Source organism: Marinomonas profundimaris, assembly GCF_000508165.1.
Taxonomy (GTDB): Bacteria; Pseudomonadota; Gammaproteobacteria; order Pseudomonadales; family Marinomonadaceae; genus Marinomonas; species Marinomonas profundimaris.
In genome coordinates this window covers 1-57,671 of record NZ_AYOZ01000009.1, presented here as the reverse complement: position 1 = coordinate 57,671, position 57,671 = coordinate 1, and the positions used below count along the sequence as shown (strand labels likewise).

General features: G+C 44.1%; 55 protein-coding genes, 1 tRNA gene and 1 pseudogene (1 of these 57 running past the window's edge). 18 read left to right on the top strand and 39 right to left on the bottom strand.

The features are described 5' to 3' along the window. From D104_RS0118735 to D104_RS25410, 4 genes are all read right to left on the bottom strand, one after another. Positions 1-1,456, bottom strand: the 5' portion of a protein-coding gene (locus D104_RS0118735; protein WP_024023470.1) for an ATP-binding protein. Its footprint begins 416 nt before the window's first position; only the first 1,456 of its 1,872 coding nucleotides appear in the window; it begins with the start codon at positions 1,454-1,456; its stop codon lies beyond the left edge, outside the window. A 40-nt stretch (positions 1,457-1,496) separates the two neighbouring features. Further along, a complete protein-coding gene (locus D104_RS25420) occupies positions 1,497-2,285 on the bottom strand; it encodes a substrate-binding periplasmic protein (protein ID WP_024023469.1) in 789 nt (262 codons plus the stop codon). Positions 2,286-2,488: 203 nt separating this feature from the next. After that, positions 2,489-3,550: a recombinase RecA gene (gene recA / locus D104_RS25415; RefSeq protein WP_024023468.1), complete on the bottom strand. Its 1,062-nt coding sequence runs from the start codon at positions 3,548-3,550 to the stop codon at positions 2,489-2,491. Positions 3,551-3,655: 105 nt separating this feature from the next. Further along, complete coding sequence (locus tag D104_RS25410; protein WP_024023467.1) at positions 3,656-4,156, bottom strand: CinA family protein; 501 nt, start codon at positions 4,154-4,156, stop codon at positions 3,656-3,658. Between the two features lie 79 nt (positions 4,157-4,235). Here D104_RS25410 and mutS point away from each other — a divergent pair, with 79 nt between their 5' ends. Together mutS and fdxA are read left to right on the top strand one after the other, a co-directional pair. Further along, positions 4,236-6,866, top strand: a complete 2,631-nt coding sequence (gene mutS / locus D104_RS25405) for a DNA mismatch repair protein MutS (protein WP_024023466.1) — start codon at positions 4,236-4,238, stop codon at positions 6,864-6,866. A 151-nt stretch (positions 6,867-7,017) separates the two neighbouring features. Next, on the top strand, positions 7,018-7,341 hold the full coding sequence (gene fdxA, locus D104_RS25400) for a ferredoxin FdxA (protein WP_024023465.1): 324 nt from the start codon (positions 7,018-7,020) through the stop codon (positions 7,339-7,341). A gap of 547 nt (positions 7,342-7,888) precedes the next feature. On the opposite strand, the gene D104_RS25395 is transcribed toward fdxA, so the two are convergent. Continuing rightward, positions 7,889-9,109: an EAL and HDOD domain-containing protein gene (locus D104_RS25395; RefSeq protein WP_024023464.1), complete on the bottom strand. Its 1,221-nt coding sequence runs from the start codon at positions 9,107-9,109 to the stop codon at positions 7,889-7,891. A 149-nt stretch (positions 9,110-9,258) separates the two neighbouring features. Between D104_RS25395 and ilvD the strand changes: the two genes are divergently transcribed. The 3 genes from ilvD to D104_RS25380 all read left to right on the top strand — a co-directional run bounded on the left by ilvD (position 9,259) and on the right by D104_RS25380 (position 13,288). Then, positions 9,259-11,103 carry a dihydroxy-acid dehydratase gene (gene ilvD / locus D104_RS25390; protein ID WP_024023463.1) on the top strand — a complete coding sequence of 615 codons (1,845 nt, stop codon included), beginning with the start codon at positions 9,259-9,261 and terminating at the stop codon, positions 11,101-11,103. 90 nt (positions 11,104-11,193) lie between these two features. Next, positions 11,194-12,036 (top strand): 23S rRNA (adenine(2030)-N(6))-methyltransferase RlmJ, encoded by an 843-nt coding sequence (locus D104_RS25385; RefSeq protein ID WP_024023461.1) that lies wholly within the window; start codon positions 11,194-11,196, stop codon positions 12,034-12,036. Positions 12,037-12,061: 25 nt separating this feature from the next. Next, positions 12,062-13,288 (top strand): PAS domain-containing protein, encoded by a 1,227-nt coding sequence (locus D104_RS25380; protein ID WP_235075906.1) that lies wholly within the window; start codon positions 12,062-12,064, stop codon positions 13,286-13,288. Between the two features lie 65 nt (positions 13,289-13,353). Here D104_RS25380 and D104_RS25375 read toward each other — a convergent pair. After that, positions 13,354-13,788, bottom strand: a pseudogene (locus D104_RS25375) (secondary thiamine-phosphate synthase enzyme YjbQ). Between the two features lie 6 nt (positions 13,789-13,794). Then, entirely contained in the window at positions 13,795-14,304 is a 510-nt protein-coding gene (gene folA / locus D104_RS25370) for a type 3 dihydrofolate reductase (RefSeq protein ID WP_024023459.1), read from the bottom strand. A gap of 180 nt (positions 14,305-14,484) precedes the next feature. On the opposite strand from folA, the gene D104_RS25365 reads away from it, so the two are divergent. Continuing rightward, the gene (locus D104_RS25365; RefSeq protein WP_031214645.1) at positions 14,485-15,336 is read left to right on the top strand and encodes a thymidylate synthase; all 852 of its coding nucleotides are present in this window, start codon (positions 14,485-14,487) and stop codon (positions 15,334-15,336) included. 61 nt (positions 15,337-15,397) lie between these two features. Here the strand turns inward: D104_RS25365 and lgt are convergent, their stop codons facing one another. From lgt to D104_RS25350, 3 genes are read right to left on the bottom strand one after another with little or no spacing between them, the layout of a single operon-like run. Further along, positions 15,398-16,195 (bottom strand): prolipoprotein diacylglyceryl transferase, encoded by a 798-nt coding sequence (gene lgt, locus D104_RS25360; RefSeq protein ID WP_024023457.1) that lies wholly within the window; start codon positions 16,193-16,195, stop codon positions 15,398-15,400. A gap of 27 nt (positions 16,196-16,222) precedes the next feature. Continuing rightward, a complete protein-coding gene (ptsP, locus tag D104_RS25355; protein WP_024023456.1) occupies positions 16,223-18,511 on the bottom strand; it encodes a phosphoenolpyruvate--protein phosphotransferase in 2,289 nt (762 codons plus the stop codon). 46 nt (positions 18,512-18,557) lie between these two features. Beyond that, positions 18,558-19,046: an RNA pyrophosphohydrolase gene (locus D104_RS25350; protein WP_024023455.1), complete on the bottom strand. Its 489-nt coding sequence runs from the start codon at positions 19,044-19,046 to the stop codon at positions 18,558-18,560. Positions 19,047-19,181: 135 nt separating this feature from the next. Between D104_RS25350 and D104_RS25345 the strand changes: the two genes are divergently transcribed. Next, the gene (locus D104_RS25345; protein WP_024023454.1) at positions 19,182-19,838 is read left to right on the top strand and encodes a histidinol-phosphatase; all 657 of its coding nucleotides are present in this window, start codon (positions 19,182-19,184) and stop codon (positions 19,836-19,838) included. 98 nt (positions 19,839-19,936) lie between these two features. Here the strand turns inward: D104_RS25345 and D104_RS25340 are convergent, their stop codons facing one another. From D104_RS25340 to recJ, 10 genes are all read right to left on the bottom strand, one after another. After that, positions 19,937-21,133: a class I SAM-dependent rRNA methyltransferase gene (locus tag D104_RS25340; RefSeq protein ID WP_031214642.1), complete on the bottom strand. Its 1,197-nt coding sequence runs from the start codon at positions 21,131-21,133 to the stop codon at positions 19,937-19,939. A 130-nt stretch (positions 21,134-21,263) separates the two neighbouring features. Next, on the bottom strand, positions 21,264-22,334 hold the full coding sequence (locus D104_RS25335) for an ABC transporter ATP-binding protein (RefSeq protein WP_024023452.1): 1,071 nt from the start codon (positions 22,332-22,334) through the stop codon (positions 21,264-21,266). Positions 22,335-22,358: 24 nt separating this feature from the next. Further along, entirely contained in the window at positions 22,359-24,023 is a 1,665-nt protein-coding gene (locus D104_RS25330) for an ABC transporter permease (protein ID WP_024023451.1), read from the bottom strand. A 28-nt stretch (positions 24,024-24,051) separates the two neighbouring features. Further along, a complete protein-coding gene (locus D104_RS25325; RefSeq protein ID WP_024023450.1) occupies positions 24,052-25,125 on the bottom strand; it encodes a Fe(3+) ABC transporter substrate-binding protein in 1,074 nt (357 codons plus the stop codon). A 257-nt stretch (positions 25,126-25,382) separates the two neighbouring features. Beyond that, the gene (locus tag D104_RS25320) at positions 25,383-26,210 is read right to left on the bottom strand and encodes an HDOD domain-containing protein (protein ID WP_024023449.1); all 828 of its coding nucleotides are present in this window, start codon (positions 26,208-26,210) and stop codon (positions 25,383-25,385) included. A 134-nt stretch (positions 26,211-26,344) separates the two neighbouring features. Further along, entirely contained in the window at positions 26,345-27,550 is a 1,206-nt protein-coding gene (locus D104_RS25315; RefSeq protein ID WP_024023448.1) for a UbiH/UbiF/VisC/COQ6 family ubiquinone biosynthesis hydroxylase, read from the bottom strand. Positions 27,551-27,579: 29 nt separating this feature from the next. Beyond that, a complete protein-coding gene (locus D104_RS25310; protein ID WP_024023447.1) occupies positions 27,580-28,887 on the bottom strand; it encodes an aminopeptidase P N-terminal domain-containing protein in 1,308 nt (435 codons plus the stop codon). A 14-nt stretch (positions 28,888-28,901) separates the two neighbouring features. After that, positions 28,902-29,492: a UPF0149 family protein gene (locus D104_RS25305; RefSeq protein ID WP_024023446.1), complete on the bottom strand. Its 591-nt coding sequence runs from the start codon at positions 29,490-29,492 to the stop codon at positions 28,902-28,904. Positions 29,493-29,620: 128 nt separating this feature from the next. Continuing rightward, positions 29,621-30,463, bottom strand: coding sequence for a bifunctional methylenetetrahydrofolate dehydrogenase/methenyltetrahydrofolate cyclohydrolase FolD (gene folD, locus D104_RS25300; protein WP_024023445.1), 843 nt, complete (start codon positions 30,461-30,463; stop codon positions 29,621-29,623). A 132-nt stretch (positions 30,464-30,595) separates the two neighbouring features. Continuing rightward, positions 30,596-32,320: a single-stranded-DNA-specific exonuclease RecJ gene (gene recJ, locus D104_RS25295; protein WP_024023444.1), complete on the bottom strand. Its 1,725-nt coding sequence runs from the start codon at positions 32,318-32,320 to the stop codon at positions 30,596-30,598. Between the two features lie 353 nt (positions 32,321-32,673). On the opposite strand from recJ, the gene D104_RS25290 reads away from it, so the two are divergent. After that, positions 32,674-33,906 carry a sugar MFS transporter gene (locus D104_RS25290; protein WP_024023443.1) on the top strand — a complete coding sequence of 411 codons (1,233 nt, stop codon included), beginning with the start codon at positions 32,674-32,676 and terminating at the stop codon, positions 33,904-33,906. Between the two features lie 72 nt (positions 33,907-33,978). Here the strand turns inward: D104_RS25290 and D104_RS25285 are convergent, their stop codons facing one another. The 10 genes from D104_RS25285 to ffh all read right to left on the bottom strand — a co-directional run bounded on the left by D104_RS25285 (position 33,979) and on the right by ffh (position 43,248). Further along, positions 33,979-35,085 (bottom strand): GGDEF domain-containing protein, encoded by a 1,107-nt coding sequence (locus tag D104_RS25285; protein ID WP_024023442.1) that lies wholly within the window; start codon positions 35,083-35,085, stop codon positions 33,979-33,981. 129 nt (positions 35,086-35,214) lie between these two features. Further along, positions 35,215-35,934 (bottom strand): 16S rRNA (uracil(1498)-N(3))-methyltransferase, encoded by a 720-nt coding sequence (locus D104_RS25280; protein WP_024023441.1) that lies wholly within the window; start codon positions 35,932-35,934, stop codon positions 35,215-35,217. Between the two features lie 79 nt (positions 35,935-36,013). Then, a complete protein-coding gene (gene thrC, locus D104_RS25275) occupies positions 36,014-37,399 on the bottom strand; it encodes a threonine synthase (RefSeq protein WP_024023440.1) in 1,386 nt (461 codons plus the stop codon). An 11-nt stretch (positions 37,400-37,410) separates the two neighbouring features. Next, positions 37,411-38,712, bottom strand: a complete 1,302-nt coding sequence (locus tag D104_RS25270; protein ID WP_024023439.1) for a homoserine dehydrogenase — start codon at positions 38,710-38,712, stop codon at positions 37,411-37,413. A 144-nt stretch (positions 38,713-38,856) separates the two neighbouring features. After that, the gene (locus D104_RS25265) at positions 38,857-39,564 is read right to left on the bottom strand and encodes a thioredoxin fold domain-containing protein (protein ID WP_024023438.1); all 708 of its coding nucleotides are present in this window, start codon (positions 39,562-39,564) and stop codon (positions 38,857-38,859) included. 106 nt (positions 39,565-39,670) lie between these two features. After that, the gene (rplS, locus tag D104_RS25260; RefSeq protein WP_024023437.1) at positions 39,671-40,033 is read right to left on the bottom strand and encodes a 50S ribosomal protein L19; all 363 of its coding nucleotides are present in this window, start codon (positions 40,031-40,033) and stop codon (positions 39,671-39,673) included. A gap of 69 nt (positions 40,034-40,102) precedes the next feature. Then, on the bottom strand, positions 40,103-40,855 hold the full coding sequence (gene trmD, locus D104_RS25255; protein WP_024023436.1) for a tRNA (guanosine(37)-N1)-methyltransferase TrmD: 753 nt from the start codon (positions 40,853-40,855) through the stop codon (positions 40,103-40,105). Between the two features lie 22 nt (positions 40,856-40,877). Continuing rightward, positions 40,878-41,423, bottom strand: coding sequence for a ribosome maturation factor RimM (rimM, locus tag D104_RS25250; protein WP_024023435.1), 546 nt, complete (start codon positions 41,421-41,423; stop codon positions 40,878-40,880). 15 nt (positions 41,424-41,438) lie between these two features. After that, complete coding sequence (rpsP, locus tag D104_RS25245; protein ID WP_012071436.1) at positions 41,439-41,687, bottom strand: 30S ribosomal protein S16; 249 nt, start codon at positions 41,685-41,687, stop codon at positions 41,439-41,441. A gap of 178 nt (positions 41,688-41,865) precedes the next feature. After that, positions 41,866-43,248, bottom strand: a complete 1,383-nt coding sequence (gene ffh / locus D104_RS25240) for a signal recognition particle protein (RefSeq protein ID WP_024023434.1) — start codon at positions 43,246-43,248, stop codon at positions 41,866-41,868. Positions 43,249-43,377: 129 nt separating this feature from the next. On the opposite strand from ffh, the gene D104_RS25235 reads away from it, so the two are divergent. The 3 genes from D104_RS25235 (at position 43,378) to D104_RS25225 (ending at position 46,041) form a co-directional block, all read left to right on the top strand. Continuing rightward, a complete protein-coding gene (locus tag D104_RS25235; RefSeq protein ID WP_024023433.1) occupies positions 43,378-44,145 on the top strand; it encodes a cytochrome C assembly family protein in 768 nt (255 codons plus the stop codon). A gap of 84 nt (positions 44,146-44,229) precedes the next feature. Continuing rightward, positions 44,230-45,486, top strand: coding sequence for an HlyC/CorC family transporter (locus D104_RS25230; protein ID WP_024023432.1), 1,257 nt, complete (start codon positions 44,230-44,232; stop codon positions 45,484-45,486). Positions 45,487-45,495: 9 nt separating this feature from the next. Continuing rightward, positions 45,496-46,041 (top strand): NUDIX hydrolase, encoded by a 546-nt coding sequence (locus tag D104_RS25225; protein ID WP_024023431.1) that lies wholly within the window; start codon positions 45,496-45,498, stop codon positions 46,039-46,041. Positions 46,042-46,068: 27 nt separating this feature from the next. On the opposite strand, the gene D104_RS25220 is transcribed toward D104_RS25225, so the two are convergent. The 9 genes from D104_RS25220 to dinB all read right to left on the bottom strand — a co-directional run bounded on the left by D104_RS25220 (position 46,069) and on the right by dinB (position 52,961). After that, positions 46,069-46,932 (bottom strand): DUF72 domain-containing protein, encoded by an 864-nt coding sequence (locus D104_RS25220; protein ID WP_024023430.1) that lies wholly within the window; start codon positions 46,930-46,932, stop codon positions 46,069-46,071. After that, positions 46,929-47,438: a transcription elongation factor GreB gene (gene greB, locus D104_RS25215; RefSeq protein WP_024023429.1), complete on the bottom strand. Its 510-nt coding sequence runs from the start codon at positions 47,436-47,438 to the stop codon at positions 46,929-46,931. Before greB ends, D104_RS25220 begins: the two co-directional genes overlap by 4 nt. An 86-nt stretch (positions 47,439-47,524) precedes the next feature. Beyond that, positions 47,525-48,355 carry a mechanosensitive ion channel family protein gene (locus tag D104_RS25210; RefSeq protein WP_024023428.1) on the bottom strand — a complete coding sequence of 277 codons (831 nt, stop codon included), beginning with the start codon at positions 48,353-48,355 and terminating at the stop codon, positions 47,525-47,527. A gap of 36 nt (positions 48,356-48,391) precedes the next feature. Then, the gene (locus D104_RS25205) at positions 48,392-48,661 is read right to left on the bottom strand and encodes a hypothetical protein (RefSeq protein WP_235075905.1); all 270 of its coding nucleotides are present in this window, start codon (positions 48,659-48,661) and stop codon (positions 48,392-48,394) included. Between the two features lie 104 nt (positions 48,662-48,765). Next, positions 48,766-49,221 (bottom strand): DUF2489 domain-containing protein, encoded by a 456-nt coding sequence (locus D104_RS25200; protein ID WP_024023426.1) that lies wholly within the window; start codon positions 49,219-49,221, stop codon positions 48,766-48,768. A gap of 23 nt (positions 49,222-49,244) precedes the next feature. Further along, a complete protein-coding gene (locus D104_RS25195) occupies positions 49,245-50,057 on the bottom strand; it encodes an inositol monophosphatase family protein (protein WP_024023425.1) in 813 nt (270 codons plus the stop codon). Positions 50,058-50,084: 27 nt separating this feature from the next. After that, the gene (locus tag D104_RS25190; protein ID WP_024023424.1) at positions 50,085-50,753 is read right to left on the bottom strand and encodes an alpha/beta hydrolase; all 669 of its coding nucleotides are present in this window, start codon (positions 50,751-50,753) and stop codon (positions 50,085-50,087) included. 92 nt (positions 50,754-50,845) lie between these two features. Next, positions 50,846-51,826, bottom strand: a complete 981-nt coding sequence (locus tag D104_RS25185; RefSeq protein ID WP_024023423.1) for a hypothetical protein — start codon at positions 51,824-51,826, stop codon at positions 50,846-50,848. 73 nt (positions 51,827-51,899) lie between these two features. Then, positions 51,900-52,961, bottom strand: coding sequence for a DNA polymerase IV (dinB, locus tag D104_RS25180; protein ID WP_031214639.1), 1,062 nt, complete (start codon positions 52,959-52,961; stop codon positions 51,900-51,902). A gap of 382 nt (positions 52,962-53,343) precedes the next feature. Here dinB and D104_RS25175 point away from each other — a divergent pair, with 382 nt between their 5' ends. From D104_RS25175 to D104_RS25155, 7 genes are all read left to right on the top strand, one after another. Then, complete coding sequence (locus D104_RS25175; RefSeq protein ID WP_024023421.1) at positions 53,344-53,979, top strand: LPP20 family lipoprotein; 636 nt, start codon at positions 53,344-53,346, stop codon at positions 53,977-53,979. 2 nt (positions 53,980-53,981) lie between these two features. Next, positions 53,982-55,178 (top strand): flagellar assembly protein FlgT, encoded by a 1,197-nt coding sequence (locus D104_RS25170; protein WP_024023420.1) that lies wholly within the window; start codon positions 53,982-53,984, stop codon positions 55,176-55,178. A 60-nt stretch (positions 55,179-55,238) separates the two neighbouring features. Then, positions 55,239-55,469: a cell division protein ZapB gene (locus D104_RS25165; protein WP_024023419.1), complete on the top strand. Its 231-nt coding sequence runs from the start codon at positions 55,239-55,241 to the stop codon at positions 55,467-55,469. After that, positions 55,466-55,939 (top strand): hypothetical protein, encoded by a 474-nt coding sequence (locus D104_RS25160; protein ID WP_024023418.1) that lies wholly within the window; start codon positions 55,466-55,468, stop codon positions 55,937-55,939. Before D104_RS25165 ends, D104_RS25160 begins: the two co-directional genes overlap by 4 nt. A 5-nt stretch (positions 55,940-55,944) precedes the next feature. Further along, positions 55,945-56,112: a hypothetical protein gene (locus D104_RS37395; RefSeq protein ID WP_024023417.1), complete on the top strand. Its 168-nt coding sequence runs from the start codon at positions 55,945-55,947 to the stop codon at positions 56,110-56,112. Positions 56,113-56,123: 11 nt separating this feature from the next. Then, positions 56,124-57,062: a ProQ/FINO family protein gene (locus D104_RS36970; RefSeq protein ID WP_024023416.1), complete on the top strand. Its 939-nt coding sequence runs from the start codon at positions 56,124-56,126 to the stop codon at positions 57,060-57,062. Positions 57,063-57,115: 53 nt separating this feature from the next. Next, positions 57,116-57,199 (top strand) — tRNA-Tyr (locus tag D104_RS25155). The last annotated feature ends 472 nt before the right edge of the window (positions 57,200-57,671 follow it).

Below are 57,671 nucleotides of genomic sequence, written 5' to 3'. Positions count from 1 at the left end.
CCGCTATGTCTTTTTCAACCGTTTCACTTTCGTATGCTCTAGGCAGATAAATGCGCACTGTCGTCCCTTCACCGACTTCTGAATATATTTTCAAACTTCCCCGTGAGCGGCGAACAAAACCATAGACCATACTTAATCCCAACCCTGTGCCTTTCCCCTCTTCTTTTGTGGTAAAAAAAGGTTCCAAAGCTTTTTCAAGAATCTCGTGGCTCATTCCCGTTCCCGTATCGCTGATCGAAATAGTGACATAATCCCCAACTTCAACCTGAGGATTCAAACGCACATAGCTTTCATCCAGAAACATATTGGATGTTTCCATAATTAAATTACCACCATTGGCCATGGCATCATTTGCATTGATAGAAAGGTTCAATAAAACATCTTGTAGGTCACCTGAATTGATTTTTACTGGCCAAATATTTTTGCCTAAATGGATCTCACTTTTTACCGACTCGACCAAAGATTTAGAAATTAATCCCCCCATTCTTTCAACAAGCTCATTTACCGAAACTATTGTTTCTTTGCCTGTATCAACCCGTGAATAATTCAGTAATTTTTGAAGTATATCGGTACCACGATTAACGCCATTAAGTGCTTCTTTAACATAGGAGGATGTTGTCTTATCTTGTATTACTCGTCGCTCAATCAGCTCAAGATTACACATGACGATCCCTAGAATATTGTTAAAGTCATGAGCGATACCGCCAGCAAGGTGTCCAATGGCTTCCATTTTTTGCAATTGACGAAGCCTTTGACCGATTTCAAAGTTTGCATTTAAATGGTTATTAATGGAATCAACGAGCTCGCCCAATTCATCTTGCTCATGTTGCTCTGGTTTATTTACAACCTGAGCTTTATCAGATGTTAACTCAAGAAGGCTAAGCTCTTTTGATAGTGTCAATATTGGCTTTGTTAGAATTTTCTGAAAGAAATAGAGCAAAACAATCGCTAAAGCCACGTTTCGTAGTATCCCAAAGATCAAATTAGTGAAAAAGCGATAGATAACTTGATCACTAATTTGTCCGGTATCAATTTCTATATTGAGCAGACCCACGGGTTGACCGTAGTTTTCATGCATTAGAGCGACTTGGAACGTTTTTAAATCTGAAAAACTCCAATCCAAGAGATTTGATAAAGCAGTGTGATTTGTAGGTACGTGTTTTTTGGCCAGCACTTGGTTCTTATCGCCTAGTATTTCGGCAGATAAAATAGTTGGGTAGGCTATCACTCCTGAAATGACCTCTTCGGCAGAATAGGTGTTTAACTCATACGCTACTTGGGACGCTAATGGCGAAACCGTATTCAAAATTTGAGTGATAGATTTCTTAGATTGCGTTTTTTGATCTCTTACATCGAGCACTAATTTCCCAAGGCTAAAAACAATGCCTAATATGACCGCCACACCAACTGCAAAGCGGGCTAATTGAACACTGAGTTTTTTCGTGACGCTAATCATTAATCACACCAAAAGTAAGAAGCACTGTCGCTACTGGCCATTATTTATGTTGTTCTAGCATTGTCGATGCGCCATACGTTTCAAATAGCGCTCTAAACTGGTCTGACGTTTTGTAAGCCTTAATCGCCGCGTTCAATTTTTCAATAAACAAGGTGTTTTTTGGGGTATTGTGGCATGAAAATGCGACACCAGAACTCGACAGTTTAAAGGCGTTATCGAGCAACGCTGACTTTCTAATGGCGTTCTGTTCCAATATTAATGTGTCTGGAGTCCACCCGATAAAAGCATCAATACGATGATTTTCAAGCATTCGTAATTTTGAATCTTGATCAGAGAGAAGGACAATTTTTGCATCAATGCTTCTCAAATAGTCTTCATAGCTAGAACCACCCCCAATACCAACTCGCTTTCCTCTCAAGCCATCCAAACTTGAAATTTCAAGCTGCCCTTGAGCCAAAAACACATACTGCCCAGATTCGAAAATAATATCGCTTTCGATGAAGTAAGTTACATCTAAGCCCACTTGAGCCAACAGCTTTTTATCCACTGACCAAATACAGTCAAATTTTTCAGTTTTAAAATCCACTAGTGAGCGCTTAAAGGGTAATGCTACAAACTCTAAAGGCGACACTAACCCTGCCACTATTTGTCGATACATATCTGCCCAGAATCCACTTAAACCTTCGGAAAGCAGTTTTTCTCCAAAAATAGGCGCTACTATTTTTATAGTGTCAGATTTTGCTATGACTGGATTAAAAACAGAAAAAACCATTGCGATATAAATAATCAACCTAGCCATCTTGGCTAAAATCACCTTAACAAGCTCCATAGAAAACCTAAGATCTACTATTACTTAAATTAATATAAAAACTAGTCGAGAAAAAAAGGTTTATCAAATGACAATCCACTCTAAGTACCTATTTTTTGTAACAAAATGCGTCCAGAACCGCCCTTGTTTAAAACTCGAAGCAAAAAAAAGCAGGCTCTAGGCCTGCTTTTAGTAATCGATTATATCGTACTCGTCTTTTTGATTTAAAAGTCGAGTTGTTCTGCGTCTTCTTCAACCGCCGCTTTACCGTCTGCTTTTCCTTCTGCTTTCTTAGGCAATAGGTCTTCGCGTACTTTCGCTTCAATTTCTTGTGCAATTTCAGGGTTATCTGACAAATACTGTGCAGCATTGGCCTTACCCTGACCGATTTTATTGCCCGCATAGGCGTACCAAGCACCGGCTTTATCGACAAAGCCTTGCTTAACGCCTAGATCGATAATTTCACCCATGCGATAAATACCGGCACCGTAGTGAATTTGGAATTCGGCTTGCTTGAAAGGCGGCGCGATTTTGTTTTTGACTACTTTGACGCGCGTCTCGTTACCAATCACTTCTTCACCCTGTTTGACCGATCCGATACGACGAATATCCAGACGAACAGAAGAGTAGAATTTAAGTGCATTACCACCCGTTGTGGTTTCTGGAGAACCAAACATCACACCAATTTTCATACGAATTTGGTTAATAAAGACAACTAGACAGTTAGCATTCTTAATAGAGCCCGTTAACTTACGCATTGCTTGAGACAACAAACGCGCTTGAACCCCCACAGAAGAACTGCCCATTTCGCCTTCAATTTCAGACTTAGGAACCAAAGCGGCAACCGAATCGACAATAATAACGTCCACACTGTTTGAACGTACCAACATGTCTACAATTTCAAGCGCTTGCTCACCCGTATCTGGCTGAGAGATCAAAAGATCTGCGATATTAACGCCTAATTTCTCAGCATAAGAAGGGTCAAGCGCATGCTCAGCATCAATAAACGCACACGTTTTGCCTTGCTTTTGTGCTTCTGCAATCACACTCAAAGTTAGTGTTGTTTTACCTGAAGACTCTGGTCCGTAGATTTCACATATACGACCGTAAGGAAGACCACCAGCACCTAGCGCAATATCCAGACCTAACGATCCGGTAGAAACAGTATCAATATCAAGCTTGGCACCTTCGCCCATCTTCATGATGGCGCCTTTACCAAATTGACGCTCGATTTGAGACAGCGCTGCGTCCAGCGCTTTTTTCTTGTTATCTGCGATAGATGACATAATGAAATCCTTGTGGCTACTTTTCGTTGTGACTAATTGTCGTTGTGGGTAACTCTATCGTTTTTTTTTTGAGAATCTCAAGAAATACTGTATATAAAAACAGTATTATTTGGAGGGCGTCTTTAACGCCTCTTTTATGCCTTTAAGCGCGGATAAAACCGTCGCCTCTCTTACGGCTTGTCGATCGCCGGTGAATTGATAGCGAGTCACTTTTGCTTCTTGCCCAGTCAATTGCCAACCAATATAAACACAGCCCACGGGCTTTTCCGGCGAACCACCAGATGGACCCGCAATGCCGCTCACAGCAACCGAAATATCGCCACCTAACGCTAACGCGCCTGCACACATTTCTTTCACCGTTTGCTCAGACACAGCACCAAATTCAGACAAGGTTTCGGCTTTCACCGCTAAGCCCTGCATCTTTGCTTCATTTGCGTAACTAATTACACCACCGAAAAACCACGCTGAGCTACCGGCTATTTCCGTACAAACGGCACCGATAAGGCCACCCGTACACGACTCCGCCGTGACCAGCAAATAGTCTTTTGCTTGTAACAATTCGCCAACTTGCATGGCCACTTGTGTCATTTTTTGACTCTGATTCATTGCGCTTATCCCTTAAATCCTGAGCGAATATCCCGTAGAATAACGCTCTATTTTTTGGATCACAATCGAGCATCACAAAATGAGCAAAGTAACAGCAGACAACCACACGCCGATGATGCGCCAATACTTCGGCCTTAAATCTGAGCACCCAAACCAGCTGCTATTTTATCGAATGGGCGATTTTTACGAAATCTTTTATGACGACGCTAAACGCGCGTCACAATTGCTCGATATTACATTGACGTCTCGCGGTCATTCTGGCGGAAAGCCCATCCCTATGGCGGGCATTCCTTATCACGCCGCCGAGAACTACATCGCTCGACTCGTTCGAATGGGCGAATCAGTCGTCATCGCCGAACAAACGGGCGATCCAGCCACCAGCAAAGGCCCAGTTGAACGCAAGATTGCTCGCATTGTCACTCCTGGCACCATCAGCGATGAAGCCTTCTTAGAAGAAAAACGCGAAAATCTACTGCTGTCTCTCGCGCATCAATCTCGTAAAGGTTTGGATGTGTTTGGCTTCTCGTATTTAGACATGGCCAGTGGCCGATTTTGTTTGTTTGAAGTTGATGGTCACGAGGCACTTTCCAGTGAATTACAACGTCTGTCTCCAATGGAAATCTTAGTTTCTGAGGACTTCCCTGCACGGGACTTACTCAAACTCGAAAAGGGCGTGTCGGAACTTGGGCCTTGGCATTTTGATTATGAATCCAGCTATCGCCAATTAATCCAACAATTTAATACCAAAGATCTGTCTGGCTTTGGTTGCGAGGCACTCACGGCTGCCATTGCGTCGGCTGGGGCGTTGCTTCAATACGCAAAAGACACACAACGTTCCGCCTTGCCGCACATCCAATCCATTATGGTGGAACACAAAGACGACTCTGTTTTAATCGATGGCGCCACTCGCCGCAATTTGGAAATCGACATCAACTTAACCGGCGGTACAACCAACACCGTTGTTGAAGTATTGGATGAATGCGCCACGCCGATGGGCAGCCGTTTATTGAAGCGCTGGTTGCACACACCGATCCGTGATTTGAACGAAATTCAAGCGCGCCAGCACGTCGTGTCTGAACTCAAAAAAAACCAATCCTACAACGCCTTTGAAGCACCGCTTAAAAAGATCGGAGACTTAGAACGCATTCTCTCGCGCGTCGCTTTACGTTCAGCGCGCCCCAGAGATTTGTTGCGTCTACGCTTTGCACTAGAAGCCGTACCAGAAATAAACGCGCTGTTGACACAAACCAAGGCGACCCGCTTAAACGAGCTTAATCAACGCATTCTTGCTCAACCTCAAATTACCGACACACTGGTTAAGGCGCTGGTCGAAAACCCACCGTCGGTTGTGCGCGATGGCGGCATTTTTGCAAAAGGTTATGACGAAGACCTAGATGAGCTTTTGTCCTTATCAACCAACGCGTCTGATTTCCTTGCGGAAATGGAACGCAGTGAAAAAGAACGCACCGGTATCAGCTCGCTAAAAGTCGGCTTCAACCGCGTTCACGGTTATTACATTGAAATCAGCCGTTTGCATTCAGACCAAGCGCCAGTGGAATACATTCGTCGTCAAACATTGAAAAACGCCGAACGCTTTATCACACCGGAATTAAAAATCTTCGAGGACAAAGCACTCAGCGCGAAATCCAAGTCTCTTGCCAGAGAAAAAGAGCTTTACGAAGCGCTGCTGGATTTATTGAATGACGCATTAAGAGAATTGCAAACCACCAGCCAAGCACTTGCTCAGTTGGATGTTATGAACAACTTTGCAGAACGCGCAGACGCACTGAATTTTACCTGCCCAGAACTGCATAACCGTGGCGGTATTCAAATCACGGGCGGTCGTCATCCTGTAGTGGAAGCCGTTATCTCAGAACCTTTCATTCCCAATGACCTTGATCTTAATGAAAAGCGGTCATTGCTCATGATTACTGGTCCGAACATGGGTGGTAAATCGACCTATATGCGCCAAATCGCCCTCATCACGCTATTGGCTCATACAGGCTGTTTTGTGCCAGCCGAAGCCGCGTCTATTTCTGTGGTCGATCGTATATTTACGCGAATGGGGTCATCCGATGACCTTGCTGGCGGTCGTTCGACCTTTATGGTTGAAATGACAGAAACAGCCAACATTTTGAATAACGCCAGCAAAAACAGCTTGGTATTAATGGATGAAGTAGGACGAGGAACCAGTACCTTTGATGGACTGTCTCTCGCATGGGCCGCCGTTGACTATCTCGCGAAAGAACTTAAATGCTACGTGCTTTTTGCAACACACTACTTTGAACTCACCGCCTTGGCAGACCAATTAGAAAACGCAGCCAATGTTCATTTGACAGCGACGGAATACGACGACGAAATCGTCTTCCTACACAAGGTTCATGATGGTCCAGCAAGTCAATCCTATGGACTTCAAGTCGCTCAACTCGCAGGTGTACCGCGTGACGTTATTGGCCACGCCAAACAGAAGCTGAAAGAGTTGGAAGTAGTAACAGGCATTGATACAAAGAATGCGGCGCCACAGCGCGATTTACTGACTGACAAACGAGAAATTCAAGAAAGCAAATCCGCTTATGCACCTCAGCAAGCGGACTTATTTGTGCAAGCCGAACAAAACACACTCAAGACTGCGATTGAAGAACTCGATGTGGATAATATGACGCCATTGGAAGCGATCAGCGCGCTTTACGCACTAAAATCTCAACTTTAGGCGGTAACTGATAGTCAGTCGTAATAACGAGTGGTTGGCATAAGCTAATATCAGATAAATGTAGAGGATTGGCGATTCTTACTTGCTGAGAAATAGCCAATACCTCTAAAATAGCGGGCAATCATTTTTATACCTTGTAAGGAGAAGTCGAATGGCTTTCATCGTTACCGATAACTGCATTCGCTGCAAATACACCGACTGTGTTGAAGTTTGTCCTGTAGACTGCTTCTACGAAGGCCCTAACTTTTTAGCCATTAATCCAGACGAATGTATTGACTGTGCATTGTGCGAACCAGAATGCCCAGCAAACGCGATCTTCTCTGAAGACGAGCTACCAGAAGATCAAGAAGTCTTTGTCGAGTTAAACAGAGACCTGTCTTTGATTTGGCCAAACCTTGCAGAGAAAAAAGACGCATTACCCGATGCCGCGCAATGGGATGGTGTAGAAGACAAATTAGAACATTTGGAACGTTAAACTAACGTTGTTGAACTCAGAAAAAGCGACTTCAGTGTCGCTTTTTTTATGGGTAAAACACTTCAAAAAAAACAGATAACGCTAAGTACAAAAACAAAAAAAGGGTGGCTTTTGGCCACCCTACTTTTGCTCACATCCTGTTAAGCAACTCTTCCGATGAGTAAAACATCACTGTTTGCTTCATCATGAAGCATCCAAACAATCCTTATCCACATGGCGCTGTCCATCGAACCACGGTATCCTTTTGAACCTTCCTTTGTTCGCGAACATCCTAGTTCGATCCTCAATGCCATCACTAACATTTCATACAGCACATCATGTGCCTTTCATCCGTGAAATCCGTTTGGATAAGGACAATGTACCAGTTATAAAATGAGAATCAACATCAACAACATCAGCGAAGATTTTAAAAAAACCTTTAAATTCAACAGCATAGTGGCATTTATGAGATAAGTTCTCATTTGATCACATAACAAACGGAGAGAACCTACAGACATGTAAGGAAAGGACTACAAAAATTTACAATCAACCTATCGACATAAATTGATCATATGGCAACTAGAAAATCATCTGTCCACTTTATGGCGTCTAAATACGAGAATTTAAGGTCATCCATATCTTGCTGATTTTTAATAATATGGTCATTACTATAATGCTCTACCAAATCAAGCGTATCACCTACACGACCAGAACGATGGACAATCGCGTTAATAAATTCATTGGGCAAAGGTAATTCACCCAAGACATCATCCAGCTTCATTCCTGTGCACACGTCCATCATGGACAACATGCCCGCTAAGAAATACTTGTCTTGATTATCGTAACCTCGAATTTTAGCAAACAACTCTGCGTGTTTTGCCCGCACCATTATTTGTTCCAATAATGCGTGTCGATCGCCCACCATTTCAGACATTAATAATAAATTGGTTAATGATTTGAGTGGCTCAACTCCAATTAACATAATGGCCAAACGCACAGAGTCCACCGAAGCGACCAGTCCGGTCATGGGAGAGTTTAAATAACGTAATAACTTGTGCACCAAGCCAGCATCTTGGCTCACTATTCGCTCTAACTCTTCCACACTAAATGAAGAGGTATTTAACAATGATGACATCAATTGTAACAACGTCATGCTATTCACTTGTGAGGTTTTACTCGACATCACTTCAGGTCGTTCGAAGAAGTAACCTTGAAACAATTCAACCCCGAGCAGGCGACAGAATTGATAGTCTTCCCACGTTTCGACTTTCTCGGCAATAATTTGGACATTAAATCCGCGTAGCGATTCAACTTGCTCATGAAATTTGTCATGACCCAATGACAATATGTCTAGTTTTATGTAATCCGCCAGCTCAATAAAAGGCGTCAACTTACTCTCAAAGACAAAATCATCTAACGCAACGGAACAACCTGCCGCAACCCAACGTCGAAGAGCAGACAATAACATCGCGTCAAAAACCGCGCTTTCCAACACTTCAACAACAATGTTGTCTTTATTGATAGGCATACCACTGGAGCTTAATAAATACGCCCGAGGGAAATTAATAAACGCCTTATTCGACCCAACTAAGTTCTCTATACCGAATTCAAAAAGACTCGCAGATATCACTTGTGCGGTAGCGCCGACATCATCAATCACATCTGCCTGAGTCGCTACCGCATTCTTACGATATAAAAGCTCGTATCCCATCACAGACAGACGACTATCAACAATTGGCTGTCGTGCCAATGAAACATTGGAGTGAGCGAGTAACACATTTTCAGTCATATCATTTCCGTTTTAAGCACGCCCTAATAAAACATCAGTGGCGGATATCAACAGTGTCTCAATATTGTCTAAAAATTGCCATTGGGCATAGACAATAATCTTGGTAACATGGGTAACTGTATAAAGCAAAAAAAACTGTGGGGAAAATAATGCCAGTATACCGCTCCAAGACAACTACTTCCGGCCGCAACATGGCAGGAGCTCGTGCGCTATGGCGCGCCACCGGAATGACAGACGATGATTTTCAAAAGCCCATCATCGCAGTGGTCAACTCTTTTACACAATTCGTACCCGGTCACGTTCACCTAAAAGATATGGGGCAGCTCGTTGCTCGTGAAATTGAAGCAGCAGGTGGCGTAGCAAAAGAGTTCAACACTATTGCGGTAGACGATGGTATTGCAATGGGTCATGACGGCATGTTGTACAGTCTTCCTTCACGCGATTTGATTGCAGACTCAGTGGAATACATGGCTAATGCGCATTGCGCCGATGCCCTAGTCTGTATTTCTAACTGTGACAAAATCACACCAGGAATGTTGATGGCAGCGATGCGTCTTAACATTCCTGTTATTTTTGTTTCTGGCGGACCAATGGAAGCCGGCAAAACAAAATTATCCGAAAATAAACTCGACCTAGTCGATGCTATGGTAATTGCAGCAGACCCAACGGCAACAGATGAAAAAGTAGCCGAATACGAACGCTCTGCTTGTCCAACCTGTGGTTCTTGTTCTGGCATGTTTACTGCCAACTCTATGAACTGTCTAACCGAAGCGCTAGGTCTAAGTTTGCCTGGTAACGGTACGACATTGGCGACACATTCCGACCGTCGCCGACTATTCCTAGAAGCCGGTCGTCGCATTGTCGACATCACCAAACGTTTCTATGAAAATGATGAAGCAAATTGGGCGCCTCGCTCCATTGCCAGCTTTGATGCCTTTGAAAACGCAATGACGCTAGACATTGCAATGGGTGGATCAACCAACACCATTCTTCATTTATTAGCGATCGCTCTTGAAGCCGGCGTAGACTTTACAATGGAAGACATTGACAGATTGTCACGTCGCGTTCCTCAGTTGTGTAAAGTCGCACCCAATTCGCCTAAATATCATATTGAAGACGTTCACCGTGCAGGCGGTATTTTTGGCCTACTTGGCGAGCTGGACCGTGCCGGTCTATTGCACAATCAGTGTCATACTGTTCACTCCAAAACAATGGAAGAAGCGCTTGAGACATGGGACATCATGCGCTCACCAACGCCAGAAGTGATTGAATTTTACAAAGCGGGTCCCGCAGGTATTCCAACGCAAACCGCGTTTAGCCAATCAACTCGCTGGCCATCTTTAGACGGAGACCGTAAAGACGGCTGCTTCCGTTCTATTGAAAACGCATTCTCTTTAGAAGGCGGCTTAGCGGTATTGTACGGAAACATTGCGCTAGATGGCTGTGTTGTAAAAAGTGCGGGTGTCGACGAATCTTGTTTGGTCTTCGAAGGCCCAGCCCACATTACAGAATCGCAAGACGAAGCCGTTAAGAACATTCTTGATGACAAAGTCAAAGCGGGTGAAGTGGTTATCGTGCGCTATGAAGGACCAAAAGGCGGCCCTGGCATGCAAGAAATGCTGTACCCGACTTCTTACATTAAGTCTAAAGGCCTAGGCCAAGCTTGCGCACTGTTAACGGATGGACGTTTCTCTGGCGGTACCTCTGGCTTGTCTATCGGTCACGTGTCTCCGGAAGCTGGAGCTGGCGGAGCAATTGGCTTAGTAGAAAATGGCGATATTATTCGCATCGACATTCCAAATCGTACTATTAACGTATTGCTAAGCGACGAAGAACTACAAGCTCGCCGTGACGCAATGAATGCAAAAGGCAAAAACGCTTGGAAACCCGCAGAAACGCGTCCACGCAAAGTCTCCCCTGCATTGAAAGTGTATGCTCACTTTGTCACCAGCGCAGACAAAGGTGCCGTACGCGACATCAGTAAAATAGACTAATTTTTAAGATAATACGCAAAAGGCCGCTTTGCCATATTAGGCTCGCGGCCTTTTTCATTCATAACAAGATTACTCAAGACAGGACACAGCATGCTCAGCTATCGCCATATTTATCACGCAGGCAATCACGCTGATATCTTAAAACATTTGACGGTAAGTCAAATATGCCGCCATTTTATAAAAAAAGACGCGCCTTTTTTCTATTTGGATACGCACGCAGGCATAGGTCAATACTCATTAAAATCTGAGCAAGCGCAAAAGAACAAAGAATTTCATTCTGGCATCGCCCGATTAATGTCTGAAGAAAATTTGCCTGAACCGATAGAAGAACTATTGGACATTGTCCGAGACATGAATCCAACCGATACCTTGGATTTTTATCCGGGTAGTCCCAAAATTGTCGACTATTACGTTCGCCAAAAAGACAAACTACACTTATGTGAGTTGCATCCGAACGATTACCCAATACTGGCGGCGCTGTTCCCAAATAAGCGCAAAGCCAATGTCGTGAAAGACAATGGTTTTATGGCTGTAAAAGCTATGTTGCCGCCGCCTCAAAAGCGCGGGTTTGTCTTAATGGACCCTCCGTACGAGGTCAAAAAAGACTACCAATATGTAGTCCAAGCCATGATAGATGGCCACAAACGTTTTCCTCAAGGCACTTACGCTATTTGGTATCCGGTGTTGAATCGTCAGCAAGCAAACGAGTTTTTAAAATCCGTAAAAGCGACCAACATTCGCAACGTGCTTTTACTCGAGCTTTGCATTCGAGATACTGAAGAAGAGCGCGGTATGGCAGGAAGCGGTATGATCATCGTTAACCCGCCTTGGACACTCGAAAAGGAAGCCAAGGAATGTTTACCTGTATTAAGTAAACTATTGGCAGAAGACAATCAGGCGACACACCAAGTAACTTGGATCACGCCTGAATAATCCATCCTATTTATAAAGGAGCGCAATGATGAGTACCCCTTTTGAATTAGCGTTTAAACACATGCCAACGCCTGCTTTTATAGTAGAAAGCAGCAGCGGAAAGCTCACGTCATACAATCGTAATTTTGAAGTGCTGTTTGAAAATTTTAATGCCAAACCTGCCGCGACGTGGGTATCTCTCTGTTCAGATGCAACCTCTGCGGATGATTGGCATAAGCTGAATATCAAAATCCAAAACGGCAGCATCGAACGTTGTGAAAGCCTGATTCAAGTGGGTGACAAACTGATCAATATGCAGCTAGAGCTGCAGCACCTTGGCGACGCTGTCTTGGCGTGCGTTTACAACACCGATCACATGGACCTTTCTGCGGCGGAAAATACCCTTTTAAAATTTGCACTGACGGAATCTTCCGCAGGGTTATGGATTTGGGAAACGCATTCAGATTTGATTTCGTGCTCAAAGTCGATCGCCATTCTATTAGGTTGTCCACAAGGCAAAACACCTCGCTCAACACCAGAGTGGCATGAACGCGTCCATCCAGACGATGTTCAAAGACTCGCTTCCATTGTTGATGAACATGTTGCCAATAAGAAAAAGTATTACGAAGCGGAATACCGCATTCTAAAAGACGATCAAGAATACTTATGGGTCAAAGAGCGCGGTCGAACCTATACACGCAATACCGACGGCAGTGTGAAGAAAATGATTGGTTTTGTAGAAGACATTAGCCATCAAAAAGCCCTTGAAGAGCATTTACGAAACCAAGCCACTTTTGATGAACTGACCGGTTTATTAACAAGAGGCGCCGCACTAACGCATTTCAAAAAGCAATTAGGCTTGGCAAAGCGCCAATATACGCCGTTAACGATGGCCAAAATTCATCTAGATGCCAACAGTAGATTAACAACGCTTTCCATGGAGGCGCGTAATATTGCCATTCAAACGTCGGCTCGATACATCTACAAAAAGATTCGGGAAGCCGATGTTTTAGCCCGTGTTGATGCTGATAAATTATTGCTGTTATTGCCCAACACCAGCGTAAAAGACGCAAAAAATTTGCTCAATCACATCATCAACCCAACAGAAGATGAAAAAACAAGTTTGATTGAAGGCAATTCTGACCCAATGGATTTTTGTATTGGTATTGCCACTTTTCCAGAAGATGGTGAAACCATTGATGAGCTAGCATTAAGCGCGAACCAAGCCGTCGAAGATGGCCAAGCTAAATGCAAACAAATCGTGGTTAACTAACCTGTGTAAGCCATAAAAAAGCCATGCTTCACAGCGTGGCTTTTTTATTACTCTAATTTATCTCTTTAAGACAACGAACAAGACTCACCTTGCAACGTCAGTACAATTCGCCTTGCGCCACCATGATCTCGATGCTCACCCAAATAAACGCCTTGCCAAATTCCTAAATACAACCGCTGATCTCTAATAGGAATGGTCAAAGAAGCCCCCAGCATACTGGCTTTAATGTGCGCAGGCATGTCGTCACTTCCTTCGTATACATGCTCATAGTAAGGTTGATTTTCCGGCACCATGTGCGAAAAATGACGTTCCATATCTCGCCTTACTGACGGGTCTGCATTCTCGTTAATACTCAGCGACGCCGAAGTATGCAGTAATTAAACATGCAGCAAGCCAACTGAGACCGTAGGCATCTTAGACAAGGCGGCTTCAATCTGATCCGTGATCAAATGAAACCCTCGGCGCACTGCTGGTAATTGGAGCTCAACTTGCTGCCACATAGCGAATTACTCGGCACTGCTTCGTTGATAGACAGAAAAACGATAGTCGTAGGGATTAGGACCTTCCGCTGCAAACGCCTCTTCTCCCATCAGGGTAAAAGACGGCCAATCCACTTCAGGGAAAAATGCATCGCCTTTTACTTCCGCATCCACATGCGTGATATACAACCGATCAGCACGCTCAAGCGCTAACTGGTATATTTGTGCGCCGCCAATCACCATCACTTCTTCTTGCCCATTGACCAAGCAAATGTCTTCGCCAAGTGAAATCGCATCCTCTAAAGAGGACACAACATCGATGCCTTCCGCTTGATAAGTAGGGTCTCGACTGATAACAATATTTCGGCGTCCTGGCAATGGTTTACCAATGGACTCAAACGTCTTTCGGCCCATAACGATTGGCTTGCCCATGGTTGCCTGTTTGAAATACTTCAAATCGTTTGGCAAATGCCAAGGCAATGAATTGTTAATACCAATCGTTCGATTCGTGGATATAGCAACAATAAGTGACAACATGAAAGCACCTTTTTTTATAGAACTGCCCGACTCTTGAGATCAACAAAGAGTAAAGGCTTCTGATATAATCGATGACAATCATTATACCTATGGCAGCTTAGAATGCATTTCCTAGAGACACTTCTGGGCATGCAAAATCGAACGCCATTCATTACGACACAAGAATACAAGGCCGCCCAAATGAAACAATATCTAGACCTTTGCGAACGAATCGTCGACGAAGGCGAATGGGTAAATAACGAACGTACCGGTAAACGCTGCCTAACCGTCATCAATGCTGACCTTACTTACGACGTAAGCAAAGGTGAATTCCCACTGGTAACGACTCGTAAAAGCTTCTGGAAATCGGCCATTGCCGAGATTATTGGCTACTTAAGAGGTTATGACAACGCCGCTGACTTTCGCGCGCTAGGCACAAAAACCTGGGACGCTAACGCCAACCAAAATGAAGTGTGGTTGAATAACCCTTACCGCAAAGGCGAAGACGACATGGGACTTTGCTATGGCGCCATTGGCCGCAATTTTCCAAAACCAGATGGCGGCCACATCGACTTATTAAAGCAAATCATAGATGACTTAACTCGCGGCGTGGATAACCGTGGGGAAATCCTCACATTTTATCACCCAGGCGCCTTTCATATGGCTTGCCTTCGTCCTTGCATGTACAGCCATCATTTCTCGTTGCTTGGCGACACACTTTACTTGAACAGCACACAACGCAGCTGTGATGTACCACTAGGCCTTAACTTCAATATGGTTCAGGTTTATGTCTTACTCGCCATTGTTGCGCAAATCACGGGGAAAAAACCGGGTAAAGCCTTCCATAAAATAGTGAACGCTCACATCTATGAAGACCAACTCGAATTAATGCGTGACGTTCAATTAAAGCGCGAGCCGTACCCACTCCCAACCTTAAAAATCAACCCTGAAATCAAAACCCTCAAAGACATCGAAACCTGGGTCACCATGGCCGACTTTGAAGTCGAAGGCTACCAATTCCACGAGCCTATCGCTTACCCTTTCTCGGTGTAGAAATACGTAGAGACAAAAAAACCAGCTGGATGGCTGGTTTTTTTATGTCAATTCTAAGGCGTTAACTTTTCGGAAAAACTTTCAGCTTAAAGCCAGTAACAATAAGTCCAGCGCCAATAATCACCATTGGCAAGGACAGCAATTGACCTTGTGTTACCCAACCAAAGGCAAGGTAACCAATTTGGCTGTCAGGTTCGCGAACGAATTCCACTAGAATTCTAAAAATACCGTAACACAGTAAAAATACACCTGAGACACAGTATCGTGGTTTCGATTTCTGCGAAAAGAACCACAAGACACAGAACAACAAAACGCCTTCTAAAACGAATTGATAAAGCTGAGACGGATGTCGAGCCAATTGCAGCGGATCATTTGGGAAGATCATCGCCCAAGATACATCCGTTGGCTTTCCCCACAGTTCGCCACCAATGAAGTTACCTAAACGCCCAGCACCCAAACCAATTGGAACAAACGGCGCAAGAAAGTCCGTAACATCCACAAGGTGCTTATTATAACGACGAGCAAAGAAGAACATCGCCGCGATTACACCTAATAATCCACCGTGGAAAGACATGCCGCCTTCCCAAATACGCACCATAATCAGTGGATTATCGACAAACGCCGGAAATTGATAAAATAAAATGTAGCCAATACGGCCGCCCAATATAACGCCCAGCGCCCCATAAAAAATGGCATCACTGACCATTTCTGGCGTCCAAAGTCCGTTAGAACGCTTGGCTCGATACATGCCGAAAAAATACGCACCCGCAAAACCAATCAAATACATAATACCGTACCAATGCACGGAAATAGGCCCTATTGATACAGCAATAGGGTCAATGTCAGGGTAGGAAATCATAATGGTGTCACGAACCTCTGGTGGGTATTAATCTACGTTGGTGGTTTTGGATGGACGAATCAAACGTTCGATATTGGCTTCACGCATGAGTCGGGTCATGGTTTGTGTGACCGCCTCCGCGTGGGATAGTTTCATCACTTCATTAAGCATATTCTGAGCTTGTTTCATGGATATGTTTCGAATCACGGCTTTTACTTTAGGCAAACTTGTCGAGCTCATAGACAGCACATCGTAACCCATTGCCATCAACAAAATAGCGCCCATAGGGTCGCCCGCCATTTCGCCACACACACTTAGGCCGACACCTTCGCCTCGAACCTGATCAACAATGCTCAACAATGCACGCAAGACAGACGGGTGAAACGAATTATATAAGTCAGCCACACGAGGGTTATTGCGATCTACTGCAAGTAGATACTGAGTCAAATCGTTGCTGCCGACAGACAGAAAATCCACTAACTCAGACAGTTCTTTGACTTGGTAGACCGCGGCAGGAATTTCGATCATCACACCAACACGCGGCATTTGAACGTTATAACCTTCTTCTTTGACCTCTGCATAACCTCGACGAATTAAGGCTAATGCTTCTTCCACTTCGGCCACATTCGAAATCATGGGTAACATAATTTTTAAGTTATGAAGATCGGCGCTGGCTTTGATCATGGCGCGAATTTGCGCCATGAAAATTTCCAAATGATCGAGCGTTACTCGAATCCCACGCCAGCCTAAGAAAGGATTGGCTTCGTTTATTGGGAAATAAGAAAGCGCTTTATCACCACCAATGTCTAAGGTCCGAACGGTGACGGGCGCTGGAGCAAAGCCTTCTAACTGCTGGCGGTAAATAACCACTTGCTCCGCTTCCGTTGGGAAACGGTCGCGCACCATGAAAGGCACTTCGGTTCGATATAAGCCAATGCCTTCTGCACCACGATCCAACGAACGGGCAACATCGGCTGACAAGCCCGTATTTACAAACAAAGATAACCGCTGGCCGTCGAGTGTTTCACAAGGTAAATCTTTTAAGGTTTCGTATTCTTCTTCTAGCTGACGTTCTTCATCGACTATCTGTTGATAACTGTCCGTCAGCGCTTCCGATGGATGCGTGAAAATTTTTCCAAGATAACCATCAACAATTAGATCTACTTTATCGAGCTGAGCGTAAGGTAAATCCAGAGCCCCCATCACCGTTGGGATGCCCATTGCACGTGCCAAAATGGCCACATGCGAGTTGCCCGACCCCATCACGGAAACAAGGCCTTTGATCTTATCTATCGGGATTTCACCCAGCATTGACGCTGTTAGCTCTTCGCCAATAATGATAGACGGTTCGCTGAATCGCTCCGCAATATTCGGTGCATTTTCTTGCAAATGAGACAATATGCGACGACCAAGATCACGAAGATCCGATGCACGTTCACGTAAGTAAGGGTCATCCATGCGATTAAACTGAGCTATGTGCGCCTGAATAACTTGTCTTAATGCACCTTGCGCCCAGTTGCCTTCTTTGATCTTCCGAACAATTTCCCCCGCGATGGAGTTGTCATCTAGAATTTTAAGATAAACATCAAAAAGGGCTTTTTCATCCGCTGAAAGGTGTTGGCTAATTCGATTACTGGCAAGACGAATGTCTTGTCGAACGGCGTCTAATGCTTGGTAAAAATCATGAATTTCTTCGTCAAAGTCAGTCGTCCGGCGGTCTGGAATAACATCCAAATCCGCAGGAGGAAAAACCACAACACCACGCCCAATAGCAACACCAGAGCTACCTGGGACGCCTTTGTAGCGAAAGTCAGAGCCATTAGGAATAGCATTAGGATTTAAGTTGGCAATCGCACCTGTCGCTTCGGCGTGAGCAATAACGCCGGCCAATTGTGCGGATAACGTAATAAGAAAAGCTTCTTCGCCTTCATCAAAGCGACGTTTGTCTTCGTGCTGGACAACCAGTACGCCCAATACTTGGCGATGATGAATTATAGGCACACCCAGGAAAGAGCGATAACGCTCTTCGCCCGTGCCATTTAGATAATGAAACGAAGGGTGAATGTGCGCGTCTTCAAGGTTAACCGGTTCAGCTCTTCGGCCAACCAAACTCACCAGCCCTTCGTCTGACTTTAGGCTAACGCTACCAGCAACATCCGCATTCAAACCGCGTGTCGCCATTAAGACATAATCTTTTGAATTTGTGTCGACTAGGTAAATAGAGCACACTTCTGCTCGCATGGCTCTGCGCACACGACGAACGATAATATCCAACGCAGCCGGCAATGACTGTGCGGCGGTTACCTCTTGTGTAATACGTCTTAATAAACCTAGCATCGTGTTCCCATCAATCTACATTACCTCCATTAACAAGCCAGTGAGCTTATCGCTTTTCCAGTCGACGATGTGCGCTAGAAATAAGTTCTTTGAGCGCTCTTCGGTAAACGTCCTTTTTAAACGCAACAACTTGTCCCAGCGGGTACCAATAACTTACCCAGCGCCAACCATCAAATTCAGGGCATTCCGTTCCATCTACGCACACAGAAGCATCGGGACAACGAATGGACAAAAGAAACCACTTCTGTTTTTGTCCAATACATAAAGGCTTACTATTGTGTCTTAGCATGCGTTTAGGAAGGCGATAACGCAGCCAACCGCGAGTTTTACCTACGATTTCAACCTGATGTGGATCTAACCCTACTTCTTCTTTTAGTTCTCGAAATAACGCTTCTTCCGGTGTCTCGTCAGATTTAATACCGCCTTGGGGAAATTGCCATGCATTTTGTCCTACACGTCTCGCCCAAAGAAGTTGGCCACGCTCGTTCATCAAGATGATGCCCACATTCGGTCTGTATCCGTCTGCATCAATCACGAGCTACTACCTTCTAATATAAGAATAAATTAGATTCATTGTTCCATAATTCCCCCATTCGCACAATTAAGACTAATGTTATTTATTGTCTCCAAGGCTATAATTCGCGCACTTTAGAAGAATTGAGGACGGCTTGTGACACTCGCAATATTTGACTTAGATGGCACTTTATTAAACGGCGACAGTGATTACACTTGGGGACAATTTTTGGTTGAGAAAGGGTTAGTCGACACCCAAATCTACCAAGAAGCAAACGATACGTTCTTCAAACAGTACCAATCTGGCACCTTAGACATTCATGAATACTTGGCATTCAGTCTAGCGCCACTAACACAATTTTCTAACTCGGAGCTGACTGAACTCCATCGCACGTTCATGCTAGAAAAAATACAACCAATGATGCAAACCAAAGCCATTGAATTGCTAAAACACCATAAAAATCAAGGGCATTTCTTGCTAATGATTACAGCTACAAATCAATTTGTCACCGGTCCAATTGGTGATGAGCTAGGTATGGATCATATTATTGCGCCAGTACCGGAAATAATTGATGGTCATTACACAGGAAAAGTTGTTGGCGTTCCAAGCTTCCAAGAAGGCAAAGTAACGCGTTTAAACGATTGGTTGGCCGAGACAGGGCACACGATGAAAGACAGCTATTTCTACAGCGATTCTCGTAACGATTTACCGCTTTTGGAATTGGTGACTCACCCTATTGCGGTTGATGCCGATGATACGCTGACAAAAATAGCAGAAGATCGAGGCTGGCCACATATCTCATTAAGAGATTAATGAATGAATTAAGGATTTCACTGCATAAAAAATGGCCGCCAGAACCAATCTGGCGGCCATTTTTTTGAATGACTTTGTCGTGAATTCAGTAAATGGGCTTATAAGCCCATATTATTATGAATTCGGTAGAATAAGGCTTTCAAGTATTCTGTTTCTTCAATCGCTGGATGCACTGGATGATCAGGCGCTTGCGTTCCACGATAAACCAGTTGAGAGAAACGCTCTAACTGACGGCTGTTACTGCGAACAAGATCATGCAAACGCGCTGTTTCAAGATGCATTGAACAAGAAGCCGATACCAAAATACCGCCTTTGGCCACTAATCGCATCGCCAACTGATTGGCTCGGTGATAAGCACCTTCGCCCGCTTTGATGTCTTTACGACGAGCAATAAACGCCGGTGGATCCATAACAACCACGTCGAAACGCTGTTTGTCATCAATCAAAGACTGCATGGAATCAAACGCATCGCCGTGAATAAGACTCGAAACGCCTTCGTACTGATTAAGCTTTAAATTACCAGTAACATAATCCAGCGCGCTTTTAGATGCGTCAATAAAGGTGACGTCGGTAGCACCAGCAGAAGCCGCTTGAACCCCCCAACCACCAACATAAGAGAAAACGTCTAATACACGTTTACCATCGCAGAAGCCTTGCATAGTTTTGCGGTTTTCACGGTGATCATAAAACCAACCCGTTTTTTGTCCGTCCCACACTGGCGCTTCAAACAGTACGCCGTTTTCTTGTAGGAAAACCGTTTCAGGAACCGTACCAAACGCTTCTTCAACGTAGCTGTCTAGTCCTTCGATTTGACGCATTTTCCCGTCGTTTTTCATCAAGATAGCGGAAGGTTTAATCACATCTTGTAAAGCTTCAATGATTTCGTTTTTCACGCGTTCCATGCCTGCGGTGGAAATTTGCACAACAAGGATGTCGGCAAAACGATCCACAACCAAACCAGACAAACCATCAGAATCGCCAAAAACAAGACGATAATACGGCGCAGGATACGTCATTTCACGTAAGGACAATGCGATTTTAAGGCGGTGAACCAATGTGGATTTGTTCAATACCGTGTCTGTACTACGACTAATCAGTCGTCCACAAATCAATGTATTTGGGTTTATCGTAGCAATACCAAGCGGTTTTCCTTGTGCTGTTTCGACAACAACCTGATCCCCTGGCGTAAATTGCTTTAATGGCGTCTCAGAGGTATTTACCTCATTGCTGTATATCCATTGATGCCCAGCTCGAAGACGGCGATCAGCCTGACCCTTTAGTCGAATAACACTCAAAGTTTTCACCCAGTATAAATTTAAAAAACGCTATTATAGAGACTCTATAATCAATTGCCACGTATTACACCACAGAAATGACCTACCTTTTAAAAGACAAGTCTATTCAAATACCATGACATTGCTAAAATTATTGACGAGGAAACATCACCAAGTGATCTAAGTGAACCGTCAAGCCAATTTCCTGACCGATCGCGTGGTTATGATGAGAAGAAGCAAAACAGTAAACAACTTTTCCAGAAGACAATTTTACTCGATACAAAAAGTGCGAACCACGAAACCACTTACTCACAATCACACCAACAAACTCACTGTCGTCATCGTGTAAAATGTCATCGGGTCGAACCAATAAATCCACCTGAGTATTGTCGGCAAAACCATGATCCAAATCACCTCGAATTGTTCCAAGATCAGAATGAACACAATCCGCGCCGCACACGGTCGCCGGTAAGAAGTCGCCATGGCCAATAAAACTGGCGACAAAACGTGTTTCTGGCTCATGGTAAATTTGATACGGCGTCCCTGTTTGATGAATCACACCCGCATCCATAACAGACACCTGATCCGCCATCGCAAAAGCTTCCATTTGATCGTGTGTCACCAGCAATGCGCTCATTTTTTCATGCTTTAATATTTCGCGAATATCGGGCACCAACTCTTCTCTTAATTTCGCATCGAGGCCTGAAAAAGGCTCATCCATCAATAAGAGTTTTGGCTTTGGCGCAATGGCTCTCGCCAACGCCACACGTTGTTGTTGACCACCGGAAAGTGAATGTGGGTAACGTGATTGAAACCCTGCCAAACCAACCAACTCCAATAAATAGGCAACGCGTTCTTCAGCGCTGGCTTTTGGCCAATCCGATAAGCCAAAGGCGATATTCTCGGCAATAGAAAGATGCGGAAACAACGCAATATCTTGAAAAACCATTCCGATCGAACGATTCTCTGGATTCACACTGAACGAAGGACTCGAAATCACCTGATCATCCATCCGTATTTCGCCTGCCATCAAGGTTTCAAAACCCGCAATGGCTCTCAGTAATGTAGACTTACCACAACCACTTGGCCCTAACAGACAACCGATTTGCCCTTCCAATAGCTGAAAAGCGGCCCTTTTAACCACTACGTCGCCATCATAACCGACCGACACGTTGGTCAGCGTCATATCTTTCAGCGTTTTATGAAGGGGTATCGACGTCATATAAAATCCTATTTCGATTATCGGCTATCTAGAGCGACCAGTGTTGGAAGAAATGGAACGGCTTAACAAAATCACTGGTACCAACCCCACCAGCACGATCATTAATGAAGCTGGTGCGGCATCGACCAGCCGTTCGTCCGAAGCCAATTCAAATGCTCTGACTGCAAGGGTATTAAAATTAAATGGGCGAAGTACCAAGGTGGCTGGTAACTCTTTCAAGACATCGACAAACACAATGAGCATTGCCGTCAAAACAGAGCCTTTCAGCAAAGGAATGTGTATTCGAGCTAATACTTTAAAAGGCGACATCCCAAGCGATCGACCTGCCATGTCCATACTCGGCTTAATTTTACCCAGTCCATTTTGAACGGCGCCTAACGACACCGCCATAAAGCGAACCGTATAAGCAAATAGGAGCGCAAATAAGGTACCAGAGAACACTAAGCCGATTTTTTCACCACTGTAATAGGTCACAAGATCAATAATTCTGTGATCAAGCCAAGCCAAAGGCACAATAGTACCAATCGCAATAATGGTGCCTGGCAGCGCATAACCCAAACCGGCAATACCAACCGATGCCTTAACACTGCGACCGTTATTCAAACGAATGGCATAACTCAATACCAAGGCCAAACTCACCACGATCAAGGACGCCATCGCCGCAAGATAAAAAGAGTTCCACGCCAATTGAATAAAGTTCGTCCCCGGCATTTCGGCTTTAAACATCGCCCAAAACGCCAACACGCTGACAGGAATAAGGAAACCAACACAAATCGGCAACCAACAAAAAACAGACGCCAAGAAAGCACGGCCGCCTTTCAACTTCATTCGTCTGTTGCTCGCTTTTTTCAGTCCAGAAGCATGATAGCGAATACGATGTCTAGAATACCGCTCCAACAGAATCAATGCCGTCACAAACATCAAGAGCACACCCGCCAATTGTGATGCCGCTGCGACGTCCCCAAAGCCATAAAACGTGCGCAAAATACCCGTCGTAAAGGTATTTACACTAAAGTATTGTACCGTGCCGTAATCGGCCAGAGTCTCCATTAGAGCTAAGCTCAGTCCGGTCACAATCGCAGGGCGAGCAAGAGGAAGTGCGAGTTTAAAAAAGGCGGCTCTGCCTGAGTAACCTAAAGTACGACTGACTTCCAACGTGTTCTCAGATTGTTCTAAAAACGCCGCTCTACTCATCAAATAGACATAAGGATAAAGCACGAGCGTCAGCATGACGACCGCGCCACCAAGAGAACGCACTTCAAAAAACCAATATTCGCCGTATCGCCAATCGGTCATATCACGAATAAAAGTTTGAACAGGACCAGCAAAATCCAACACACCTGTATAGGTATAAGCAATAATGTAAGCAGGAACGGCCATCGGCAAAAGCAATGCCCAAGATAAAAATGCACGCCCCCGAAAATCACACATGCTGGTCAGCCAGGCACATGGAACACCAATTACCAACACACCTATTCCGACTCCCAACATCAGTAACAATGAGTTGGAAATATATTCAGCCAACACGGTTTGATAAAGGTGATGCCACACATCACCATCGCCGATCAAAACATTGACCAGAACCACTAATATTGGCAAAGCCAAAATGGCGGCAATCAGTATTGCCGATACTTTCAGCCAGTTAGATTTAGGTTTTCTAACGACAGTCAAATGCGCAAAATCCGCCATTAATTCTCAAAACCTATACGTAAAAAAATCATTTCCACCCAGCAATGTCCATCACCTCGACGGCTTCTCGATTATTCACACCCAACTGACTAAGCGAAATCGTATCCGCTCGAAAGGTACCGTAGGGCGCCAACATTTCTGGTGCACCAACACCAGTGACAACAGGGTATTCATTGTTTACGTGAGCGTACCATTCTTGAGAAGCATGATTGGTTAAGTACTCAAGTAATAACGTGGCGTTTTCAATATTTGTTGCCGCGGAGGTAAGGCCCGCGCCACTGACATTGACATGCGCGCCACGCTCGCCTTTTCCTTGATTCGGCCAGAACAACTTAACCGTGTTGTACACCGCCCTTTCATCCGCTCGGTCACTCTGTCCAAGGCGACCATAATAATAGGTGTTCGCCAAAGTCAGATCACAAACACCCGCTGCTACCGCTTTTAATAAATCTATATCTCCACCAAAAGGTGGACGCGCTAAATTAGACATTAAGCCTTTAACCCAAGCCTGTGTCTTTTCACGCCCATCCGCTTCAAGCATAGAGGCAACCAGTGATTGATTATAAACATTGGCGGAAGAACGCACACAAATCCGCCCTTTCCACTTTGCATTCGCAAGGTCTTCGTAGGTGGATAAATCTTTCGAGGACACTTTTTCAGGATTGTAGAAAATAACGCGTGCACGCTGTGATAGGCCAAACCAGTAACCATCGCTGTCGCGTAAATGACTAGGAATATTGGCGTTTAAGACATCGCTATGAAGTGGTTGCAACACGCCTGCGGCTTTTGCTCGATGCAAACGACCGGCATCAACGGTAATAAACATATCCGCTGGGCTCGCATCGCCTTCGGCTTTTAATCGACTCAACAGCGCATCCGCAGAGCCGGTAATTAGGTTAACAACGACATCATTTTCTTTGGAAAATGTATCCAATACAGGCTTGATAAGGGACTCTTTACGAGCAGAATAAATGTTTACTTCACCTTTCGCCTGTAAGGCAGTAGAAAGCAATAAAGATGAGGTCAGTGCAACAAAACCAACACCGTTAAAAATAGACTTTCGACCTTTGCTTTTAACCACTTTACGCAATGTTAATGACATGCTCACCTTCCACATATTCGAACCATTCTCTCTTCTCAAAGGCATTAATATACCCAAACAAAATAGGAGAAAAGACCCTATAAAAATGAGACAAGAAATTAGCACAACACAATACTAAACACTAGCGATTATCATTTGTTCAATTTTCAAACAATGCCCAAAAAGTACCGTTAAGAGGGGGTATACAAATGACCGACTGGTTTCTTCTTATTGAGAAAATAACCAGTCGCTTAGAGGTGTTGAATTAGACGTTGCGTCTAATTCAATAATTGATTAAGTCCATCACCGATCATCAGCGCATCGTCTAGTTCATAAACAATGCCGTCAGCCAAACCAGCGGCTTTCGCAACGGCCATCGGGAAGCCTTCACGCACTAAATCATAATCGCGGTCATTACGAATACAGGCATTTAAGTAACAAGCCAAATTCAAAACGCACGCCAATGGTTCTGGCTCACCCTCTGAAAAAGGTCGCTTATGCTGTTGGATAGCTGAGCCCAGTTCCGCAGGGAATTTCCATAAATCCATCAACGCCTTTCCAGCGTCCTGAGAGGTAAAACCGAGAAGATCCTGCTCTGCCTTCACTCTTCCTGCTTTTCGGTTTGCTACACGCTCTTGGATTTCTAATGCAATGTCCGGTGCAGTCAAGTGTAGTAGCAACTTGCCGATATTATGAACTATGCCTGCTGTAAAAGCCTCATCGGGTTCCACTAATTCAGTGCGTTTTGCAATCCACTGAGCCAATTCAGCCACTCTAAAAGAATCGGCCCAAAACTCAGACAAAGTAATGCCCTCTACTTTCGTCACAGAACCTGAAAAACCCGATGCAATAACCAGCGTTTTCAATTTATCCATACCAAGTAAAACAGTGGCTTCATCAATAGAGGAAATTTTTCTAGAAAGCCCAAAGTAGGCAGAATTCACAACGCGTAAAATTTTTAATGAAATCGTTTGATCATGAGACACCCGCTCTGAAATTGTCGAGTATTTGGCATTGGGGTCATTGAGTAATTGAATTAATTCACGAACAACGTCTGGCACATTGGGAAGCTTGTCTGTTTGCTTTAGAAGGTCTTGGACTTGCATAGATCGGCGCCTTTTATTCTAGTTAGTAATAGGTAATCTAATATAGTGCAGAATATGTCAGCAAGTGTATTTTGCAATAATAAATTCGTTTCATTTTGAAACGCATCATAATCAATAAATAAATAAAAAAACGCTCAGGAAAAAGAGGGCAATCCAGCCGCTCGGGCGATCAATTTTTTCTTTAATGACACATCACGATTAAACCGCTTCATGCCCATATTTCTAAGTTGAACAAACACCGGTTGCTGCGTTGAAAATAACCGTTTGAACGCTTCCATTCCTGCAGACATCGCCATGTTATCGAGCATTCGAGCACGTTCATAACGTCTTAGCACTTTTGTAGAGCCCAAAGGCTCGCCCCGACGATGCGCCTTGCTTAACACATCCACCAACCCTTTAACGTCAGAAAAACCTAAATTAGCGCCTTGTCCTGCCAAAGGGTGAATAGTGTGTGCCGCATCGCCAATCAGAACAATACCTGGCTTCACATACGCTTTTGCGTGACGTTGTCGAAGTGGGATAGATTGACGTGTTTGCGTGACACCCAATACGTCAAAGCGCTTACCAATGGCGTAATGTAACCGGCGACAAAAAGCGTCAACATCAAGCGCCATAAGAGCTTCAGCTTCTTTTGGAGGAACAGACCAAACGATAGAAACAAGGTGTTTTTGATCCACACTTGGCAAGGGAAGAAACGCTAAAATGCCTTCTTCTCCAAAGCTTTGCCACGCGGTGTTTTCATGAGGTTGGCCAATTTCTAATGTGGCGACAATCGCAGTGTGACCATAATCCCATTCAATGGTATCGAATGCATTCTCTGTGCGCAGTTTAGACATCGCGCCGTCCGCAGCAACCATCGCTTGGGCCTCCAATACATGACCCGAAGCGAGCTCTGCTCGAACACCAAACTCATTTAAATCATGGCTGCCCAGAGTATCACCTAAATACAGGTCAATATTTTTCGACTGCCTGACTTGCGCCATCAACTGCTGATTAAGCACCGCATTCTCGACCAAATGCCCCAATTCCGGCATGGCCGTAGTGTCGGCATTAAAGTCGATATAACCATCGCCTAACCCGTCCCAAACCACCATATTGTCATATGATGCAACACGGTCTTTAGGAATACCCTGCCAAACATCGGCTGTTTCTAACAAGGATTTAGATTGACTGGAAATCGCACTGACTCGTGCATCGTAGGCAGGAGGCGTGGACAAACGGTATTCACCATCATGCTTATCCACAAGCGCAATGCGTAAGGAAGATTTAGCCAATAGAATCGCAGACAAAGCGCCCACCATTCCGGCACCGACTATGATCAAATCGTACGACTTAGCCATTCCATCTCTCTCCAACATTGACACTTTGATTAACGATTTTCAGCCATTAATGCTTCAATCTCTTTAATTTCTTTTGGCAACCCGTGCGTCAACACATAAGGTCCAGCTGCCCGAATTTGCACATCGTCTTCGATACGGATGCCAATGCCACGCCATTTAGCGTCAACGGACATATTATCAGCAGACACATACAGGCCAGGTTCGATTGTCAGCACCATGCCTTCTTCAAGCAGGCGCGATTCACCACCTATTTTATACGCACCACAATCATGAACATCCAAGCCTAACCAATGCCCTGTATTGTGCATGTAAAAATCACGATACGCTTTGCTCTCGATCAGGAATTCGACATCCCCCTGCAATAATCCGTGAGCAACCAGACCTTCTGTTAAGGTTCGGACGGCGGCATTGTGACACGCTTCATAAGGTGTTCCGACGGTCAGTTGCGCCATACCGGCATAATAAGCGTCTAGCACGACTTGATACAAAGCCGCTTGAGGTTCACTAAACGTACCATTGGCAGGAAAAGTACGGGTAATATCGGCCGCATAACAACCCAATTCCGCGCCAGCGTCAATGAGAATAAGGTCACCATCGTCGATGACTTCGTCATTTTTAATGTAATGCAACACACACGCATTGCTGCCCGACGCCACTATATTGTTATACGCCGGTTGTCGTGCACCAGATTTCATAAAGACGTAATTGATCTCGGCTTCTAACTGATATTCGTTCATTCTAGGACGAACCGATCGCATTGCTTGTTTGTGCGCTTCGACACTAATTTGCGCCGCCGCTTCCATAATCGCAATCTCTTCGGCGTCTTTTCGCAAACGCATTTCTGACACAACCGGCGACAAATCGATAAAATTGGTTGGTACTGACGCGCCCATTCTGACTCGAGCGGCTACGGCATTACGCCATCCAGCAATTTTTTCACGAAGCACATCATCATTGAATAAATAGACAACATTTACGGCGCCATCTAACGCTGAAAATGCAACACTGTCGAGTTCATCCAATACCGCGGCGTCTTCGGCACCAAACTCTTTTATCGCGCCTTCCATTCCAAAACGAAAACCATCCCATTGTTCTTTTTCAGGGTCTTTCGGCAAGGTAATCAAGGTCATTTCACCACAGCCATGAATCAACGCATACGCACTTGGCTCTGGAAACCCAGTTAAATAGAAAAAACTGCTATGAGGTCGAAACTCATACTCGCAATCATTATTGCGCGTCGCTAACTCACCCGTACGGATAACAACCACACTGTTTTCAGGCAAGGATGCCATCAAACGTTTACGACGAGCTTGATAGGTTTGAGTGTCGATTTTCATAAAAGGTCTCACTTTTAATGTAATGGATTCTTCTTGGTGTGATCCACATCGGGATTGATATCGTGATGCTCTGTGTACATCATCATCGCCGACAATCGAACGTATTCAACCAGTTCGGTTAAATCCGCTTCGTTATCATTGTTGTTTTCCAACGCTCGCATTTCGGCCTGCATACCAGAGATATTGGCAAAATCACGAAGAATTTGTTTGGTTTCGTCGGTCAAGGCGTTCTTTTGACCAGACAAACCGTAGCCCGCTAAAAAGCCATGCGCCCACTGCGATAATGTCACGCCTCGTTCACATAAATCTGCGTCTTCGTCTGAAATGCTTGGCACAAGCGCAAACTCACCGTTTTGCAGTAACGTCAGTGTCGCCGTATAAAGCTCGACAATGACAGTGCGACTTGCGTCTTCTTTCCAACCTTCGATATCGCAAAACTCAACGACCATCTTCAGCCAATCTTCTAGTGGCAAGGTCACACCAGACGCAAGGTAGCCACACAACTGACCATGCAGTTCCGATGGCGAAGCGGTGATGGATTCGGTTACGAAAACATCAGCGATCAAATCGAAGTCCAATGCGTCTTTTAACATTTCTGTGGACATAAAGTGTCTACCTATTTCTGTTCAATTTATAATAAAAAAGAAGCCGCACCTAATGGCGCGGCTTTTTTGTCCCATCTTTCGACGTTATATCAACAATATGGGGCAAGGATCCAGACCTTTCAAGTCCATTAGCCTAGCAGTTTCAGGCCAGATTCCACGGTTTGTAGAATCAACGTATTGATCGTCATCGGGCCAACGCCACCAGGAACCGGTGTGTAAGCAGCAACACGACCAACCAACGGAGCAAGTTCGATATCGCCAACGCCACCTGGATGATAACCCGCATCAACCACTACCGCGCCGTCTTTAATCCATTCTGCTTTGATGAACTCAGGCTTACCCACGGCGCCAACAATCACGTCCGCTTGTTTTACAAAATCAGATAAGTTCTGGGTGCGAGAATGACAAATCGTCACCGTCGCATTGGCGTTCAACATCATCATGGCCATTGGCTTGCCAAGGATTGGGCTGCGGCCAACCACAACAACATGTTTACCTTCCAGTTTCACATCGTAGGCTTCAAGTAAACGCATAATACCAGCAGGCGTTGCCGCGCCATACGCTGGCTCTTGCATCGCCATGCGGCCAAAACCAAGACAGGTTACGCCATCAACGTCTTTACGCGCTTCAATCGTATCAAAGCACAAACGCTCGTCAATTTGCTCAGGCACTGGGTGCTGCAACAAAATACCGTGCACGTCTGGGTTGTTGTTCAATTCGGTGATTTTTTCCAACAACTGCTCGGTTGTTGTACTTTCTGGCAATTCAATCGCCATAGAGTCCATGCCGACACGACGACAAGCGTTGCCTTTCATTTTCACATAAGTCGCGGATGCTGGATCAGCGCCGACCAAGATAGTCGCTAAAATAGGGGTGCAACCGGTGCGCTCTTTTAGCTCGGTAACTTGAGCTTGTAAGCGGTCTTCAGTTTCTTTGGCGCAAAGTTTGCCGTCAAGAACCAGTGCAGTCATGAATGAGCTCCAGTAAAAATAGAGTGATGTACGAGGGAGGCGCATTATACCTCAACTTTTGCCCTTATACGCAGCGCCTAACCAATTTGTTCGGCAATTTGTTTGGCAAAATAAGCAATCTTCTCATTTACGTTATGCAGGTTCTAAATAGTCGACTATGAGCTGTAAATTTCGCTGACCACGAAACTCATTCACATCCAATTTATAAACCAAGCGAGCTTGGTTGGCGTTGTCATTAGGCCATGCGTCCAGATCCACAAAAAAACAAATGGCGTCCAATAAAAGCCCACTACTTGGTTCACGCACCATCAGCTTGAGATGTTTCTCCCCCACAATACGCTGCTGCAGAATATCAAAAACACCGTCAAAACACGGTTCAGGAAACATTTGCCCCCAAGGCCCAGATAGCCTGACTTGCTCCGCAAAGCTCAAACTAAAATCTTCCGCCGCAAGCGGGCCGTCGGTGAGAAGCGTGGCTTCGAGCTGCTCTGGTGTGACAAGCTCACTGATGATCAGGTCAAAGGCCAAACGAAACGCATCATAATGAGACTCTTTTATCGACATTCCCGCGGCCATAGCATGACCACCAAACTTACTCAATAAAGGAGGATATCGCTTCGCCAATAAATCCAAGGCATCTCGAATATGAACGCCAGCAATGGAGCGAGCGGATCCTTTTAGCTCATCATCGCCCACTCGAGCAAACGCAATAACGGGACGATGACACTTGTCTTTCATTCTGGAAGCCAAGATTCCAATCACGCCCTGATGCCAATCCGCATCGTAGAAACACATACCATTTGGCATGTCTTGCTCATCATCCAATAAGGTTTCTAAAACCAACTCAGCCTGCTCTTTCATATCCGACTCAATCGCTTTTCGCTCACGATTAAACTGATCGAGTTGTTGAGCGTATTGAGCCGCTTGATGCGGATGAACCGCTAATAAACATTCTATGCCAATGGACATATCATCCAATCGACCCGCCGCGTTTAATCTTGGGCCAACCACAAACCCCAAATCCGATGCTTTCAATTGAGTGTAATCTCGACGCCCTACTTCTAATAACGCCAAGATGCCTGGCCGTGCCAAACCCGCCTGAATACGCTTAATGCCTTGCTGCACCAAAATTCGGTTATTGCCATCTAAAGGCACCACATCCGCAACGGTTCCCAACGCGACCAAGTCCAAATAGTCGGCCATTTTTGGTTCTGGAATATGTTGCTCAGTAAACCAGTTTCGGGTATTCAATTCGGCTCGCAACGCAGACATCACATAAAAAATAACGCCGACACCCGCCAAGTTTTTGCTAGGAAAACCACATTCTGGATGATTTGGATTTACGATTGCATCGGCTACGGGCAAGGTATCACCCGGTAAATGATGATCGGTAACCACCACCTTCATACCATACGACTTTGCCGCTAACACACCGTCGATGCTGGCAATGCCGTTGTCGACAGTAATCAACACGGCAGGTTCTTTCTCTTTTGCTACTTCCACTATTTCTGGTGTCAATCCATAGCCAAATTCAAAACGATTGGGGACCAAATAATCTGGAGAAACCGCTCCCATTGCTTCCAACGCAAGAATACCGAGACTGGTGCTGGTCGCGCCATCGGCATCGAAATCCCCAACGATAAGGATCTTTTGTCCAGCCTCTATCGCATCGGCTAAAATTTTTGCGGCCGGCTGAAGCCCAAACAAAGTATCGGGACGCATTAATCTGGGTAATCGATAATCTAATTCATCCATATTGACTACATTACGTGACTGTAAAATACGACAAATAGTGGGGGATAAATCACTTGGGAAGTGGAGCGGAGTATCGGGTACATGGCGACGTTGAATGCGCATAAAGGGCTCTAAAAGAAAGAAAAGTGGATACGAAAACAAAAGAATAACACGAAAAAGACGATGCCCGTGCTCGTGGCACACCTAGAAAAATCCCCCAATAACAAAAGGTCGGAATAAGAAACAGGAAGGTTGATCAAATTAACAGCGTCGCTTTGTTACATTAACGATGAATAAACAAGATTTTCTTACAAAACCCGCATAAAAAAGGAATTACTTAGGACAATAAGCTAAGTTTTCCCATTTCAACACAAGAAACGAGTTTCCCGATGCTATGATGCCGCACTTTTTTGATTTGGATAAAGATTCTAAAGATAAAAACTGAGCCGCACTCGTTTTAACTTATCGGAAAAACTATGAACAATCATTCATCACAAACCAACCAGCCACAATCAAATCAACGCTTTGCGTTAATTGCCCTAACCTCTTTGTTTTTTATGTGGGGCTTTATTACCTCACTTAATGACATCCTTATCCCGCATTTGAAAGGTGTCTTCGACCTTAGTTACACACAAGCAATGATGATTCAGATGTGTTTCTTTGGTGCTTACTTTATTGTGTCGGTCCCTGCAGGAAACCTAGTGAAAAAAGTAGGTTTCCAGCGCGGAATTGGCATCGGGTTAATGATCGCCGCTGCGGGCTGCCTTCTCTTTGTTGCCGCAGCAAAAGCACAGCAATACGCCTTATTTTTAGGCGCTCTTTTTGTGCTAGCCGCCGGTATTACTATTCTTCAAGTGGCGGCAAACCCGCTTGTTACTCTCATGGGTCCTTCTGAGACAGCCTCTAGTCGATTGACACTTTCCCAAGCATTTAACGCATTAGGTACAACCGTTGCGCCGCTTGTTGGCGGCGCATTACTCTTTACCGTTGCAGGGCAATACGCTACCAAAGCTCAAGAAGCAGAAAGTGTTATTTTTCCCTATATTGGCTTAGCGGCGTTATTGGTGATCTTAGCCATTATTTTCACTCGCATTAGCCTTCCAACGCCATCAAACATGGAAGAAGAATCGACCATTACGCCCACGGTTAGCATTTTGAGTTACCGCCACCTTGTATTAGGCGCGATTGCCATATTCATGTATGTCGGTGCGGAAGTGGCAATCGGAAGCTTATTGGTTAATTTCTTCGGCCTAGAAAATATCGCAGGATTAGCCGAAGCCGATGCAGCTCATTACGTTGCATACTATTGGGGCGGCGCTATGGTCGGCCGATTCATTGGCGCTGCGCTCATGCAACGAATCGCGGCAGGTAAGTTGCTCACAATAAACGCGCTGGTCATCATCGTATTAATCGCCAGCACTATTTTGAACGATGGTCACGTGGCAATGTGGTCAATCCTTTTGGTCGGCTTATTTAATTCCATTATGTTCCCAACCATTTTCAGTCTTGCCCTGAAAGATCTTGGCCCTCAAACAAGCCGTGGTTCTGGTTTGCTGTGTCTTGCTATTGTTGGTGGTGCAATTTTACCCGTTCTTCAAGGCGTAACCGCAGACTCTATTGGTCTTCAAATTTCCTTTATCATTCCTGTTGCCTGTTATGTATACATTGCCTATTACGGCGTAATTGGCTCTAAGCCAGTCACTAAATAAGCCAACACTCAACAAAAAAAAGCGCCAGTTTGATTCATCAAGCTGGCGCTTTTTTTATTTAAGCCTAACCATTTAATCTCTTCGCGTTTGATTCCGTCCAGAGTGTTTTGCATTGTACAAACGGTTATCCGCGAGGGTTATCGATTCTCTTAAAGATGTCCTTTCATCCATCGTTGATACACCGAAACTCAATGTCATATGAAACTTTTGATCCAAGTGGTTAAATTCATACCCTTCCACTTTCTGTCGAATCGATTCAGCCAAGGCGAACGCGTCCAACTCAGTACCGTCACAAACCGCAATCAAAAATTCTTCACCGCCCCAACGCGCAGCCAAACCATCTTCTGGTAATGCGGTTTGAATTAAGTGACCTAAAGTTGATAGCGCATAGTCTCCAACATCATGACCATATTCATCATTAATACGTTTAAAGAAATCCACGTCGGCCAATAATAAATGACAACTGCTGGCTTTCGTGTCCTCTAGTCGCTGAATCATGCCTCTGCGATTTAAAAGCTCTGTTAGCGCATCGGTATAAGCAACCAATTCCAATTTCGCAGAGGTTTCTTTTAAATCTCGATTAAAGCGTGACATGGAATATTCATAAATAGCAGACAAAAACACCACTACTAAAAAGGAAAATATAATCCGAGACTTTAGTGTTGAATGATAACCAGCTCCGTCAAAATGACTGTCCATGAAAAACATAACCATCACCAAAATGAATGTAAAAACACCCAATTCTATAAGGCCTCTTTTCATGCCATGCAAAAATAAGGCAACAGCAGGAACGCAATAAATCCACACATGCCCCGTTCCATGAATCCCTCCCGTATAAATGAGAAAAACCATCAGAATATACAGGGGATAAATAACCAAATTTCCAGAGACAGTATAATTATGGGTATAACGTAAATAGACGTGATTCATCAAGTAGAGAAAAGCGATGAATATCAAGAAAAGCCCAAGCGCAACTTTTCCCTCGTAAAGAGAAGAAATGCCAAGAGGAAAGGTAAAAAGTGCGCCGACGGTCGCAAAAAGATTAATAATAAAAACCCGACGTGTTTCTTCAGAGAATTCACCGCTGGTTTCGCCGACATAAAAAAATGTTAGCCAAGCCGATTTCGTCTTATCACTTTTGTGTTTTTTTTCTTTAATAGGATGGAAATCTTTCGTCATGCACACTCTCCAAATTAGCATGCCTAAATCGCATATTACTAATATACACAATCCTACACCAAACCCTCAAAAAGCTCCCTTAGAAATGTTCTTTCGTTACAAATAACAACATTTAACGTCATTATCACCTTATGCCGGATACAACCGTGACAACAAGACTGGCACGACCGTTTCGACTTTTAAAATCCGCTCGCCTAACTGAACCGATTCCATGCCCGCTTCATGCCATTTACCCACTTCAAATTCATTCCAACCACCCTCCGGCCCAAGTGCCAAAACACACGGTTTTTGCACATCAATAGGACAGCGCTTGGCTAAATAAGGGTGCGCCAACAAGCCCACTTTACCCTCCAATAAAGCCGGCAGCTGATCCTCAACAAAAGGGCGAAAGCGAGGAATTAAAGACCACGTAGGCATAACGGTGTCTTTAGCTTGCTCTAACCCTTCTAGCAAACATTGTTGAATCGATTCTGTTTGCAAAACCGGACTTTGCCAATAACTTTTTTCGACTTTCGCTGAATGGATCAAATACAACTCCTTTACGCCCATTGCCGTAATGTTCTGCAAGGTTCGCTTCAGCATATTGGGTCTGGGTAGCGCCATCACTAAAATCATTGGCAGAGGCTGAGGTACAGATAAAAACAAGTTAACAGAATGAATATAACCGACACGACCTTCGCTTGGCGGTTGATATATTCCCTCACCAATTTTTCCATTTAATACGCCAACTCTTAATACATCACCTTGCTTTGCTTTTATGACTTTCGAAATATGCGTTTGCTGACGAACAGTCAACGCAAACTGGTCATGACTTAATGTGCTGTTCGGATCTAGTAAAATAAGGTTCATATCAAAGACTGTAAAATAAAAGGGAAAAAAAACGGCCAATCAGTGATTGGCCGTTATTCATATTACTAAAAGGATTTTGCTAAAGTTTAGCCGCCACAAACGCTTGAACGTCACTTAAGCTATTTTCAAGCACAGCGTAAGACTCTTCTCGTTCAAAAAGATCCTTCATATGTTCAGGCAATGCTGGTGTATCACAACCCGCCTTTTCAACCGCTTCCGGAAATTTAACCGGGTGCGCTGTTGCCAAGGTAATCATTGGAACAGATTTATCTTTCCAACAATGGCGTGCGGCTTCAAGGCCAATTGCCGTATGTGGATCAAGTAAATACTGAGTCTTGGCAAAAACATCTGCAATGACATCACATGTTTTCTCATCATCGACTTTATAACTGTCAAAATTGTCTTTAACAAACGACCAAGCCTGATCTTTAAGAGACACATCGCCGTTATTAAAACGCGCCATAAGGTCATCAATTTCAGCACCATCGCGCCCATGCGCATCAAACAATAGACGCTCAAAGTTACTCGATACCATGATATCCATACTTGGCGACAAGGTAACATTCAATGACTGACGGCTCATGTCATTTTCAGAAATAACACGATGTAAGATATCGTTTTTATTGGTCGCTACAACAAGCTGATCAATCGGCAAGCCCATTTTTTTCGCCAAATAACCCGCAAAAATATCACCGAAATTTCCTGTTGGCACAGAAAAAGAAACCTTACGATGCGGTGCACCCACAGACAAAGCTGAAGAAAAATAATATACAATCTGGGCCATAATACGCGCCCAGTTGATAGAGTTAACCGCGCCTAACTTAGCACCATTTAGGAAAGACTGATCTGCAAAGCTGGATTTCACCATACCTTGGCAATCATCAAAGTTTCCTTTAACCGCAATATTAAATACGTTGTCATCAATAACCGTGGTCATTTGACGACGTTGAACTTCGGATACGCGCTGATATGGATGCAGGATAAATATGTCGAGATGTTCAGAATGACGGCAACCTTCAATCGCCGCAGAACCAGTATCGCCCGACGTCGCCCCCAGAATCACCAATTTTTCCTTGCGCTCAGACAGAACGTAGTCCATCAAACGGCCTAATAGCTGCAATGCAAAGTCTTTAAAGGCAAGCGTTGGGCCGCGGAATAACTCAAGTATCCATTCATTGTTGCCAACTTGCACCATAGGCGCAATGGATGAATGATTGAAGCCAGCATACGCCTCATCAATCATTTTTTTAAACGCATCCGCTGGAATATCACCCTCAACAAAAGGCCACATTATTTTAAATGCTAGTGCTTGATAACTGAGGTCCGCCCACGAAGCAATCTCTTCTTTACTGTAATGCGGTAAGGTTTCTGGCACATATAAGCCACCATCATTCGCTAAACCAGCTAATAACACGTCACCAAAAGAAAGCGCTGGCGCTTTACCACGAGTGGAAATGTATTTCATAATTTGTTCTCTTAGGCCAAGTTTTCGACACGAATTCGTTGCACAGTACCCGCAACATCCGGTAAGGCTTCAATAGCAGCAATCGCCGCATTCATATTGCGTTCTTTCACATCGTGCGTCATCACAACCAATGGCACCAGCTCACTGCCTTCCCGCTCACGCTGAATCAATGACTCAATACTAATATCATTTTTTGATAAAATTTGAGTGATATTTGCAAGCACGCCTGCGCGATCTTTAATTGTCATATTCAAAAAGAAGCCACATTCAATTTCTTCTACTGGCAAAATTTGCACATTAGACAGTGCGTCCGCCTGAAAAGCCAAGTGAGGCACTCTGTTGGTTGGATCCGCAGTTAACGTTCGAGCAACATCAATCACATCCGCCACAACCGATGATCCTGTTGGTAATGCACCTGCGCCCGCGCCATATGTCAGTGTTGGGCCTACCACATCGCCCTGAACCATAATGGCGTTCATGACACCATTCACATTCGCAAGAAGCTGCTTGTGTGAAATCAATGTAGGGTGCACGCGTAACTCAATGCCTGCTTTAGAACGGCGTGCAATCCCCAAATGCTTAATGGCATAACCAAGATCATCGGCAAATGCGACATCTTCTGCCGTAATGCGACTAATACCTTCGGTGTAGGTTTTTTCAAACTGAAGTGGAATACCAAAAGCGATGGACGCCAGAATCGTTAGCTTATGAGCGGCATCAATGCCTTCTATGTCAAAGGTTGGATCCGCTTCAGCGTAACCAAGCGCTTGGGCTTCTGCCAAGACATCTGCGAACCCACGGCCTTTTTGACTCATTTCCGTCAGAATAAAGTTACCCGTGCCGTTAATAATACCCGCTAACCATTCAATGCGATTGGCAGACAAACCTTCACGAAGCTGTTTAATAATTGGAATACCACCTGCTACAGCGGCTTCAAAAGCAACGATAACGCCTTTTTCTTGGGCTTTCGCGAAGATTTCATTGCCATGAACAGCAATAAGCGCTTTGTTGGCAGTAACAACATGTTTGCCATTTTCAATCGCCGTCAGCACAAGCTCTTTTGCTACGGTCGTACCACCAATAAGCTCAAGGACGATGTCTATCTCTGGATTATTAACCACATCAAAAATATCGCGGGTAATGTTCATCCCGGAAGTGTCGCATGCATCATTGTCACGGCGAGCACCTATCTGTTCGATAACAATACTGCGACCCACACGACGTGTAATCTCTTCTGCATTGTTACGAAGAATGTTAAAACTACCGGACCCCACAGTCCCAAGCCCACAAATTCCGACTTTTACCGGTTTCAAAACAATACCCCACAGAGATGATTTAATTTTTATAGAACACTTAGTTAAGTGAAAAGCTGATTTATTATAACGCCAGTACTGCTCAAACCCAACGTAGAAAAGGCTGAAGAAGACTCATGTTTAGTGGAATATTTTGCGATAAGACTATAACCCAACTTCTTTTGCCAACTGATCTACTGGCAAATAGCCTGGCAACAAAGACCCATTAGGTAAAACAATAGACGGCGTCCCTCGTACACCGACCATTCGTCCCAAATTAAACTCATCAGCAACAGGATTTACGCACTTATTTTCTGGTATCTCCACGCCCAACTTCACTTTCGTTAGCCAAGCCTTAGGATCATCAGAACACCAGATACTAACCATTTTATTGTAAGCGCTGGAGCCAACGCCCGCTCTTGGAAACGCTAAGTAGCGCACTGTGATTCCCTTTTCATTTAACGCGGGAACATCATTATGCAACATGCGACAGTAGCCACAATCCACATCTGTAAACACAGTAATGTGTGCTTTTTCATTTTTCGCCTTATAGATGATCATTTGCGACTCAGGCAATGTCTCCACCTTCGCCAATTTGGCCTTTTCCGTTTCATTTTCCAATCGGTCGCCATCTAACTTATACAGATCACCTGCCACAAAGTAACCACCATCGGAAGTAACATGCAATGTTGGGCCACCGACCATATCAACAATATATAAACCAGACGATTGATGAAGCTTGATACTCCCAACTTCATATTGTGGAAGCACTTTTTTCAAGGAAGAGAGGATTTGCGTTTCGTCAGCCCAAGCGGCATGAGAAAAAAGAACCAGAAAAAAACAGGAAAACAAAAAGCGGGGAAGAGCAGCCACTGAACACCTCAAGTAAATAGGGAATTATTTACCATTAGGCCATAAAGAAAGGGGTTAGTTCCATAAAAAAAGGCGACTCGCGTCGCCTTTTTTTAGTACAGAAAAATTAACGTTTTGCCAATTTCTCTTTGATACGTGCAGATTTACCAGAACGCTCGCGTAGGTAGTAGATCTTAGCTTGACGCACGTCACCGCGGCGTTTAACTTCGATGCTTTCAACCAATGGGCTGTACGTTTGGAAAGCACGCTCAACACCAATACCGCTAGAGATTTTACGAACGGTAAATGCTGAGTTAAGGCCTCGGTTACGTTTCGCAATTACAATGCCTTCATAGGCCTGTAGACGCTCACGTGAACCTTCTTTAACTTTAACTTGAACGACAACAGTATCACCAGTCCCGAAGGCTGGGATTTCTTTTGTCATTTGTTCAGCTTCTATCTGCTGAATCAGTTTAGTTTTATTACTCATGGATGTGACTCCTAATGATATGGTTTCTTATCAGCTTGAAGGTTCTTCTTTCTGATAAGCTCGCAATTCCTACTCTGCCGAGGTTGAATCTTCAGTTTCGCGAATAAACTCTTCTAACAGCAACTGCTGCTCCTTGTCCAACTCAAGGTTCTGCAGAAGGTCTTGCCGGCGCTGAAAAGTTCTTCCGAGCTTTTGCTTTAATCGCCAGCGTCTAATCTCCTCGTGGTTGCCACTAAGCAGCACCGATGGCACAGGTTCACCATTCAATACTTCGGGGCGAGTATAATGCGGGCAATCCAGCAAACCGTCAGCAAATGAATCCTCATCCGCAGACGCCTGCTTTCCCAATACTCCCGGAACCATACGAAATACGGTATCCATGAGCACCATAGCCGGCAACTCACCACCACTTAGGACAAAGTCGCCAATCGACCACTCTTCATCAATCTCAGATTGAATCAAACGCTCATCAACGCCTTCATAACGACCTGCTACCAGAATAAATTCTGCTTGTTTAGCAAGCTGTTGCACGCCTTCTTGCGTTAGCGTACGCCCTTGAGGGGATAGATAAATAACTTTTGCATTGGGTACCGATTTTTTGGCACACTCAATAGCATCTTTGAGAGGCTGCACTTTCATGAGCATCCCAGGACCACCACCATAAGGCCGGTCATCTACTGTCTTATGTTTGTCATGAGTAAAGTCGCGAGGATTATAAAAATCCACCTCAACCAACCCAGACTTAATGGCTCTGCCTGTTACTCCATATTGAGTAATGGCCTGAAACATTTCCGGAAACAGCGATATAACGCTAACCTTCACGTTGTGACCTCAGCTAATCTGTTTAAAATTCCGGATCCCAGTCAACTACCATTTCCTGCAGTTCTAAATCGATGTTTAAAACATACGTTCCTGGAGCATAAGGAATCAGTCGCTCTTCACGATCAAAGCTACCTTCACACGCGCGGACAACAATCACATCATTCGCACCGGTTTCCATAAGTTGAGAAACCTTCCCCAAGAGGACACCCTCTTTGGTTGTAACCCTCAGACCTTCCAGTTGACTCCAGTAATAATCACCTTCATCCAATTCTGGCAGCTCTGCTGCATCGATATAAACATCCATACCACAGATCTCTTTTACTTGATCTCTGTCGGTATAACCTTTAACCGCTGCCACCAAACCACGCCCTTGCAAACGCCCTTGGCTTAACTCTATGATTTTCCACCCACTAGGAGTTTTCAACCACCAATGCTTGTAATCAAAGATTCCTTGCATTGGGTCAGTGTGTGAATACAACTTCACCCACCCTTTAACACCATATACTGATGTAATGCGTCCAACGACAAGGGCTTGCTCAGGAGCAGCCGCTTGTTTTATTGCAGACATAGCACTACCTCAATATTAAGCGTTTTTGCTAGCATCTTTTACAAGCTGCGCAGCACGGTCAGAAAGTTGAGCGCCTTGGCTAACCCAATGGTTTACGCGATCTAGATCGATGCGTAGACGTTCTTCTTGACCACGAGCTACAGGGTTAAAGAAACCCAAACGCTCGATGTAACGACCATCACGTGCACGACGGCTATCAGCCACGTTCAAATGATAGAATGGGCGCTTTTTAGAGCCACCACGAGAAAGACGAATAGTTACCATATTATTGGTTCCTTATTGCTTAACGAAACGCCTCTTGCCGAGTCGATTTTTGACTCATACTACAAGAAGGCGGCATATTCTAGTCGATATACTAGAAAAACGAAAGGGGGAATTACCCACCCAGACATTAAAAACGGCAGTTTTTTTAACTACCGTTAATAAAAACAAGAAGATATGTTTAAAACTTAGGGAAATTACCGCCGCCAGGCATACCACCACCCGGCATCATTCCACCTAAACCGCGCATCATTTTTTGCATTCCGCCTTTTGCGGTCATTTTTTTCATCATCTTCTGCATTTGCTTATGTTGCTTGAGCAAACGATTTAAATCTTGAATTTGTAAACCAGCACCAGCTGAAATACGTTTTTTCCTTGAACCATTAATCACATCAGGGTTACGACGTTCCGCAGACGTCATTGAGTTGATTAAGGCTTCCATTTGAACAAACATTTTATCGTTCACTTTATCTTGGATATTCCCCAACTGCCCCATACCTGGCAATTTATCTAACATGGAACTCATTCCGCCCATGTTTTTCATTTGCTGAAGCTGCTCTTTAAAATCTTCTAAATCAAAGCCTTTGCCTTTTTTTAACTTGCCCGCTAATTTTTCAGCTTTTTCTTTATCGATTTTTTGCTCTGCTTCCTCTATTAGAGAAAGCATGTCACCCATGCCTAAAATACGCGAAGCCAAACGATCAGGATGGAAAGGCTCTAATGCATCGGTTTTTTCACCCACGCCCAAGAATTTAATTGGCTTACCGGTAATATGACGTACAGATAACGCAGCGCCACCACGGGCGTCACCATCTGTCTTCGTTAAGATAACACCAGTAAGAGGCAAAATATCACCAAACGCTTTCGCCGTATTCGCGGCATCTTGGCCTGTCATTGCATCGACAACAAACAAGGTTTCGATCGGGTTGATAGCGGCGTGTAGTGCTTTAATCTCCGCCATCATGTCTTCGTCAATCGCCAAACGACCGGCGGTATCGACAATCACAACGTCTTTGTGCGCTTTTTTAGCGTAATCAATCGCATTATTCACGATATCAATTGGCTTCTGGGAAATGTCGCTTGGAATAAAGTCCACGCCCACTTCACCCGCCAACGTTTCAAGCTGCTTAATCGCAGCAGGACGATAAACGTCAGCACTCACCACAGAAACCGATTTCTTTTCACGTTCTTTCAGGTATTTAGCCAGCTTAGCCGCAGACGTGGTTTTACCTGCACCTTGCAAACCAGCAAGCAAAATAACAGCTGGACTCGCAACACGAAGGTTCAAACCGTCGTTCGCTTGCCCCATAACACTTTCAAGTTCTTGCTTAACAATCTTAAGGAAGACCTGACCTGGACTGAGGCTTTTTGAAACCTCAACACCTACAGCTCGCTCTTTAACAGCAGCAATAAAATCTTTTACAACAGGCAATGCGACGTCTGCCTCAAGCAGTGCCATACGCACTTCACGCAAGACTTCCTGTATGTTCTCTTCAGTTAATTTAGCTCGACCTCGAATGCGATCAAGCGAGGAAGTTAAACGATTCGATAAATTGTCGAACATATTGCCCTCAAATTTTGGCTCTAAATGGAAAAAACCTACGGTTTAAGTTTATCCAAGGTGAAATTATCTCTATTATAACGGATAAATGATTATCACCCTATACCTTTACCCTGCGGAACCTTTAGTTTCATGATTCAATTATCGCTTTGGCTTGCTTGTATTGCTTGTTTGATTGCTGGCACAGCGTATTACTTTCGCCCTGAAAATCGCGCCACCCAATACATTGGGGCGATTGCAATCGCGACACACACTTTTTCGTTAACTCAACTTTTACTTAATAAAGATGGTTTTAACTTTCTGACTATTGGACTACTCATTGCCATCATAGGAAATAGTCTGCTTTGGTTTAGCAATCGTGACAAAGATCTTTCTCTCTTATTGGGAACGGCGTTACTGCTGAGCGCAATTGTGATTGCATTAAATGCCATCGAACCTTGGAATTTAACACAACTTCACAGCAGTTCATGGGGAACCAGTGCTCACATTCTTATTGCTTCAGCCGCTTACAGCTTATTCACTGCCGCATGCGGCGTTGGCATACTCCTTTCGATTCAGGAATATCAACTAAAGCATCACAAGCTCAAACAATTGCTCCGCGTTCCTCCACTGCAGGTATTGGAACAACTTATGTTTGAATTTGTTTGGGCCGCCTTTATTTTATTGACCATCACCATCGCGACAGGCTTTTATTTTATTGAAGACATGTTTGCACAACACCTTGCTCATAAAACATTTTTTACTATTACCTCTTGGTTTGTCTTTGCAGGATTACTACTAGGCAGGCACATGGTCGGTTGGCGCGGTCAATTAGCAGTGAAACTCACTCTAAGCGGTTTCTTCTTACTTATGCTAGGCTACTTTGGTAGCCAAATAGCACTGCAAATTTTATATCGTTAGATTGTTAGCGGTACAAAGTATGTTTGACAGTAAGACGTTAAGAACGAATAATCCAATTATCTACATTATCGAGGCGATCCCTTTTTGAACGAAGTACCCTTAGGTGTTCTTGGTGGAATACTTTTTTGTCTAATTTTACTTTCTGCTTTCTTTTCGAGTTCTGAAACAGGGATGCTGTCGATCAACAAATATCGACTAAAGCACCTTGTTAAAACCAAGAACCGATCCGCGATCAAAGTAAACTCCCTTCTAGAGCGCCCAGATCGATTGATTGGCGTCATCCTAATCGGAAACAATTTTGTTAATATCCTTGCATCAGCAATAGCCACAATTATTGCTGTACGCCTATGGGGAGATGCTGGTGTTGCTATTGCAACCGCCGCCTTAACCATGGTGGTCTTGATTTTTGCAGAAGTCACACCAAAAACACTGGCCGCAATACACCCAGAAAAAATTGCTTTTCCCGCCTCGTGGATTCTTGCCATCTTACTAAAAGCACTGTATCCGCTTGTGTGGTTAGTAAATGGTTTATCCAATGGCTTACTCCGCCTAATTGGTGTTCACGCTTCTCAAAAAAACCATGACACTCTGGATTCAGAAGAATTAAGAACCGTTGTAAATGAAGCCAGCGGCCTCATCCCGGCCGCCCACCAAGACATGTTACTTTCCATTCTTGATTTGGAGAAAGTGTCTGTTGAAGACATCATGGTGCCTCGAAACGAAGTTGTTGGCATTGATATCGAAGACTCCATCGAAGAAATTATCGAGCAGATCTGTCAAAGCAGACACACTCGCATGCCCGTCTACAATGGTGAAATCAATAAGGTCATTGGTATTCTTCACGCTAGACATGCCGCTATCTTTCTTCGTGATCCAACCCCCTCAAAAGCCGCATTGCTAAAAGCAACCGTTGAGCCTTACTTCATTCCCGAAAGCACATCTCTTAACACGGTATTACTTAATTTCCAGAAAGATCACCAACAAATGGGCATTGTGGTGGACGAGTATGGAGACGTTCAAGGTATCGCCGCACTGGAAGATGTACTCGAAGAAATTGTAGGTGAATTTACACCTCCAACACTAGATGAAGAAGAAGAAATCCAACCGCTTGATGATGGCTCTTTTAGAATCGAAGGTTCGACGCACATTCGAGAAATCAACAAAACACTGGATTGGCACTTACCAACCGACGGCCCAAAAACACTAAACGGCCTTATTATAGAGACACTGGAGTTCATTCCTGAACACCCTATTAGCTTATGGGTTGGCCATTACATGATTGAAATTCAGGAAATAGAAGACAAGGTCGTCAAATACGCCAAACTTGAGCTAAAGCGGTAAGGAAGAACAATGAGATACTGCCCACAATGTGGTCATGCCGTAGACATGATAATACCTACTGGGGACAATCGCGTAAGAGCAGTGTGCCCACATTGTGAGCATATTGATTATGACAACCCTCGAATTATCACAGGCACCATCCCATTCTATAAAGGGCAGCTCCTATTATGCCGCCGAAACATCGAGCCGCGTTTTGGGTATTGGACTTTGCCAGCAGGCTTCATGGAAAATCAAGAAACAACCAGCGAAGGTGCACTCAGAGAAACGCTAGAAGAAAGTGGATCTATTGCTGTCTGCAAACAAGCCTTTAGCATGATCAGCATTCCTCACATCAACCAAGTACACTTATTCTATATTGCCGAATTGGAACGAGACGACTTCCATGTCACCGAAGAAAGCTCAGAAGTTGCTCTTTTTGACCTAGACAACATTCCATGGGGTGAACTCGCCTTCAGCAGCGTTAGTCGGACATTAAGGCTATTTATCGAAGACCATAAAAATAAAAGCTATGGCTTTCATGAAGACACTATTTACGTCAATACCACTTCCGATTAAAGCAGCCCTCTAGCTTTCATATAAAACTCACCAGAGACTCTCCTGCACCTGACTTTTAGGGAGTATCAACGCAGGTTGATAATTCGGACACAAGCACCGAACCTTATGATCCAATTGCGCCGCTAATGTTGGCGCCGCAATGTTATCGGATGAATGCACAAACACAAATGGCAACAACCCCTCCTGCAACCATTGCGACAACTTCTTCGCCCATTGATCCAGCCAAATCTCGTTGCGAAGCAAATCTGGGTGCCCAATAAAACGCACCACAGGGTGTTTAGCCGTTGCAACTGGATGACAAGGCACTCTAGGCTTCTTATTTTGCGCATCAACCAAACTATCGCAATACGCCTCGGTTGAAAAAACCGGCCTCGAATCCATCACCACCCGATTCACACCACGCTCAGCCAAACCCGCCAGAAATCTCGTCTCGATATCACCTTTATCAAAATACGCCAAATGACGAACCTCAACTGATAAAGGACTAGACAATGCCCACATATCACACAAAGCGAAAATCATATCGAGCTTTTGCTCGTCAGATACAGAAGGAAACTGCAACATGGTTGGCCCCAGCTTTGCCTGCAACGGCTGCAATGACGCCATGAATGACAACCAATCCTGTTGAATATCTACCCACGGGCGACCATCTAGACGATGCGTCACCATCTGAGGCGCTTTAAAACAGAACTGAAAATCCTCCACAACCGCATCAAACCAACGCAACAACTGAGCCGGCTCGACGTTGGTATAAAAGGTACTACCCACTTCAACGCTTGAAAAAAACGTTGAATAACATCCAATTCTTTCAGCTGAAGACAGAGACCCAGGGTAAAGCCAATTAACCCACGCGGGATGCTGCCACTGCGCCATCCCATAACGAATAGTCACGCCGAAACTTGGCGATATTCTATCGCATCAATGAAATACAGTTTCTCTCCAGCCGCCAAACGAATAGCCACTTCCGCTCCTTGCTGTTTTTTCAAAAGTGCCTTGGCCACCGGTGAATCAATACTGATATAAGCAGGGTTGTGATCCAGTTCATCTGGCCCAACAATGCGATGCGTTCGCAGCTCACCGTCTTCGTCCTCTAACGTAACCCATGCACCAAAAAACACCCGAGATTGATCCGCAGGCAAACGATCCACAACAGTACAAACATCCAAGCGTTTTTCTAAATATCGAACACGGCTGTCTATTTCTCGCAATTGTTTTTTACCATAAATATATTCTGCATTTTCCGAGCGATCTCCCTGAGCGGCCGCTTCACGAACCGTTTCAGTCACAGCAGGACGTTTTTCTTTCCACAGATACTTTAATTCCGACAATAAGGTTTGAGCACCTTCGTGGGTAATATAGGCAGATTTAGGCGGGGAAGGAGGACGATATCGACTCATAACAAAAACCATTTAACAATAACGTAATTAAAAATAAAAATGCCATCGAGCGAAGCACTCGACGGCATTTTTTCACCCAATAAGAATTAAGATTCTTGTTTGTGAACATGTACATCCATTTGTGGGTATGGAATACCAACACCACGCTCATCGAATGTGTATTTAATTTTTTCCAACAAATCCGCACGCACCGCCCAGTAATCACCAGACGCAACCCAAGGGCGCAAAAAGAAGTTCACTGAACTGTCTGCCAACTCAGACACTGCGATGGTGCAAGCAGGATCTTTTAAAATACGCTCATCGGCATTAACAACCTCTTCCATGATTTGTTTTGCAAGACGAATGTCTGCGTCATAACTGATGCCAATAACAAGATCCAAACGACGAGTAGACTCTCGTGAAAAATTCACGATAGAGCCATTCATCACGGCTGAATTTGGCACAATAATCACGCGGTTATCTGGTGTTTTAAGGTACGTGTGGAACAACTCAATGCGATCCACTGTCCCCATTTGACCACCTGCATCAATAAAATCACCTGAGCGAAATGGGCGTAACAAAATAATAAGAACACCGGAAGCAAAGTTTGACAAAGAGCCTTGCAATGCAAGACCAACAGCCAAGCCAGCCGCACCAAGAATTGCAATAAAGGACGTGGTTTCAACACCAATTTGCCCAAGTGCCATCAGAGCGATACCAGCAAACATTAATGCATATAAAATACTTGATGCGAAACCCGCAACCGCTTTATCAACAGAAGATTTAAGCAGACGATTTTCACACCACTTTGCCACTTTGGAAGCAATAAACTTACCCACAAAGAAAATAACAAGACCGACCAACAAATTCATAACAATATCAACCAACCAAGGCATCATATCTGAACCTTGATCAAAAAACGCCTGCATATCATTCATCGCTTTTACACTCCATCCACTTTAATTATTATCACATTAGACTAAATAATTTACCTTATGCCGCCATTCATCTAGCAGCATTTCTAGTCGCTGAGTTCCCTCTTTATTAAAAGACATACAAGAACGCCCATCGACCATATTGGTTCCTTTTACACCAAACTCATCAATCGACAAACAATGAACCCGCAGCGCTTCCAATGCCTCATTATCTCTAATATTCATACCGATGAAAGCATACCACTCACCTTCTAGTAAGGCACCTTGTGAGGCGTTGAATAACAAATCGACACATTGTTTTTGCGACACTCTATAATAGGGTACCTTAGGTTTATGACGAATAAAAAAAACCATTAATGCGACCAACAGAAAAAACAGACAGGCAATGGATACCAGTAGCTGTATCAACATAACTAGAACACATAAACCGTCAATGATTGTTTCGCTCGCATCAAATGTTCAGCATGCTCTTTTTCATACTTATCCATTTCATTACTGAACTTCGCTTTGGCTTCTTTTGGTAGCGCCTTCCATTGCTCATGCGTCGGAATATGCAACGTTTTTTCCGTCACAATATAAAACGCAGACACATCGTCATGATCCGATAAATCGATGCCTAGTTGATCAAGTAAATGCTTAACCCTAATGCTCGCTTCGATCCAGTTTATTTCATCGGTACCAGCCACTTTTAGCAATACACGAATACTGTCAATTCTTTTTTGACGCTCTTCAATATAACGATTTTCTCCTGCTCGAATACGCTCTTCACGCATTTGGTTTAGTTTCAACTGATGTCGAATAAACCAAAGAGAAATCACTATCACAACAACCGAGCAAAGCAACACAATCAAAAAAGCAGTAAAAGACATAATTAATCCAATAAAAAATGAAATTATAGCGACACATCAACGAGCGCCAAGAGATCCTGATATAAATCCGGCGTAGACACTAAAAGTCCTTCACCATTAATAGCATCAGGCCAAACACCGGTTTGCGGTAAATATAAACCCAATGTTGCGCCAGCTTCTTCCGCGATCAATGCACCAGCCGCCATATCCCAAGGCTTAACACTTTCAAAATACGCATCCAAACGCCCTGCCGCGACCCAACACAAATCCAGCGCAGCCGAACCATTACGACGAATGTCTTGGCAATTCTGCAGCACGCGAGAAACTCGATCGACAATAGGAGGTAAGTCTGTTTTTTGGTAAGGGAACCCCGTCGCCACCAATGCACTCCTGAGCGTTTTTGCACCAGACACAAGCAACTTCTTATTATTGCAATAAGCGCCTTCACCCTTCATCGCCCAAAAACATTCATTTAAAAAAGGCGCATAAACAACACCTAAAATACGCTCCTGTCCGACAACAAGACCAATCGATACCGCCACATGAAAATGGCCATGAGCGAAATTAACCGTGCCATCAATCGGGTCAATTACCCAAACGGGCGTCCCATCGACAATGCCACCAAGATCCATCGCTGGAGACGACTCTTCAGATAAAATACGATGCTCAGGGTAACGCTCGGTAATACTTGAACAAATATATTGATCGACCGCCAAATCCGTCGACGTTACCAATTCATGGTCAGCCTTATAATCACGAACAAATGTCGAACTCTGCCTCGCATCTATTATTAAATCGCCCGCCGTTACGGCAAGCTTTTTCGCAAACGCCAACCACTCAGCATAATCATTTAACATAAATAACCTTATAGAAAGACATTCGAATTAAGCCAGCCTTGCATTCAACCAATCAGAAATATCTTTAACTTGCTCAGGACAAACGGCATGTGGCATGTCATAGGATTGATACGAAACAGCAAACCCTTTGGACTGCAAAAGATCTCGTGCTTGAGTTGCAAGAACCGGCACCACAACAGGATCCTGTGAACCATGATGAATCAGTATTGGCGTCAAACCATTTTTACAGTCTGAAGCTTCTGGCACTTTATCTCCGCCGACCAGATAAGTCGACAACGCCATAACACCAGCCAAAGCATGCGGAGTTCGCAATGCAGACTGATAAGCAATCACGCCTCCCTGAGAAAAACCCGCTAAAACAATACGATTTGGCGCAATTCCTTTCTCAATTTGATCTTGAATCAGCGCCTCCACTTGCTCACACGATTCATCGATATTGGCCATGTCGACTTTTCGATCCAACGTCATTTCATAAATATCATACCAAGCACGCATGACCATACCGCCATTCACAGTTACCGGACGCTGTGGTGCATGAGGAAAAACAAAACGCACACTCAATTCGGGAGACAAGGACAAAGCTGGCACCAAGGATTCAAAGTCATGCCCATCTGAGCCAAGCCCATGCAACCAAATAACGGCGGCATCTGGCTCATTGTTTGTTTCCACTAATACTGACGGCAATAATTCGCTCATTCGTAATCTCTCCAAAAAAATAGGCTATCGCAATTCGCCATAGCCTATCATATTGCCGTTTTTCACTCGACTACTGGAAAGCAACAAACTGCCTAATGCTCTATAGGAAAACGCATTTCAACCACTTCCTGTTTGCGATTCAACTTGAACAGCACATCTGCGCGCTCCGGCATCACCATCAACATATGACGAGTCAAACGCTCGTAATATTGCATAAAGCGCCTTAACTCATCAGAAGACATGACTTTCAAATCAATGGTATCAAGCAAAATGCCATGAATATCATACAAATGGTTTTCTAAAACACGTTCCTGCTTATTACGCCAATCATAGACAACATCATAATTGGGCGCCTGCATCCATGCCATGAGATCTATTTTGCTAAACAATTCTTTATAATCACTTTCTAGACGTTGATTAACCGTATTCCGCCACACACCATCAGGATCCATCTCTTCTTCAAGCGGATTGATCGGAGTATGCAGTGCGGTATTGATAGGTGGCGCCCCCACACACCATCCTTCAAACAAAACAACGTCCACAGGACCGTGCACCTCTTGCCATAAATGCACCGCTTTTCGATCATCGATAGACTTATCAAAACAAGGAAACTTCATAACCTCCCCTTCTTTTAAGCCTTTTAGCCTTTCGAAAAGCGACAACGCAAATTCAACATCGTGCGTACCAGGAACGCCTCGCACAGAAAACATAGAAGTCGTTTGATTCGCAAACTTGAGTCTATCGTGTCGAGTACTGTATAAATCATCCAAACTCAAGACGATACAATTCAGATCAAAACCTTTACTCAAAATACGACTAATAACACTGCAAAAGGTCGTCTTTCCACAACCTTGAGCACCACCCACGCCAACAATCAATGGCCCTTTTCCCGAATCGGCCTTTTGATTTAACCAGTTAGAAAAAGGCAAATACAAAGAATCCATTTGATCCACCAATGAAGCATCCGCATACAAACAGCTTAGGGTTTGCTCCACCTCAAAACGCAACCGATGAGACAGCGTGTCGGGCATACTGAGATTTGAACTGTTAAATTTTTCCTGCCATTTCATCATAATCAACACCTCCGTAACTTTTTACTCCAATGAGTATAGTAAGCTCTGCGAGAATTGATTGTTTTTTGTACAGCTAAGAAAAAGGCAATAAGAGTTGAAGCGGTTTTGGCGGCGACAAACGATACCCGACACCAATAAGACGAACAGGACGACGGTAACGATCGTAAGCCTGCCGCAATAATGACAAAAACACTTCGTCGGATAATTTATGCCGTATCGGTTGCTCTATCGTGGTTTGCTTGAAATCATCAAACTTCATTTTGAGATAATATTTGCTCAGTTGTGATTCAAAATTTCGCCCTGTCATGCGTTTTTTTAGATCGGTAAACAATATCGGCAAAACCGCCTCACATTCTCTTAGATCCATCAGGTCTTTCGAAAACGTATGCTCGACAGAAATACTTTTTCTTTCTCGCGAAACAGAAACAGGCCGATCATCTATTCCAAGGGCAAATTGAGACAGTCTAAACGCGGTACTACCAAAGCTTTTTTGCAACACAGAAAACTCTAGCTTTTGTAAATCAGCGCATGTAAACACCCCCAAACCAGCCAGCCTCTCTTGCGCAACACGGCCTATTCCCGAAATAAACTTAACGGGAACCGCTGAGACAAATTCAAATTGTTTTTCTGGGGTGACTACCGTTAGACCGTCAGGTTTATCCCAATCGCTTGCCACTTTTGCAATAAACTTATTAGCCGCTACGCCAGCCGACACAGTAATACCCACCTCGGCCAATATTCTCGCGCGTATTTCTTGCGCTATTCGCGTCGCACTGCCATGAAAATACGCTGAATCCGTCACATCCAGATACGCTTCATCCAATGACAAAGGTTCAATAATCTCGGTAAATTCCTGAAAAATACGATGCATTTGCTCTGAGGCTATCCGATACTTAGTCATATTGCCGGGCAACACACGTAATGCAGGGCAAAGACGCTTTGCAACCGAGGTTGGCATAGCAGAACGAACACCATAAACACGTGCAGCGTAATTCGCCGTAGCAAGAACACTGCGAGTATTTTCTGGCCCACCAATTGCGATTGGAATGTCCCGCAAACTTGGGTCATCACGCATTTCTATAGCGGCATAAAAACAATCTGCATCAACATGAATGATTTTTCGATTTTGTGTCATTAACTTAGAGAAAACCACTGTATAAAAAAACAGTATAGCCAACAACTAACGCCAACTCCACATCATCAAAAAAGGTAAAGTCTCTTTTAGAAAAAGACCTTTGAACGTAAAATAATTGAGAAAAGACATTCGAACGGCGGTTTTACTATCAAAAACAAAGAAAAAGCGCTTTTTTCAGTGACCAAACATGGACGCTAGAGCGTAAAATGGTTTACATTTTGTTCATTAGATTCGCCATGTTGAAAAACAAAGGGATTTTCGAATACATTATCCAGTTAATTTCTGCAGCATTAACTCGCTCAATTGAAACAGTATTCTGTCATGCACTCTACTTTTCAACGCAGTATTTTAAGATAAAGACTTCCATATAAAGGGCACCACCATGACACTATCACTTCGAATATTTTTAATCGCCATAGGTGCAATGACTCTTGCTGGTTGTCAAAATCTTAATCAACAAGGAATGTCAGGAACGGGCGAACCCTGTACCACTGTTGCACCATGTAATGGTAACAGTGTAGGCGGCAGCTCTTCTTATGCTTATGCACAAAATGGCGCATTAAACGCGAACAACACCATTGCCGTCATCAAACAAGAACCCATTATTGTTACTGCAACTGGCTATGCAGCCATGATGACAAATAAGCGCCTGTCGAAATCGCAAGCTCGCATAATGACCCTACGCAGCTCCATGCTGGACGCTTACCGAAATTTATCTGAACGCGTGTACGGCTTAAAAATCGATGGCTCCAGCTCCTTGAGCAACATGGTCATGCAAAACGATGAATTAAGAACGTATGTCGACGCTTATTTGGTTGGCGCGAAAGTGGTATCACAACGTGAGCACGAAGATGGCACATTCGAAACAGTGGTTGAAATGGCACTGCAAGAAAACTTCCGCCAATGTTTGAGCTCTAATAGCATACAAACGGACCCTAACTGTAAAGTTCAACCTGGCTATCGTGCAATCAACGTTGAAAATTCCACACCAACGACCAACTTTTACAGCATTGAATAACAATGGTTATTTTGAAACGACTATTGATCCTTGCTGCCGCCCTATTATTGCCTACGGCTTCTTTCGCTAAAACGGTAGATGCCGTTGGTGAAGCCGTTATTTATAACGATGATATTGTGGATGCTCGCTACCGAGCGACGCAACAAGCTATTAAGCAAGCCGTCTTAGAATCAGGTTCTAGGGTTAATATTAAAGATGAACTTAATAATGGCGAGCTTGAATCCAACTTAGAAATCCGAAGTTCTGGCCACGTTCAAAAAGCCAGAATTATTTCTGAAGAACAAAATGGCGACTTTCTCAGAGTGGTTGCCCGAGTCGATGTCACGCCAGACTCACAATGCAGTTCAGGACCGACCAGTTATTATAAAAAAACCGTCGGCATTACTGGCTTTGAATTGCAAGTCCCACAACAAGCAAGGCTGGGCGAACTTAGCAACATTTCTCGTGAACTCCCCAAAGACCTCGCCGATGAGATTAACAAACAAGGCTATTTAAGAGCATTAACCGCCACAAACATAGCCATCTACCCCGACTTATTAAACGCGCCGTCTTCCACCAACTATGACGGCTCCTTAACAAACGTCACCCGTATAAGCGAGCAGCTTGGCGTGCAATACATTGTTAGCGGTGTCATCAGAGACATTGGCGAAGTGTACCTACGACGCCCAAATGACAAAAACACAAAAAATACCTTAGAAGAAGAAGGAATCGATAAAGAAAGAAACTTTGTGGTCGATATATACATTTACGACGGTTTCAGTGGCGCCCTTTTGTTTGAACACAGATACAACGAGATCGGAAATTGGGATATTTCTGATCACGCTAGAATCGGTTTTGGCAGCGCAAAATTCTGGACCGTTCATTATGGGAAAGTCGTACGACAAGTACTGAAAGAAAGCGCACTGGATACAAGCGAACAACTTCGGTGTCAGCCATTTATTGCTAACATTTTTCGCACTGAAGGAAACAGAATACATATTTCAGCAGGATCACTGGCGGGCATAAAGCAAGGCGACAAGTTCAATGTTTATCGACGCTACGAGGTATTTAATCAGCTACAATCCGCTCAAACTCAGCTGAATAATGCAAATATCAGTGTTACAATAAAACAAGTTCAGCCCAACTTTTCAGTAGGGGAACTCGTTGTTGATTCTCATATTCTTAACGTACAACAACAAGATGTCGTAATAGCTTGGTAATATAGATACAACTACGCCTACACAACAAAGGCGATTATTTTATTTTTTAGGACAAACTCAATGAATAACGAACTACTACACCACCTAGAGCAACGCATCAACGAAGCAGTAGAAGAGATTGGCTCACTTCGCAAACGCATTGCGGAGCTGGAAATGCAAAACTACGAACTGAGTGAAGAAAAAGACGAAGCGCAAAGCACACTAGCTCAAACAAAAGAACAGCAATCAAACTGGGAATCATCTCTTTCTCAAATGCTGAACCGTTTAAACCAAATGGACGACAAAAAATGAAATCACTTTTACTTGCCGCGTTAGTTCTCGTTAGTGCTCACGCATCAGCTGAAGGGCAAATTGCGAGTCTAGTAAATTTTGAATCCACCGCTGCTCGACCCGATAGCAACGGTGAAGACGACAATGTAACCTCCATTGCCTATGCCGCAATGGAGTACACATTACCAGAAAATATTTCTTTTTATGGCGGATTCTCGTTTGTCATCGGAGAAACATTTGAAAGCGGCGTCACTGTAGGCTCTCGCTTTTACAGTGCAACCCCTGCCTTTCAGGTATTCCCAGGCATTCCAATGTGGTCATTTATCGGTGGCGGCGTATCATTCTGGGAAGACACCGTATATTACCCAGAAGCTGGATTTCGGATCGCAACATCAGACTCATCACGCTTAGATGTCTATGTAAAAATCCTGAACAGCAGCAACGAAACCTACGACAAACACATCATGATTGGTGCAGGGTTAACATTCTAAGCAATATGAAGCTATTAACTATTTTCATCACCGGCTTCTTAATGACAACGACTTACATTTGGTGGCAAAGTGACAATAATATTTCTGTCACACTACCCAATGAAGATCAGCAAAAAGAAATGATTGGCACAAGCAACACACCAAGCATTCCGCTGACGCCAATAAAAAATTGAGCCTTGTTTTTATGGAACAACTTATAGCTGAACTCGAAGCAAGGATTAACTGGCTAACAAAGCAGCTAAACAATGCTAATGAAGAAATAAAAACGCTAAAAGATATGAACAACCCTTCTATTGAGTACAGTGCCTCAATGGATCTATTGCAACACATGGAAGATCGTTCAACAGAAGACCAATTGCAGCTTTATATCGAAGACTCTCTTGACCTTCTAAGTACAGCGCCGACCACCCAGCAAGAAATCAAAGTAAATACAGTTGAACATCAACTCCACTTTGATTTATTGCACGAGCATGCTGATAGCAGCACCACAACCACAACAGAACAGATTGATTACATGACCACACAACAACCTGAGCTTAACGGCTTGCAAGAAGACGACAAACTAGTCGATAACGACACTAGCGTACAAGAAGCAAGTGACAGCACGACTGAGGTAGCAACCTTGACGCCCGAACAAAAAAAGCGTCAAAAAAATCAAAAGAATAACCGCCGCCTAATTAAAATGCTTGAAGACCGTTACCCCAAAGCGTTCGACTGGAATCAACCTAAACCACTGAAAGTCGGCATAGACAAAGACATGGTGTTAGACGAAGACTTTAACGCCAGCAAACAAAAGCGCGCCCTAGCGGCCTACACGCGCTCTGACAGGTATAAAAAATGCTTATTGTCAGGACAACCTCGAGTTGACCTGGAAGGTGTTGCTGTCAATAACGAACCCGCCCTACCCGAATCCATGATTCCAAAAAAGGCAAAAACAGCAACGACCGGCAGACCAGCGAGAGAAAAATCAACAGCCGCTAAGCCTGCAAGACACAAACCAAAGCTTCAAGCTAAAAATGAGACAAAGACAAAAGCTACCACACCAAAACAGGATGATATTTACAACAACCTATCTCCTGAAGAACGTATGAAAGCCAAACTGGAAAAACTTCTTAAAAAATAAAAAAAAGTGTTTACACAATAGAGCGTGGCATATACTATGTGCCGCGCTGCTGTGGAGGGGTTCCCGAGTGGCCAAAGGGAGCAGATTGTAAATCTGCCATGAAAGTTTCGGTGGTTCGAATCCACCTCCCTCCACCATTAGCACTTTTCTTTATAGATCAATTCCTTATCTATAATAACAAGCCTGATGAAAAATCAAATTGAGTTATCCACACTCAAGTTCAACCAAACTTTATTAAATAAAACTTAATAAAAACACCAGTTAACCACAACCTTATTCACAGATTAAAATACACAACACCTAAAACCCTTTTCGCACAAAAAAATCCCACAGAGCTCAAAAACAACCTAACCCCCACCAACACCCCAAAGAAAAATACACATAGCACACTCAACCCATCAAACCTCAAATAAAAACATTAACAGCAAACCACCCATCCAACTAAAAAAACCAACAGCAAGCCCCACAGAAACCCACAAACACACAACAACCCCAACCACACACACAACCAAAATAACGCACAAAAACATCAACAACCAACCAATAAACAAAAAATGAGACTTCTATTTTTGGTCGACGCGACGATAGACGATAGACGATAGACGATAG

Bases quoted from the DNA above. Each gene is read 5' to 3' on its own strand.
- D104_RS25285 (WP_024023442.1), bottom strand. From the start codon at position 35,085: ATGACGAAAGATTTCCATCCTATTAAAGAAAAAAAACACAAAAGTGAT.
- ptsP (WP_024023456.1), bottom strand. From the start codon at position 18,511: ATGCTAGGTTTATTAAGACGTATTACACAAGAGGTAACCGCCGCACAG.
- rpsP (WP_012071436.1), bottom strand. From the start codon at position 41,687: ATGGTAACTATTCGTCTTTCTCGTGGTGGCTCTAAAAAGCGCCCATTC.
- D104_RS25305 (WP_024023446.1), bottom strand. From the start codon at position 29,492: ATGTCCACAGAAATGTTAAAAGACGCATTGGACTTCGATTTGATCGCT.
- D104_RS37395 (WP_024023417.1), top strand. From the start codon at position 55,945: ATGAAGCTATTAACTATTTTCATCACCGGCTTCTTAATGACAACGACT.
- D104_RS25175 (WP_024023421.1), top strand. From the start codon at position 53,344: ATGACACTATCACTTCGAATATTTTTAATCGCCATAGGTGCAATGACT.
- D104_RS25165 (WP_024023419.1), top strand. From the start codon at position 55,239: ATGAATAACGAACTACTACACCACCTAGAGCAACGCATCAACGAAGCA.
- D104_RS25185 (WP_024023423.1), bottom strand. From the start codon at position 51,826: ATGATGAAATGGCAGGAAAAATTTAACAGTTCAAATCTCAGTATGCCC.
- D104_RS25395 (WP_024023464.1), bottom strand. From the start codon at position 9,109: ATGACTGAAAATGTGTTACTCGCTCACTCCAATGTTTCATTGGCACGA.
- D104_RS25365 (WP_031214645.1), top strand. From the start codon at position 14,485: ATGAAACAATATCTAGACCTTTGCGAACGAATCGTCGACGAAGGCGAA.
- D104_RS25310 (WP_024023447.1), bottom strand. From the start codon at position 28,887: ATGAAAATCGACACTCAAACCTATCAAGCTCGTCGTAAACGTTTGATG.
- D104_RS25335 (WP_024023452.1), bottom strand. From the start codon at position 22,334: ATGACGTCGATACCCCTTCATAAAACGCTGAAAGATATGACGCTGACC.
- D104_RS25225 (WP_024023431.1), top strand. From the start codon at position 45,496: ATGAGATACTGCCCACAATGTGGTCATGCCGTAGACATGATAATACCT.
- D104_RS25200 (WP_024023426.1), bottom strand. From the start codon at position 49,221: ATGTCTTTTACTGCTTTTTTGATTGTGTTGCTTTGCTCGGTTGTTGTG.
- D104_RS25315 (WP_024023448.1), bottom strand. From the start codon at position 27,550: ATGGCTAAGTCGTACGATTTGATCATAGTCGGTGCCGGAATGGTGGGC.
- dinB (WP_031214639.1), bottom strand. From the start codon at position 52,961: ATGACACAAAATCGAAAAATCATTCATGTTGATGCAGATTGTTTTTAT.
- mutS (WP_024023466.1), top strand. From the start codon at position 4,236: ATGAGCAAAGTAACAGCAGACAACCACACGCCGATGATGCGCCAATAC.
- D104_RS25420 (WP_024023469.1), bottom strand. From the start codon at position 2,285: ATGGAGCTTGTTAAGGTGATTTTAGCCAAGATGGCTAGGTTGATTATT.
- D104_RS25190 (WP_024023424.1), bottom strand. From the start codon at position 50,753: ATGAGCGAATTATTGCCGTCAGTATTAGTGGAAACAAACAATGAGCCA.
- rplS (WP_024023437.1), bottom strand. From the start codon at position 40,033: ATGAGTAATAAAACTAAACTGATTCAGCAGATAGAAGCTGAACAAATG.
- fdxA (WP_024023465.1), top strand. From the start codon at position 7,018: ATGGCTTTCATCGTTACCGATAACTGCATTCGCTGCAAATACACCGAC.
- ffh (WP_024023434.1), bottom strand. From the start codon at position 43,248: ATGTTCGACAATTTATCGAATCGTTTAACTTCCTCGCTTGATCGCATT.
- D104_RS25325 (WP_024023450.1), bottom strand. From the start codon at position 25,125: ATGTCATTAACATTGCGTAAAGTGGTTAAAAGCAAAGGTCGAAAGTCT.
- D104_RS25290 (WP_024023443.1), top strand. From the start codon at position 32,674: ATGAACAATCATTCATCACAAACCAACCAGCCACAATCAAATCAACGC.
- folD (WP_024023445.1), bottom strand. From the start codon at position 30,463: ATGACTGCACTGGTTCTTGACGGCAAACTTTGCGCCAAAGAAACTGAA.
- D104_RS25320 (WP_024023449.1), bottom strand. From the start codon at position 26,210: ATGCAAGTCCAAGACCTTCTAAAGCAAACAGACAAGCTTCCCAATGTG.
- lgt (WP_024023457.1), bottom strand. From the start codon at position 16,195: ATGATTTCCTACCCTGACATTGACCCTATTGCTGTATCAATAGGGCCT.
- D104_RS25170 (WP_024023420.1), top strand. From the start codon at position 53,982: ATGGTTATTTTGAAACGACTATTGATCCTTGCTGCCGCCCTATTATTG.
- D104_RS25385 (WP_024023461.1), top strand. From the start codon at position 11,194: ATGCTCAGCTATCGCCATATTTATCACGCAGGCAATCACGCTGATATC.
- recJ (WP_024023444.1), bottom strand. From the start codon at position 32,320: ATGCGCATTCAACGTCGCCATGTACCCGATACTCCGCTCCACTTCCCA.
- D104_RS25210 (WP_024023428.1), bottom strand. From the start codon at position 48,355: ATGAATGATATGCAGGCGTTTTTTGATCAAGGTTCAGATATGATGCCT.
- folA (WP_024023459.1), bottom strand. From the start codon at position 14,304: ATGTTGTCACTTATTGTTGCTATATCCACGAATCGAACGATTGGTATT.
- thrC (WP_024023440.1), bottom strand. From the start codon at position 37,399: ATGAAATACATTTCCACTCGTGGTAAAGCGCCAGCGCTTTCTTTTGGT.
- ilvD (WP_024023463.1), top strand. From the start codon at position 9,259: ATGCCAGTATACCGCTCCAAGACAACTACTTCCGGCCGCAACATGGCA.
- D104_RS25195 (WP_024023425.1), bottom strand. From the start codon at position 50,057: ATGTTAAATGATTATGCTGAGTGGTTGGCGTTTGCGAAAAAGCTTGCC.
- D104_RS25380 (WP_235075906.1), top strand. From the start codon at position 12,062: ATGATGAGTACCCCTTTTGAATTAGCGTTTAAACACATGCCAACGCCT.
- D104_RS25160 (WP_024023418.1), top strand. From the start codon at position 55,466: ATGAAATCACTTTTACTTGCCGCGTTAGTTCTCGTTAGTGCTCACGCA.
- D104_RS25410 (WP_024023467.1), bottom strand. From the start codon at position 4,156: ATGAATCAGAGTCAAAAAATGACACAAGTGGCCATGCAAGTTGGCGAA.
- D104_RS25280 (WP_024023441.1), bottom strand. From the start codon at position 35,934: ATGAACCTTATTTTACTAGATCCGAACAGCACATTAAGTCATGACCAG.
- D104_RS25235 (WP_024023433.1), top strand. From the start codon at position 43,378: ATGATTCAATTATCGCTTTGGCTTGCTTGTATTGCTTGTTTGATTGCT.
- recA (WP_024023468.1), bottom strand. From the start codon at position 3,550: ATGTCATCTATCGCAGATAACAAGAAAAAAGCGCTGGACGCAGCGCTG.
- rimM (WP_024023435.1), bottom strand. From the start codon at position 41,423: ATGTCTGCAATAAAACAAGCGGCTGCTCCTGAGCAAGCCCTTGTCGTT.
- D104_RS36970 (WP_024023416.1), top strand. From the start codon at position 56,124: ATGGAACAACTTATAGCTGAACTCGAAGCAAGGATTAACTGGCTAACA.
- greB (WP_024023429.1), bottom strand. From the start codon at position 47,438: ATGAGTCGATATCGTCCTCCTTCCCCGCCTAAATCTGCCTATATTACC.
- D104_RS25330 (WP_024023451.1), bottom strand. From the start codon at position 24,023: ATGGCGGATTTTGCGCATTTGACTGTCGTTAGAAAACCTAAATCTAAC.